The 56517-nt window shown below is 69.5% G+C and carries 48 protein-coding genes (1 of these 48 only partly in view); 20 read left to right on the forward strand and 28 right to left on the reverse strand.

The annotated features are described in order from the left end of the window. Positions 1-274: 274 nt before the first annotated feature. On the reverse strand, positions 275-1978 hold the full coding sequence (locus BUQ68_RS15640; RefSeq protein WP_075216938.1) for a DEAD/DEAH box helicase: 1704 nt from the start codon (positions 1976-1978) through the stop codon (positions 275-277). A 313-nt stretch (positions 1979-2291) separates the two neighbouring features. Here BUQ68_RS15640 and BUQ68_RS15645 point away from each other — a divergent pair, with 313 nt between their 5' ends. Both BUQ68_RS15645 and BUQ68_RS15650 read left to right on the forward strand, forming a co-directional pair. Then, the gene (locus BUQ68_RS15645) at positions 2292-3371 is read left to right on the forward strand and encodes a PstS family phosphate ABC transporter substrate-binding protein (protein WP_075216939.1); all 1080 of its coding nucleotides are present in this window, start codon (positions 2292-2294) and stop codon (positions 3369-3371) included. A gap of 371 nt (positions 3372-3742) precedes the next feature. Continuing rightward, positions 3743-4255 (forward strand): hypothetical protein, encoded by a 513-nt coding sequence (locus BUQ68_RS15650; protein WP_139315253.1) that lies wholly within the window; start codon positions 3743-3745, stop codon positions 4253-4255. A 31-nt stretch (positions 4256-4286) separates the two neighbouring features. Here BUQ68_RS15650 and BUQ68_RS15655 read toward each other — a convergent pair whose 3' ends face one another. The 3 genes from BUQ68_RS15655 to BUQ68_RS15665 form a co-directional block, all read right to left on the reverse strand. Then, positions 4287-5729: a sensor histidine kinase gene (locus BUQ68_RS15655; protein ID WP_075216941.1), complete on the reverse strand. Its 1443-nt coding sequence runs from the start codon at positions 5727-5729 to the stop codon at positions 4287-4289. A gap of 154 nt (positions 5730-5883) precedes the next feature. Then, positions 5884-6669: a hypothetical protein gene (locus BUQ68_RS23805; RefSeq protein ID WP_075216942.1), complete on the reverse strand. Its 786-nt coding sequence runs from the start codon at positions 6667-6669 to the stop codon at positions 5884-5886. 137 nt (positions 6670-6806) lie between these two features. Next, the gene (locus BUQ68_RS15665) at positions 6807-7340 is read right to left on the reverse strand and encodes an ankyrin repeat domain-containing protein (protein WP_075216943.1); all 534 of its coding nucleotides are present in this window, start codon (positions 7338-7340) and stop codon (positions 6807-6809) included. 465 nt (positions 7341-7805) lie between these two features. Between BUQ68_RS15665 and BUQ68_RS15670 the strand changes: the two genes are divergently transcribed. From BUQ68_RS15670 to BUQ68_RS15685, 4 genes are all read left to right on the forward strand, one after another. Beyond that, positions 7806-9749: a PrkA family serine protein kinase gene (locus tag BUQ68_RS15670; RefSeq protein WP_075216944.1), complete on the forward strand. Its 1944-nt coding sequence runs from the start codon at positions 7806-7808 to the stop codon at positions 9747-9749. 25 nt (positions 9750-9774) lie between these two features. Continuing rightward, positions 9775-11082: a YeaH/YhbH family protein gene (locus tag BUQ68_RS15675; RefSeq protein WP_075216945.1), complete on the forward strand. Its 1308-nt coding sequence runs from the start codon at positions 9775-9777 to the stop codon at positions 11080-11082. Continuing rightward, a complete protein-coding gene (locus BUQ68_RS15680) occupies positions 11079-12632 on the forward strand; it encodes a SpoVR family protein (protein WP_075216946.1) in 1554 nt (517 codons plus the stop codon). The genes BUQ68_RS15675 and BUQ68_RS15680 overlap by 4 nt, the downstream gene beginning before the upstream one ends. Positions 12633-13208: 576 nt before the next feature. Further along, on the forward strand, positions 13209-13784 hold the full coding sequence (locus BUQ68_RS15685; RefSeq protein WP_083656627.1) for a copper chaperone PCu(A)C: 576 nt from the start codon (positions 13209-13211) through the stop codon (positions 13782-13784). Positions 13785-13824: 40 nt separating this feature from the next. Here the strand turns inward: BUQ68_RS15685 and BUQ68_RS15690 are convergent, their stop codons facing one another. Continuing rightward, entirely contained in the window at positions 13825-14766 is a 942-nt protein-coding gene (locus BUQ68_RS15690) for a sugar-binding transcriptional regulator (protein ID WP_075216947.1), read from the reverse strand. A 99-nt stretch (positions 14767-14865) separates the two neighbouring features. Continuing rightward, positions 14866-15831 (reverse strand): transaldolase, encoded by a 966-nt coding sequence (tal, locus tag BUQ68_RS15695; protein ID WP_075216948.1) that lies wholly within the window; start codon positions 15829-15831, stop codon positions 14866-14868. A gap of 428 nt (positions 15832-16259) precedes the next feature. Here tal and BUQ68_RS15700 point away from each other — a divergent pair, with 428 nt between their 5' ends. The 3 genes from BUQ68_RS15700 to BUQ68_RS15710 all read left to right on the forward strand — a co-directional run bounded on the left by BUQ68_RS15700 (position 16260) and on the right by BUQ68_RS15710 (position 18306). Then, positions 16260-17108 carry a helix-turn-helix domain-containing protein gene (locus BUQ68_RS15700; RefSeq protein WP_083656628.1) on the forward strand — a complete coding sequence of 283 codons (849 nt, stop codon included), beginning with the start codon at positions 16260-16262 and terminating at the stop codon, positions 17106-17108. 81 nt (positions 17109-17189) lie between these two features. Further along, positions 17190-17762, forward strand: a complete 573-nt coding sequence (locus BUQ68_RS15705; protein ID WP_075216949.1) for a helix-turn-helix domain-containing protein — start codon at positions 17190-17192, stop codon at positions 17760-17762. A gap of 7 nt (positions 17763-17769) precedes the next feature. Then, on the forward strand, positions 17770-18306 hold the full coding sequence (locus tag BUQ68_RS15710; protein WP_075216950.1) for a GNAT family N-acetyltransferase: 537 nt from the start codon (positions 17770-17772) through the stop codon (positions 18304-18306). Positions 18307-18457: 151 nt separating this feature from the next. Here BUQ68_RS15710 and BUQ68_RS15715 read toward each other — a convergent pair whose 3' ends face one another. Continuing rightward, a complete protein-coding gene (locus BUQ68_RS15715) occupies positions 18458-19324 on the reverse strand; it encodes a hypothetical protein (protein ID WP_075216951.1) in 867 nt (288 codons plus the stop codon). Positions 19325-19471: 147 nt separating this feature from the next. Between BUQ68_RS15715 and BUQ68_RS15720 the strand changes: the two genes are divergently transcribed. The 5 genes from BUQ68_RS15720 (at position 19472) to BUQ68_RS15740 (ending at position 24657) form a co-directional block, all read left to right on the forward strand. Beyond that, positions 19472-19861 carry a sortase family protein gene (locus BUQ68_RS15720; RefSeq protein WP_075216952.1) on the forward strand — a complete coding sequence of 130 codons (390 nt, stop codon included), beginning with the start codon at positions 19472-19474 and terminating at the stop codon, positions 19859-19861. Between the two features lie 148 nt (positions 19862-20009). Beyond that, positions 20010-21035, forward strand: coding sequence for an ABC transporter substrate-binding protein (locus BUQ68_RS15725; RefSeq protein WP_075216953.1), 1026 nt, complete (start codon positions 20010-20012; stop codon positions 21033-21035). Positions 21036-21202: 167 nt separating this feature from the next. Next, positions 21203-21991, forward strand: coding sequence for an ABC transporter ATP-binding protein (locus BUQ68_RS15730; RefSeq protein ID WP_075216954.1), 789 nt, complete (start codon positions 21203-21205; stop codon positions 21989-21991). After that, complete coding sequence (locus tag BUQ68_RS15735; protein ID WP_075216955.1) at positions 21988-22767, forward strand: ABC transporter permease; 780 nt, start codon at positions 21988-21990, stop codon at positions 22765-22767. The genes BUQ68_RS15730 and BUQ68_RS15735 overlap by 4 nt, the downstream gene beginning before the upstream one ends. Positions 22768-22980: 213 nt before the next feature. Then, entirely contained in the window at positions 22981-24657 is a 1677-nt protein-coding gene (locus tag BUQ68_RS15740; protein WP_075216956.1) for a methyl-accepting chemotaxis protein, read from the forward strand. Positions 24658-24804: 147 nt separating this feature from the next. On the opposite strand, the gene BUQ68_RS15745 is transcribed toward BUQ68_RS15740, so the two are convergent. From BUQ68_RS15745 to BUQ68_RS15805, 13 genes are all read right to left on the reverse strand, one after another. After that, positions 24805-27567: a bifunctional acetate--CoA ligase family protein/GNAT family N-acetyltransferase gene (locus BUQ68_RS15745; RefSeq protein ID WP_075216957.1), complete on the reverse strand. Its 2763-nt coding sequence runs from the start codon at positions 27565-27567 to the stop codon at positions 24805-24807. Positions 27568-27841: 274 nt separating this feature from the next. After that, positions 27842-28672, reverse strand: coding sequence for a universal stress protein (locus tag BUQ68_RS15750; RefSeq protein WP_075216958.1), 831 nt, complete (start codon positions 28670-28672; stop codon positions 27842-27844). A 313-nt stretch (positions 28673-28985) separates the two neighbouring features. Continuing rightward, positions 28986-29393 carry a type II toxin-antitoxin system PemK/MazF family toxin gene (locus tag BUQ68_RS15755; RefSeq protein WP_075216959.1) on the reverse strand — a complete coding sequence of 136 codons (408 nt, stop codon included), beginning with the start codon at positions 29391-29393 and terminating at the stop codon, positions 28986-28988. A 64-nt stretch (positions 29394-29457) separates the two neighbouring features. Then, complete coding sequence (locus BUQ68_RS15760; protein ID WP_075216960.1) at positions 29458-31632, reverse strand: malate synthase G; 2175 nt, start codon at positions 31630-31632, stop codon at positions 29458-29460. A 630-nt stretch (positions 31633-32262) separates the two neighbouring features. Beyond that, positions 32263-33711, reverse strand: coding sequence for an exodeoxyribonuclease VII large subunit (gene xseA / locus BUQ68_RS15765; protein ID WP_075216961.1), 1449 nt, complete (start codon positions 33709-33711; stop codon positions 32263-32265). Between the two features lie 455 nt (positions 33712-34166). Further along, positions 34167-35801, reverse strand: coding sequence for a chaperonin GroEL (groL, locus tag BUQ68_RS15770; protein WP_075216962.1), 1635 nt, complete (start codon positions 35799-35801; stop codon positions 34167-34169). 51 nt (positions 35802-35852) lie between these two features. Continuing rightward, positions 35853-36140 (reverse strand): co-chaperone GroES, encoded by a 288-nt coding sequence (gene groES / locus BUQ68_RS15775; protein ID WP_075216963.1) that lies wholly within the window; start codon positions 36138-36140, stop codon positions 35853-35855. 172 nt (positions 36141-36312) lie between these two features. After that, entirely contained in the window at positions 36313-37179 is an 867-nt protein-coding gene (locus BUQ68_RS15780) for a DMT family transporter (RefSeq protein ID WP_083656631.1), read from the reverse strand. Continuing rightward, positions 37176-37664, reverse strand: coding sequence for a GNAT family N-acetyltransferase (locus tag BUQ68_RS15785; protein WP_075216964.1), 489 nt, complete (start codon positions 37662-37664; stop codon positions 37176-37178). Before BUQ68_RS15785 ends, BUQ68_RS15780 begins: the two co-directional genes overlap by 4 nt. A 104-nt stretch (positions 37665-37768) precedes the next feature. Next, positions 37769-37993: a hypothetical protein gene (locus BUQ68_RS15790; protein ID WP_075216965.1), complete on the reverse strand. Its 225-nt coding sequence runs from the start codon at positions 37991-37993 to the stop codon at positions 37769-37771. 292 nt (positions 37994-38285) lie between these two features. Next, positions 38286-38882 carry a hypothetical protein gene (locus BUQ68_RS15795; protein ID WP_075216966.1) on the reverse strand — a complete coding sequence of 199 codons (597 nt, stop codon included), beginning with the start codon at positions 38880-38882 and terminating at the stop codon, positions 38286-38288. A gap of 235 nt (positions 38883-39117) precedes the next feature. Next, positions 39118-40455 carry a sigma-54-dependent transcriptional regulator gene (locus BUQ68_RS15800; protein ID WP_075216967.1) on the reverse strand — a complete coding sequence of 446 codons (1338 nt, stop codon included), beginning with the start codon at positions 40453-40455 and terminating at the stop codon, positions 39118-39120. A 168-nt stretch (positions 40456-40623) separates the two neighbouring features. After that, positions 40624-40818 (reverse strand): heavy-metal-associated domain-containing protein, encoded by a 195-nt coding sequence (locus tag BUQ68_RS15805; protein ID WP_210215653.1) that lies wholly within the window; start codon positions 40816-40818, stop codon positions 40624-40626. Positions 40819-41057: 239 nt separating this feature from the next. Here BUQ68_RS15805 and BUQ68_RS15810 point away from each other — a divergent pair, with 239 nt between their 5' ends. Then, a complete protein-coding gene (locus BUQ68_RS15810; RefSeq protein ID WP_083656633.1) occupies positions 41058-42662 on the forward strand; it encodes an EAL domain-containing protein in 1605 nt (534 codons plus the stop codon). 30 nt (positions 42663-42692) lie between these two features. Here BUQ68_RS15810 and BUQ68_RS15815 read toward each other — a convergent pair whose 3' ends face one another. The 5 genes from BUQ68_RS15815 to ileS form a co-directional block, all read right to left on the reverse strand. Next, entirely contained in the window at positions 42693-44075 is a 1383-nt protein-coding gene (locus tag BUQ68_RS15815) for a M16 family metallopeptidase (RefSeq protein WP_245293279.1), read from the reverse strand. After that, positions 44072-45526, reverse strand: coding sequence for a M16 family metallopeptidase (locus BUQ68_RS15820; protein ID WP_075216970.1), 1455 nt, complete (start codon positions 45524-45526; stop codon positions 44072-44074). The genes BUQ68_RS15815 and BUQ68_RS15820 overlap by 4 nt, the downstream gene beginning before the upstream one ends. A 271-nt stretch (positions 45527-45797) precedes the next feature. Continuing rightward, positions 45798-46460 (reverse strand): hypothetical protein, encoded by a 663-nt coding sequence (locus tag BUQ68_RS15825; protein WP_139315254.1) that lies wholly within the window; start codon positions 46458-46460, stop codon positions 45798-45800. 127 nt (positions 46461-46587) lie between these two features. Next, entirely contained in the window at positions 46588-47103 is a 516-nt protein-coding gene (lspA, locus tag BUQ68_RS15830; RefSeq protein WP_245293280.1) for a signal peptidase II, read from the reverse strand. Continuing rightward, positions 47100-50102, reverse strand: a complete 3003-nt coding sequence (gene ileS, locus BUQ68_RS15835; RefSeq protein ID WP_075216973.1) for an isoleucine--tRNA ligase — start codon at positions 50100-50102, stop codon at positions 47100-47102. Before ileS ends, lspA begins: the two co-directional genes overlap by 4 nt. A 340-nt stretch (positions 50103-50442) precedes the next feature. Here ileS and BUQ68_RS15840 point away from each other — a divergent pair, with 340 nt between their 5' ends. Continuing rightward, positions 50443-50709: a type II toxin-antitoxin system Phd/YefM family antitoxin gene (locus BUQ68_RS15840; protein WP_075216974.1), complete on the forward strand. Its 267-nt coding sequence runs from the start codon at positions 50443-50445 to the stop codon at positions 50707-50709. Next, positions 50706-51092, forward strand: coding sequence for a type II toxin-antitoxin system VapC family toxin (locus BUQ68_RS15845; protein WP_075216975.1), 387 nt, complete (start codon positions 50706-50708; stop codon positions 51090-51092). The genes BUQ68_RS15840 and BUQ68_RS15845 overlap by 4 nt, the downstream gene beginning before the upstream one ends. Before the next feature lie 4 nt (positions 51093-51096). Here the strand turns inward: BUQ68_RS15845 and BUQ68_RS15850 are convergent, their stop codons facing one another. Next, positions 51097-52101 (reverse strand): bifunctional riboflavin kinase/FAD synthetase, encoded by a 1005-nt coding sequence (locus tag BUQ68_RS15850; RefSeq protein WP_075216976.1) that lies wholly within the window; start codon positions 52099-52101, stop codon positions 51097-51099. Between the two features lie 110 nt (positions 52102-52211). Further along, complete coding sequence (locus tag BUQ68_RS15855; RefSeq protein ID WP_075216977.1) at positions 52212-52673, reverse strand: MaoC family dehydratase; 462 nt, start codon at positions 52671-52673, stop codon at positions 52212-52214. 294 nt (positions 52674-52967) lie between these two features. On the opposite strand from BUQ68_RS15855, the gene BUQ68_RS15860 reads away from it, so the two are divergent. Continuing rightward, positions 52968-53351, forward strand: coding sequence for a response regulator (locus BUQ68_RS15860; RefSeq protein ID WP_075216978.1), 384 nt, complete (start codon positions 52968-52970; stop codon positions 53349-53351). A gap of 176 nt (positions 53352-53527) precedes the next feature. Then, entirely contained in the window at positions 53528-54163 is a 636-nt protein-coding gene (locus tag BUQ68_RS15865) for a protein phosphatase CheZ (protein WP_075216979.1), read from the forward strand. 109 nt (positions 54164-54272) lie between these two features. Here BUQ68_RS15865 and BUQ68_RS15870 read toward each other — a convergent pair whose 3' ends face one another. After that, positions 54273-55139 (reverse strand): TIGR01459 family HAD-type hydrolase, encoded by an 867-nt coding sequence (locus BUQ68_RS15870; protein WP_075216980.1) that lies wholly within the window; start codon positions 55137-55139, stop codon positions 54273-54275. A gap of 105 nt (positions 55140-55244) precedes the next feature. Between BUQ68_RS15870 and mutL the strand changes: the two genes are divergently transcribed. Then, positions 55245-56517, forward strand: partial view of a DNA mismatch repair endonuclease MutL gene (gene mutL, locus BUQ68_RS15875; RefSeq protein ID WP_075216981.1) — the 5' portion only. Its footprint extends 623 nt past the window's final position; only the first 1273 of its 1896 coding nucleotides appear in the window; the start codon lies at positions 55245-55247; its stop codon lies off the right edge, out of view.

Below are 56517 nucleotides of genomic sequence, written 5' to 3' on the forward strand. Positions count from 1 at the left end.
ATCGGGGAGGGTGGAGCCGCCTGAAGCGGTCCATCAACGATCGGGGAGGGGGAAGCCACCTTCGCGGACCATGATGATCGGGGAGGGTGGAGCCGCCTGAAGCGGACCACCAACGATCGGGGAGGGGGAAGCCGCCTTCGCGGACCATGATGATCGGGGCGGGTGGAGCCGCCTGTGCGACCCGGACGATCGGGGAGGGTGGAGCCGCCGGGGCGGGGTTTCGGCCGGCGGTTGTCCACGGGCGTCACGCGGCCCGTCGGCTCAGGGCGCGGGATCAGGCCTTCTTGCCGCGGTTGGGCTTCTTGAAGGGCTTGGCGCCGGGCTTGGCCTTGGCCTTCGGCTTCGGGGTGCCGTGGGGGAAGCGGCGGCGTTCGGGGACGACGGCGCCGGGTTCGGCGAGGCTGATGCGGACCTCCTCCTCGCCCGGGTTGGCGGCGGCGAAGGCGACCTGACCGGCGGCGGCCTGGCTGACCTCGAACAGGCTCTCGCGCTCGCCGATGCGGATGGCGCCGACCTCCCGCTTGGGGATCTTGGCGACGCGGCAGATCAGCGGCAGCAGCCAGCGCACGTCCGCGTTGTCCTTCCAGCCGACGCCGAGGCGGAACCAGACCATGTCGGTCGGCCGGCCCGGCACCTCGCCCACGTAGGGCTCGCGCTCGGGCTTGCGGCCGCCGTCGATCAGCTCCTCGGGCGCGGGCAACTGCGAGCGGTGCAGGCGGATGAGGGCGGCGGCGATCTCCTCCACGGACTTCTCGCCGGCGAGCTGGCGGGCGAGCGCCAGGTCCTCCTCGGTGGCCTCCTCGGTGAGGATGGGGTCGGCGAGGAGCCGCTCCTGGTCGAGCTTGCGGATCTCCTCGGCGGAGGGTGGGCCGGACCACTGGGCGGTGATGCCGGCGGCGGCGAACAGGCCCTCGGCCTTGCGCCGGCGGGTGTAGGGCACCAGCATCACGGACGTGCCCTTGCGGCCGGCGCGGCCGGTGCGGCCCGACCGGTGGGTGAGCACCTCCGGGTCGTGCGGCAGCTCGGCGTGGACGACGAGGCCGAGGTCCGGCAGGTCGAGGCCGCGCGCCGCCACGTCGGTCGCCACGCACACCCGCGCCCGGCCGTCGCGCATGGCGGTGAGGGCCTGGTTGCGCTCGCCCTGGGCCATCTCGCCGGAGAGCGCCACCACCTGGAAGCCGCGCTCCTGAAGGGCGCCGTGCAGCCGGCGGACGGATTCGCGCGTGGTGCAGAACACGATGGCACCGCGCGCCTCGAACCAGCGCAGCACGTTGACGACCGCGCGCTCGATCTCGTTCGGCGCGATGCGGACGGCCCGGTGCTCGATGTCGGCGTGGCTGTCGTCGCCGGCGGTGACGTCGATGCGCTCCGCGTCGCGCTGGAACTGGCGGGCGAGGCGGACGATGTCGGCCGGCAGGGTGGCGGAGAAGAGGAGGGTCTGCCGGGTCTCCGGCGTCGACTCCAGGATGAACTCCAGATCCTCGCGGAAGCCGAGGTTCAGCATCTCGTCCGCCTCGTCGAGGACGACGGCGCGGAGCGCCGACACGTCGAGGCCGCCGCGCTCCATGTGGTCGCGCAGGCGCCCGGGCGTGCCGACCACGATGTGGGCGCCGCCGGCGAGCGCCTTGCGCTCGCGCTGCGGATCCATGCCGCCGACCGAGGAGAGCACCCGCGCGCCGGCCGGGCCGTAGAGCCAGGAAAGCTCCCGGTGGACCTGGAGGGCGAGCTCGCGGGTCGGCGCCACCACGAGGGCCATGGGAGCGCCGGCGGGCGGCATGCGCTCGGCGTCGCCGAGAAGGGCGGGCGCGAGGGCAAGGCCGTAGGCGACGGTCTTGCCGGAGCCGGTGCGGGCGGAGACCAGAAGATCGCGCCCGGCGAGCGCCGGATCGGCGACGGCGGCCTGCACCGGCGTCGGCTCCGTGTAGGCCTTGTCGGTGAGGGCGCGCAGAAGGGATGGATTGGAAACGGGAAACGGCATGTAGGCGCTCGGATCGGGAGGAAACGGCCAAAGAGGACCGTCTCTGAACGGGGGTCCGACGGCACGCTGAAGGGGATGTTGCGCGAGCCTATAGCCGAGAACGGCGGCCGACGCCATGGCGTTCGCGGCGGGGGTGCCATGCGGAGGGAGGGCGGGAGCCGATCACCGGTGGCGGCGGCCCGTGCGCGGCCTGCCGCCGCGCCTTGTGGGGTGTCTTTGGTTCGGGGAGACTGGCGGGCGAATCGGGCGGCGGTGCGGGGGCTCCGGCAGGCGGAAGGAGAGGCCAGTGCGGGTGCGCGGGGGTCGGGTCGGCATGATGGCCGTGGTCGGGCTGCTCGCGTGCGGCGTGCCGGCGCTCGGGCAGGACGCCAGCGGCCTGGACGGGCGGGGCGATGCCGCGGGCGATGTCGCGGCTGAGGGGCGCGTGGCGCCGCTGCGGGCGCGGGTGTTCGGCGTGGCGGTGCCGGAGGCGCATCCGTTCGCCGCGGAGGTCGCCGGGGTGTTCCTCGCCGCCGATCCGTCGCAGCCGGCGCCGGAGATCGCCCGGGAGGACGCGGCGGGCGCCATCCGCCGCTTCTGCGCCGGAACGGGCACGGCCACCCTGGACTTCGCCCTCGCCAACCGGGCCATGCTGGCCGACGAGCAGGTGGTGTGCCGGGCCTCTGGCGTGATCGACGTGGCGGACCTGCGGATCGGCACCGACGCGCTGGTGCCGGCGGCCGGTGCGGCGGCGCCGCGGCTGGACCTTTCGCCGGCCGAGTGGTTCCGCGCCATCGGCGAGCGCAGCCTGGTGGATGGGCAGCTGCTGCCGAACCGGATCGAGCGCTGGTCGGAGCTGCGGCCGGACCTGCCGGACGTGCCGGTGCGGGTGCTCCTGCCGGCGCCGAACCACGGCGCGCGGGCGCTGGTGGACCGTGCGCTGCTCCTGGAGGGCTGCAAGGCGGCGGGGCTGCACGCGGTCTATCTGGACGCCGGATACGAGCCCGGTCGGGCGGACCGGGCCTGCCAGACGCTTCGGGGCGACGGACGGGTGGGCGAGATTGCCGACGACGGGGCGCTGATCGCCGCGCTCGGGCGGGATCCTGCGGCGGTCGGCTTCGTCGGGCGGGGGCATCTGGCCGCGGCGCCGAACCTTAAGCCGCTGCCGCTCGGCGGGGTGCCGGCGACGGCGGAGACGATCGCGGACGGCCGCTGGCCGCTGCCGGTGCCGGTGCACCTGATCGTCAAGAAGGCTCACCTCGGCCTGGTGCCAGGGCTGCGCGACTTCGTGGCCCTCTTCGCCGCCGACGCGGTGGCGGGCGACGGTGCGCCGCTCGCCCGCGCGGGCCTGGTGCCCGTGCCGCCGGCCGAGCGGGCGGCCGCACGGGCGGCGCTCCAGGGCGACGATCTCTGAGCCGCAAAGGGCGGCCGACGTCTAGAGCATTGTCTCATCGACCAAGTTGAAAGACTTGGTCGATGAGACAATGCTCCAGGATCTTGAATCTGGAGCGATTTCTTATCGACCTGATGAGTCCATCAGGTCGGAAAGCGCTCTAGTGTGGTGAAATCTGCTATGGTCCGGCGGGTGGCGTCGGCGGTTTCGAACGCTCCGACAGGCGCGCCTCCGGCGCGGCGAACCGGAACGGGTCTGGCGCGTTCAGGGACGAGGTCGGTCGACGAGCGCGCACAATGCGCTTGACCGGAGGGCGCGCTTCCGGCGCGCTTGGCCGGGCGGAGCGCTTCGGGCGCTCGGGCCGAAGGGCAGCGAAGCGGAGGCGGATTCCCATGCGGCATAGAGGCATTCTCGGCATGGCGGCGCTTTTCGCCGCGGTCTCCAGCGCCCCGGCCGGCGCACAGGCGGATATCCTGGACCGGTTCAACCAACGCTGGAGCGGCAAGGGCAGCGTGCAGCGCAACGCCGAGAGCGATCCGCAGACCGTGTCGTGCGACCTCTCGGGCAAGCGGACCGGCAACCAGGTGGCGATCGCCGGCACCTGCCGGGCCTATCTGGTGTTCAGCCGCACCATCGCGGCCAACCTCACGATCGATCCGGACACGGGCGCCGTCACGGGCACCTACACGGGGTCGCGCGTCGGGGTGGCGAGCCTCAGCGGCACCATCAAGGGCGACACGGTGGAGCTTGCGATGCGCTGGCCGAAGCCGGTCAACGGCGACACCCGGGCCGCCATGGTGATCCGCACGGCGGCGGACGGGTCGCTGCGCATCGTCGTCAGCGACGCGCTGACGCCCGGTGGCCCGCAGACGGCGGTGACGGACGTGGCGTTGCAGCCGATCTGAAGGGCTGTCCGCGCGCGGGTGTGTGTCGCCGTCAGGTCTCGGTCGGGTTGACGACGACGCGCAACTCGTAGCGCAGCCCGTCCGACGCGAAGTCCATGGTCGGGTGGCTGACAGCGCCGGAGATGCCGCCCATCAGGAGACGCGAGCCGAAGCCGCGGGCGGTGGGCGGGGCAACCGGCGGACCGTCGATCTCGCGCCAGCGGAAGACGATCGCCGACTGGCCGTCGATCTCCGCGTCGCCCCAGGTGACGTGCACCTGGCCGTCCGGCACCGAGAGTGCGCCGTACTTGGCCGCATTGGTGGACAGTTCCTGGACGATGAGGGCGAGCGACATGGCCGCCTGGGCGCCGAACTCCATGTCCGGCCCCGCGATGGTGAAGCGCCGCCCCGGACCCTCCTCGTGCAGGCTGATGGAGCTTGCCACGATGTCGGCGATGCGCGCCCGCTCCGACCGGCCGGTGAGGAGCATGTCGTGGGCGCGGGCGAGCACGCCGAGGCGGCTGGTGATCTTCGACCGGGCATCCTCCAGACCCGTGGCGCCGCGCAGGGACTGCAGCACGATGCTCTGCACCACGGCGATCTGGTTCTTCATGCGATGGCTGAGCTCCTGGTTGAGGAGCGTCTGCATCTGTTCGGCCTGGCGCTGCTCGGTGACGTCGGTCGCCTGCACGAAGATGCCGTACACTGGCCCCGCCCCACCGCCGCCCCCGCGGATCGGCTGGTAGACGAAATCGAGGAGGCGCGTCTCCAGGGCTGCGTCGGGTGCGCGCCGGAGCCGGACGGGCACGCTCTGGCCGACGTAGGTCTCGCCGGTGCGGTAGACCGTGTCGAGCGTCGTCACGAAGCCCTGGTCGACGATCTCCGGAAGCGCGACGGCCACCGGCTTGCCGATGATCGGGCGGTCGCCGATCAGCGCCAGGTAGGCGGCGTTGGCGATCTCGAACACGTGGTCCGGCCCGTTGAGCACCGCGGTCGCGCTCGGGGTCTGCCGGAAGAGCTCGCGCAGGCGCAGGATCTCGCGTTCCCGCTCGCGGGAGAGCAGAACCTCCGCGGTCGTCTCCAGGCAGGTGCAGAACATGCCCTGCACCGCGCCGGTCCGCTCGTCCTTCACGGGGGTGTAGCCGAACGAGAAATGGGTTTCCTCGTCATGGCCGAAGCGGCGCATGACGAACTGGATGTCGTCCATGTAGGTGGGAATGCCCGCGTAGGCGGCATCCATGATCGGCCCCACGTCGCCGATGATGTCGGCCCAGACCTCGTCGAACGGCCGGCCGAGCGCCCACGGGTGCTTGTTGCCGCAAAGGGGCGCGTAGCCGTCGTTGTAGAGCATGCGCCGCTCCGGACCCCAGGCGATGAACATCGGCTGGCGTGCGGCCAACATCACCTGGACGAGCGTGCGCAGGGTTTCGGGCCAGCTCTCGGGTGCGCCAAGGGCGGTCGACGCCCAGTCGAACGCCCGAATGCGAGCACCCATCTCACCGCCGCCGGATAGAAAGCTCAGGACGGTCAAGGCATGCGCTCTGCGAGGCGTTAGAATGCACGAAGTTCTATCAGTGCACCTCCGTTCCTGGAAAGCAAGGCCCGGTTCGCCGACGGCGCATCAGGACGCCGCCGGGTGCCTGGCAGCGTCAGGAACCGCCGCCGCCACCGCCACCGCCACCGCCGCCAGAGCCGCCGCCGGAGGAACCGCCACCGCTGGAGCCGCCGGAGCCGCCGCCGCCGGTCGCGCCGCCAGTGCCGGAGGTGCTGCCAGTGCCGCCAGTGCCGGACGTGCCGCCAGTGCCGGACGTGCCGCCAGTTCCGGTCGTGCCGCCAGTGCCTGTCGTCGCGCCAGTGGTGCCGGACGTGGTGCCGATACCCGTGTCCGCGTTCCCGCCGGCCTGCCCAGTGCCGGTGTCGGCGTTGCCGCCGGCCGGGTCGACCCCGGTGGCGGCATTGCCGTCGACCGTTCCGGCGCCGTCATTGGTGGTGGAGCCGCCGGTGCTGGTCGAACCGCCGGTCGTGGCGGCGCCGGATCCGCTGGAAGTCGAACTGCCGGTCGTGCCGGTTGTGGCGCCGCCGGTCGTGCCGGCCGCGTTGGTGCCGTCCGCCGGCTCGCCCTCGGGGGTCTCGCCGATCGCCGCGAGGGCGTCGTCGAGGGCGCTCTGGCACCCGGTCTGGTCGCCGGCGGCGTTGGCGGCGCGGGCCTGATTGATGGACGCGAGCGCGCCCTGGTAGTTCGGCCCGTCGCCGGCCGCCTCCCCGTTCGCCGCGGTGCCGGTTCCGGCGGCGGCCGCCGGGCCGGTATTGGCGCCGGTGGCGTCCACCGGGCCCATCAGGCGGCGCTCCAAGGCGGCCACATCCTGGATGCAGGCGGCCATGGCCGGATGGGCGACGGTGGCGAGAAGGGCGGCGGCGGCAAAGGTGAGGCGCATGGGGTCACTCCCGCGAAGGGGGGCCGGCGCACGGGGTCGTTCGGGCGTCGGCGGGTCGCGGAGAGAACGCGAACCGCGCCGGAGCCGTTCCGTGCGGTGTTGCGCGCGCTGGTTCGTCCACCGAACGGCGAGCGCGGTCAGGATTTGGCGGCGATCGCGGCGGCGATGCGGGCGGGGGTGTCGGCCGCCCCCATGGCGCGCGCCACCGTCTCGGCGCTCTGCCCGGCGGCATCGGTGCGGGCCGGGTCGGCGCCGGCTTCCAGCAGCATGTCCACCACGTCCATGCGGTTGAACATGGCGGCGATCATCAGGGCGGTGCGTCCGTCCGGCGCGGTGGCGTCCACGGCCGCGCCGCCGTCGAGGAGGACGCGCACGACGGCTGTGTCGCCCTTGAAGGCGGCGCCGGCGAGGGGAGTCTGGCCGCGGTCGTTGGCGAGATCCGGGTCGGCGCCGGCCTTGAGGAGGGCCGCCGTGGTCTCCGCGCGGCCGTTGTAGCTGGCCAGCATCAGAAGGCTGTCGCCCTTGTCGTTGCGAAGGTTCGCCGGCAGGCCCAGGTCGAGCAGGGCCTGGAGCTCGGCGGTCTCGCCCGCACGGGCGTGCTGGAACACCCGCCCGGCGAAGGCGATGGTGGCGTCGTCGAGGTCGGGCTTGTCGGCATTCGGATCGGACACGGGGACTGCTTTCCTGCGGTGAGGCGCCCCCGAGGTCAGGGGCCGTTCGACCAAGGTAGGGTGCGGCGCCGTCCAGGGCCAGACCGCGCGGGAGGGCTGCCGCGTCGATCGACGCGGATCCGCCGTCCGCCCCTGGTCGGAACGCGTCGAAGGGCCACATAAGATGAGGCGGCTTCACGCCGTGCCCGGGTGCGCGCCGCCATCTTTTTGGCGCGAACCCGGCATGTGATCAGGGTTGCTGGCTTGCGCGGGGCTGGGCTTGGACCGCGCCTGCCGGCTGCTTGGAGGGAGGTTCACGCTTTTGGGGATTGTCAGGCGTGACGGCGCAAGCCTAACCTCCTTGATGAATGCTGATACGGCGGAGCGGAATGACATTCACGCGTCGACGGGAAACTTATCCTTCGCCGCTCGTGTTCCGCTGCTGACCCTCCACATACGTTCATATGAACCAACGTAGGGACGGCCATGACAGCGACTGACGTACTTTCGGATTTGGCCCGGGTTCACCAGACACGGCGCAGCGTGGAGATGACGCTCGCCGAATACCTCGAACTCTGTCGTGACGATCCGAAAGCGTTCGCCAGCGCGCCGGAGCGCATCCTGGACGCGATCGGCGAGCCGGAACTGGTCGACACGTCGCGCGACTCGCGGCTCGGCCGCATCTTCATGAACCGGACGATCCGGATCTACCCGGCGTTCGCCGAATTCTACGGCATGGAGGAGACGATCGAGCGGATCGTGTCCTTCTTCCGCCACGCGGCGCAGGGCCTGGAGGAGCGCAAGCAGATCCTCTACCTGCTCGGCCCGGTGGGCGGAGGCAAGTCGTCGCTCGCCGAGCGGCTGAAGGCCCTGATGGAGGTGAGCCCCATCTACGTGCTGAAGGCCGGCAACGAGGTGAGCCCGGTGTTCGAGAGCCCCCTCGGGCTGTTCGACCCGGAGACCGCCGGCCCCATGCTGGAGGAGCGCTACGGCATCCCGCGCCGCCGGCTCTCCGGGCTGATGAGCCCGTGGTGCCTGAAGCGGCTGGACGAGTTCGACGGCGACATCACCCGCTTCAAGGTGGTGAAGGTGATGCCGTCGCGGCTGCGCCAGGTGGGCATCGCCAAGACCGAGCCGGGCGACGAGAACAACCAGGACATCTCGTCCCTCGTCGGCAAGGTGGACATCCGCAAGCTGGAGACGCTGTCCCAGGCGGATCCGGACGCCTACAGCTATTCGGGCGGCCTCAACCGCGCCAACCAGGGGCTTCTCGAGTTCGTCGAGATGTTCAAGGCGCCGATCAAGATGCTGCACCCGCTGCTGACGGCGACCCAGGAAGGCAACTACATCGGCACCGAGAACATCGGCGCCATTCCGTTCTCCGGCATCGTGATGGCCCACTCCAACGAGGCGGAGTGGCAGTCGTTCAAGACCAACCGGAACAACGAGGCCTTCATCGACCGCATCTACGTCATCAAGGTGCCCTACTGCCTCCGGGTGGCGGAGGAGCAGCGCATCTACGAGAAGCTGATCCGCGGCTCCGAACTCGCCGCCGCCCCGTGCGCGCCGGGCACGCTGGAGATGCTCGCCCGCTTCGCGGTGCTGTCGCGCCTGAAGCCGCACGAGAACTCCAACGTCTACTCCAAGATGCGCGTCTACGACGGCGAGAGCCTGCGCGAGGTGGACCCGCGCGCCCGCAGCCTGATGGAGTACAAGGACACCGCCGGCGTCGACGAGGGCATGGACGGCATCTCCACGCGCTTCGCCTTTAAGGTGCTGGCGGCCACCTTCAACCACGACACGGTGGAGGTCGCGGCCGACCCGGTGCATCTGATGTACGTGCTGGAGCAGGCGCTTCGCCGCGAGCAGCTGCCGGCGGAGACCGAGAAGCAGTACCTTGAGTATATCAAGGGCGAACTCGGGCCGCGCTATGCCGAATTTATCGGCAACGAAATCCAGAAGGCCTATCTGGAATCCTACCACGATTACGGGCAGAATCTGTTCGATCGCTACATCGACTACGCAGACGCCTGGATCGAGGACCAGGACTTCAAGGATCCGGACACCGGGCAGATGCTCGACCGCGAGCTGCTGAACCAGGAACTCACCAAGATCGAGAAGCCGGCCGGGATCGCCAACCCGAAGGACTTCCGCAACGAGGTGGTGAAGTTCGCGCTCCGCTGGCGGGCCTCCAACAAGGGGCGCAACCCGTCCTGGTCCAGCTACGAGAAGATCCGGGACGTGATCGAACGGCGCATGTTCAGCCAGGTGGAGGAACTGCTGCCGGTCATCAGCTTCGGGTCGAAGAAGGACAGCGACACCGAGAAGAAGCACGCGGACTTCGTCGACCGGATGGTCGAACGCGGCTACACCGAGCGGCAGGTGCGGCGTCTGGTGGAATGGTACATGCGGGTCAAACAAGCCGGCTGAGATCAGCCGGCGAACGGGACAACGGATGCACATCGTCGATCGACGGCTGAACCCGGGCGGCAAGAGCTTCGCCAATCGCCAGCGCTTCCTGAGGCGCGCCAAGGACATGGTCCAGCGGGCCGTGCGGGAGAGCACGAAGGACCGCGGCATCGGAGACCTCGACCAGGCCGGGGAGGTCACCATCCCGGTGGACGACATCCGCGAGCCGACGCTGCGCCGGGCCGGGTCCGGCGGCAAGCGCGACATCGTGCTGCCGGGCAACCGGCAGTATGTGGAGGGCGACCAGATCGAGCGGCCGCCCTCCGGCGAGGGCAAGGGCAACGGCCGCGAGGGCGGCGGCGGGGACAGCGAGGACGCCTTCCGCTTCGTGCTGACGCGGGAGGAGTTCCTCAACATCTTCCTCGACGACCTGGAACTGCCGGACCTTGCCAAGCGCCGCATGGCGGTGACGGAGACGCACGGCATCCGCCGGGCGGGCTACACCACGTCCGGCTCGCCGGCGAACCTCGCGCTCGGCCGCACGCTGCAGATCTCCATGTCCCGCCGCATCGCCATGAAGCGGCCGAAGTCGAGCGAGCTGGAGGCCCTTGAGGCGGAGCTGAAGGCGCTGGAGGCGGAGGGCGGCGCGCCCGAGGCCATCCAGGCGCTGAAGGACGAGATCGAAACCCAGAACCGGCGGCGGGCGCGGATCCCGTATCTCGATCCGCTGGACCTGCGCTACCGGCGCTACGAGCCCTTCCCCAAGCCCATCGCCCAGGCGGTGATGTTCTGCCTGATGGACGTCTCCGGCTCCATGAGCGAGCACATGAAGGACCTCGCCAAGCGGTTCTACATGCTGCTGCACGTCTTTCTCGCCCGGCGCTACAAGCACGTGGACGTGGTCTTCATCCGCCACACGGACAAGGCCAAGGAGGTGGACGAGGAGACCTTCTTCCGCGGCACCGAGACGGGCGGCACCATGGTGTCGTCGGCCTTCGTGGAGATGAAGCGGATCGTGGAGGAGCGCTACGACCCGACGATCTGGAACATCTACGCGGCCCAGGCCTCGGACGGCGACAACATGTCGTCGGACGCGGAGCGCACCATGCGGCTCCTGCGCGACGACATCCTGCCGGTGTGTCAGTACTTCGCCTATCTGCAGGTGGGCGATCCGGGCGGCCACATGGGATTCATGCAGCATCAGGGCGACACGACGCTCTGGCGCACCTACATGACCCTGCAGCGGGCCGGCACCAAGTTCGAGATGCGGCGCGTCCAGCGACGCGAGGACATCTATCCGGTGTTCCGCCAGCTGTTCCAGAAGCGAGACGCGGCCGAGGGGGCCAGCCCATGACGGTGCAATTGCAGACAGGGCGGCTGCTGTTCGAGGGAAACGATTGGGATTTCGCCACCATCCAGCGCATCCACGACGCGGTGGCCGAAATCGCCGAGAAGGACCTGAAGCTCGACACCTTCCCGAACCAGATCGAGATCATCACGGCCGAGCAGATGCTGGACGCCTACGCGTCGACCGGCATGCCGCTCTTCTACAAGCACTGGAGCTTCGGCAAGCACTTCGCCCAGCACGAGGCGGTCTACCGCAAGGGGCTGATGGGGCTCGCCTATGAGATCGTGATCAACTCCAACCCGTGCATCAGCTACATCATGGAGGAGAACACCGCCACGATGCAGACGCTGGTGATCGCGCACGCGGCGTTCGGGCACAATCACTTCTTCAAGAACAACTACCTGTTCAACCAGTGGACGGATCCGGACGGGATCCTCGACTACCTGACCTTCGCCAAGGGCTATGTCTCCTCCTGCGAGGAGCGCTACGGCCAGCCGGCGGTGGAGCGGGTGCTGGACGCCGCCCACGCGCTGATGCCCCAGGGCGTACACCGCTATCCGCGCAAGAAGCCGCTGAACCTCAAGTCCGAGGAGAAGCGCGAGCGCGAGCGGGCCGAGCTGCAGGAGCGCATGTACGACGACCTGTGGCGCACGGTGCCGAACGCCAAGGACGGCGGCAAGGCGCGCCAGCTTCGCGACGACAAGCGCCGCGCGCTGCTGGAGCTGCCGCAGGAGAACCTGCTCTACTTCCTGGAGAAGACCGCGCCGCGGCTGGCCCCCTGGCAGCGCGAGATCCTGCGCATCGTGCGCAACATCTCCCAGTACTTCTATCCGCAGATGCAGACCAAGGTCATGAACGAAGGGTGCGCCACCTACACGCACTATCGCATCATGAACATCCTGCACCAGCGCGGGCAGATCAGCGACGGCAGCTATCTGGAGTTCCTGACGTCGCACACCAACGTGGTGCGCCAGCCGGTGTTCGAAGATCCCTACTACAACGGGATCAACCCCTACGCCCTCGGCTTCGACATGATGAGCGACATCGAGCGGATCGCCACCGATCCGACCGACGAGGACCGGGCGTGGTTCCCGGACCTTGCCGGCCGGGGCGACCCGATGGAGCAGCTGAAGGAGATCTGGCGCAACTACCGGGACGAGAGCTTCATCGCCCAGTTCCTGTCGCCGAACCTCATCCGCAAGTGGCGGCTGTTCCACATCGAGGACAATCCGGACGAGCCCAACCTCAGCGTCAACGCCATCCACGACGACCGGGGCTATCGCAACCTCCGCCGGCTGCTCGCCCGCCAGCACGACACGGCCTGGCTGTCGCCGGACATCCAGGTGGTGGACGTCGACCTGGAAGGCACCCGCCGGCTGGTGGTGCACCACAAGGTGCTGCGGAACATGCTGTTGCAGCCGGAGGACACCGCCCGCGTGCTGCAGCATCTGGCGGATCTGTGGAGCTACGATGTGGTGCTGCGCGAGGTGGACTTCACCACCGACGCGGTGCTGAAGGAGCACCACGCCAAGGCCCGTCCGGGCATCTTCGCCTGACCTAAGCCGAGCTGCCGGTTGTACGGCCGAAGGTCGGTGCGGGTGATCTCGGCCCGATCTTCCAAGGACCTCACCCGGCTGGGGCAGTCGGTCGCACCGTTGCCGGATGGCCGCCGTGCGAGGCGCGGCACCATGACCAAACATCAGGAATTCGGGCCTGGCGGCGCCGGAGCGGGCATCGCCGGGGAAGGCCCGTCGCCTTTTCCATTGCGGGCTGCGGCGGCGCACCGCATGGCACGGCGCTTGGTTCGGTTGTCCAAGTGCTGATAGCAGCACCCGATGGCGTGATCGGGAAAAGCCCATCAGCGGTGGCACGGACCGGAGCGGATCATGGGAACGAGCCCGTCAGGCGGACGTGCGCGCGGGGTGGCGTTTCCGGCCGCCTTGTCGACGTTTGCACGACCCCGGATGAGCCGCACCCCGACCGGGCCGGCCGGCCAAACGGCCCTGGCGCGCCGTTTGATGCCGGACCGCTCCGACTGGACACAGGATCCGGCCGGCCCGCGGGACGCCCGATTGGCGCCGGACCGGTCTTCGGACGCCGCCGTCGCTCCCCTTGCATTCAGGATCACTGCCATGCCGTCTCGTCTCTCCCGCCTTCTGCGCCCCGCCGGCATCGAAGAAAGCATCGGCCTCTTCGTGCTTGCCGTGGCGCTGCTGCTGGCGCTGGCGAGTGCCGTGTTCGCGCACGATTATGCGGCGGGCGGGCTGCGGATCGAGCACCCTTGGGCGCGCGCCACGCCGGCGGGCGCCAAGGTGGCGGGCGGCTATCTGGTGGTTCGCAACACCGGCGCGGCAGCCGACCGGCTGCTCGGCGGCGAGGCACCGTTCGCAGGCGGCGTCGAATTGCACGAGATGAAGGTGGAGAACGGCGTCATGACCATGCGGCCGCTGGCGGACGGCGTGGACGTGCCGGCCGGCGGGACGGTGACCTTCGCGCCCGGCGGCTATCACGTGATGTTCGTGGACCTGAAAGCCGGTCTCGTCGCGGGAGAACGGCACGCCGGCGCGCTCCTCTTCGAAAAGGCGGGGCGCGTGGAAGTGGAGTGGGCCGTGGAGGCGCTCGGCGCCCGCGCGCCGGCCGCGGCCGAGGGACACGGCGATCACGGGGCGCACGATCACGACGCGCACGATCACGGCCACGGCGGCTGAGCGGCAGGGAAGGCGGAGCGGGCTGCCGGTCCGGGCTTGCTCAGGCGGCGGCGAGCAGCGCCTCGGCGGTCGGGGTGTCGGTCGCGACCGCGTTGAGGAGGCCGCCCTCGATGGCCGCCCGGAGCGCGGGGGCCTTGCCGGGCGAGCGCGCGGCGCCGACGCGGATCTCCACCCGGGCGAGTTCGGCAAGGCCGATCGACAGGGTGCGGTCGTCGAAGCCGGTGCCGACCGGCCGGCCGCCCGGCCCGAAGAAGCGGGCGCAGATGGTGCCGACGGCGCCGCGCGCGCGGATCTCGCCGGCAAGCGATTCATCGACGAGGCCCTGGCGGAAGATGGTGGCGTCGCGCGAGACGGTACCGACTCCGACAAGGGCGACCCGCACCCGGCGCATGCGGTCGAACACCGCCCGGACGGCGGCGGTGTCGTGCAGCACTGCCGCGATGGCGTCGTCGTCCACGATGGCGGGCACGGGCAACTGCCAGGCGCGGGCGCCGAGACCGGCGGCCGCCCGGCGGCAGACCTCGCTGGAATGGCTCGGCTCCTCGGGCGCGCCGACGCCGCCGACGAGCGAGACCACGTCGAGGTCCCGAGCCGCCGGCCGCCGCAGGGCCTCGGCGATGGCCGCCACGGTGAGACCGTCGGAGACGCCGATGGCGTCGCCTGTCTCCACCACGTCCTCCACCAGCCGGGCAGTGGCCTTGGCGAGAATGTCGAGCGTGCCGCCGGGGCGTTCCTCCACCACGACGGCGTGGACGAGCCCGAAGGTGCGCTTCAGGCGCTGCTCCGCGTCGGCGTCCCGGAAAGCCTTGGCGGCGACCTGGATCTCCACGTAGCCGAGGTCGAGCGCCGTCTTCAGGCACCGGCTCACGGTCGCTTCCGACACGCCGAGCTGGCGGGCGATCTCGGTCTGCGGGAGCCGCTGTTCATAGCGCAGCCGGGCGATCCGGACGATGAGATCCTCACTGCGACGCGGACGCGGCATGGGTGGGCGATCTCCAAGGGGAGCGGCTGGCGGCGGCGGGCCGGAGGGTCCGCCGCGGATGAGAGTGGATCGGACAGGTGCCGATCCCCGCGTCGGCGATCAGGCGCCGAGGCGGCCCGCCACCAGGGCGCGGAGCGCCTCCAGGTCTTTGGCGAACTGGCGGATGCCTTCGGCGAGCTTTTCGGTGGCCATGGGGTTCTGGTTCATGGCCCAGCGGAACGCCTTTTCGTCGAGATCGATGCGCGCCGGCTTCTCGCCGACCGAGGTGGCGTCGAGCTTCTGTGGCAACGCGCCGGTGTCGGCCGCCAACTGGTCGAGGAGGGCCGGCGACACGGTGACCCGGTCGCAGCCGGCGAGCGCCTCGACCTCGCCGGTGGAGCGGAAGGAGGCGGCCATCACCACGGTCTTGATGCCGTGGCTCTTGTAGTAGCGGTAGATCTCCCGGACCGAGAGGACGCCCGGATCCTCCTCCGGCTCGAAGGTGCGGCCCTCGGCCTTGACGTACCAGTCCAGGATACGGCCGACGAAGGGCGAGATCAGGAAGGCCTTGGCGTCGGCGCAGGCGAGCGCCTGGGCCTTGTCGAAGATGAGCGTGACGTTGGTGTCGATGCCCTCGCGCTGGAGGATCTCGGCGGCGCGGATGCCCTCCCAGGTGCCGGCGATCTTGATCAGGATCTTCTCGCGATCGACGCCGTTGGCGGCGTAGGCCTTGATGATGGTGCGGGCGGTCTCCACCGTGGCGGCGGTGTCGAAGGAGAGATCCGCGTCCACCTCGGTGGAGACGCGGCCGGGAACGAGGCGGGACAACTCCGTGCCGACGGCGACGGCCAGCCGGTCGGCCACGGCCTTGATCGCCCCCTCCCGGGCGCCGGACAGCGACGCGCCCCAGCGCACCGCATCGGCCACCACGCCCTCGTAGGCCGGCAGCGCCACCGCCTTCAGGACGAGGGTCGGGTTGGTGGTGCAGTCCACCGGCTGCAGGCGGCGGATGGCGTCGATGTCGCCGGTGTCGGCCACCACGGTGGTCATGGCCTTGAGTTGGTCGAGCTTGGTTCCGGCAGGCATGCGGGGCACTCCACGACAGGGACGGCCGCGGGCGATCCACGGCGACAGGGCGTCAGCCGCGGAACACACCGCGACGCAAGACGGCGGGCCGGGACGCGCGCCGAGGCCGCGACCCGTCCGAGACACCTAGTGTGCGGACAGGGTAAATGCAAGAACTGTCTTAAATGAAAGAAATTGCGTTTAAGATGGGCGGTTCGCGTTGGTATCGCCTGTGTCATCTGGGCCCGCCGCCTCTCTGCGAGGGCGATCGAAAACGGACGAGACTGCTCACACCGTAAAAACCCGACACGGTTTTGGCATTATGGCGGATTAGATGCAGATGGTGCTAACTGGCGCAGAAGGCGCGTCAGCGTACGTCATGGTTGGGTGGGCCGCTTGAGGGACGCCACCGTATACACTCAGTGGCAGCGCCAAAGCGCGGAGGCCTGATGATGGGTAGCGGGCAGGAACGGACGATCGGCGAGGATGTCGACGGCGCATTCGCCACCAATCTTCGCCATCTGTGCGGTTTCTATCCGTCCGTCGCGCATGTGTGCCGGACAATCGGCATCAACCGCACGCAGTTCAATCGCTATCTGGCGGCCTCGGGGCGGCCCTCGCGCCACATGCTGACGCGCATCTGCGACTTCTTCGGCGTGAGCGCCGCCGAGATCCATCTGCCGCCGGAGGAGTTCGAGCGTCTGCAGTTGAACGCCCGCCAACGGAAGGAGCCGAGCCCGGCCCCCTATGTCGGGGTGGTGGAGATGCTGCAGCGCGCCTCCCGGCCGGAGATGCACAAGTATCTCGGCTACTATCACGAGTATTACTGCTCGATGAGTTCTCCGGGGAAGATCCTGCGCGGTCTCGTGCACATGTTCGAGCGCGACGGGCAGGTCTACTTCCGCAAGATCGAGCACGTCTGCGGGCCGCCCGGACTGCCGGTGACGTTCAAGTTTCGCTACATCGGCGCCGCCTTCTTCCTCAACGACCGCATCTTCCTGGTGGATACGGAATCGCTGACGCAGAACGAGATCACGGAAATGATCCTGTTCCCCACGTTCAAGAACAAGGTGGGACGGTTGTCCGGGCTCCTGCTCGGCGTGTCGTCGGGCGACTATCGCCGGATCGCCTGCTCGCGCTTCGTCCTCGACTGGCTCGGGACCCGGGTGAACCTGCGCAACGCGGTGAAAGCCTGCGGGGTCTTCGACCCTGATTCCGGCGCGATCGATCCGAGCGTGGTGGCGGCCATCGACAACACGTCGCCGGGCGGGCCGCTGTTTTACGCCCGCGACTTCTGACCGGGCCGGCGCGGGGTCTCTCCGCGGTCCGCTCCCGGCGGGCGCTGGACGGCTTCCCATATTCGAGATAATCTCTCGGATATGAACGATGCCCCTGAAATCCTCTCCGACATGGACGACCGGATCGCCCGCCGGCTGAAGACGCTGCGCGCCGAACGCGGCTGGTCGCTGGACGATCTGGCGCGGGAGAGCGGCGTGAGCCGGGCCAGCCTGTCGCGGCTGGAAAAGGGTGAGGTGAGCCCGACGGCGAGCGTGCTCGGCCGGCTCTGCGCCGCCTACGGGCTGCCGTTGTCGCGGCTGATTCGGATGGTGGAGGACACGTTCGAGCCGGTCCTGCGGCGCGACGCCCAGCCGGTCTGGACGGACGCCTCGGTGGGCTTCCAGCGACGCTCCGTGTCGCCGCCGGCTCGCACCCTCGCCGGCGAGGTGCTGGAGTGCACCCTGGCGGCTGGCGCCCGCATCGCCTACGACCGCCCACCGCGGCCGGGGCTGGAGCACCACCTTGTCGTGCTGGATGGAAGGCTGACCGTCACGGTCGACGCGGTCGCCCACACCCTCGGGCCGGGGGACTGCCTGCGTTACCAGCTGTCCGGCCCGACCGTTTTCGAGACCGCGCCCGAAGGCGGCGCCCGCTACCACCTCTTCCTGTTGTGAGGATCGTATGACTGAGCCGTCCGGTTTCACCCTCGAACCGTTCACCGCCGAAGACCTTGCCGCCCACCTGCCGGCGCTCGGGGCGGTGTTGCACGCCTGCGTGGAGGATGGGGCGAGCGTCGGCTTCGTGCTGCCCTACGGAATGGACGAGGCGATCGGCTTCTTCGAACGCAAGGTGCTGCCGGGGCTGGCCGCCGGCGGTCTGGTGATGCTGGTGGCGCGGATCGGCGGGCGGATCGTCGGCACGGTCCAACTCGACCACGACACCATGCCGAACCAACGGCATCGCGCCGAAGTGCGCAAGCTGCTGGTCCACCCGGACGCGCGGCGGAAGGGCGTGGCGACGGCCCTGATGCGGGCCATCGAGGCGGACGCGCGGCGGCTCGGCCGGACGCTGCTGACCCTCGACACCCGCACCGGAGACGGCGCGGAGCCGCTCTACCTCGGGCTCGGCTATGCGATCGCCGGCCGCATCCCGGACTATTGCCGGGACACGGTGAGCGAGCGCCTGGACGCCACGACGCTGATGTACAAGCGGCTCTGATCGATCGCCTAGAGCATTGTCCGACCAAGTTGAAAGACTTGGTCGATGAGACAATGCTCCAGGATATCGAATCTGGAGCGATTTCTTGTCGACCTGACGATTCCGTCAGGTCGGAAAGCGCTCTAGGCGCGGCGGGCGACGGTGGGCGGCTTCAGGACAGGCCGTAGCCCATCCGCACCATGAAGGCCCGCAGCGCCTGCGGGAGGGGCAGGATGCGGACGGCGCTCTCCGGGCAGATCTCCGCCTCCACGGCGCAGGCCTCGACGCCCTCGTCGGTGGTCGGATCGTAGGCCGCCTCGAAGGCGGCCCAGGCGGCGGCGCCTTCGCCGACCCGGGTCTTGGCGGCGATCCAGCCAGCCCAGAAGCCCGGCCCGCGCTCGCCGCCATAGTCGACCAGCCGCTGTTCCATCTCGGCGAGCCACGCCCGGTGGCGGGGTAGGAAGCGCGGCTCGGCGGTGACGTCGGCCACGGCGCCGTTCCGGAGCGCCAGGATCTTCAGCGGGGCCTCGCTGCAGGCGTAGCAGTCGAAGGCGTAGAGGAAGGCATTGTCGACGGAGACGAGTTCGGCCACGCCGTCGCCGTCCGCGTCCTCGATCATCTCCGGTCCGCCGCCGTCCCACTGGCCGAACGAGACGGCGGTCCAGTTGCCCGCGGCGGTGAGGTGGAGGGCCTCCACGGCGGTACAGCAGTGCGCGCCGCCGGTGTAGCTCGTCAGCACCACCTCCGGGCCCGGCGCTGCGGGGTCCATCTCCACGATCTCGGCGGTGCCTTGCGGGTTGTCGAAGCCGGACGGCCGGCCGGCGACCGTGAGGGTGGCAGTGCCTGGACCGGTGACGGTGAGCACCGGCACGGCGACCCGGAGACCATCGATGAGCCGCGGGACCATCTCCAGCCGGATCGCAATCCCGTCCGCCCGGGCTTCGGCGACGGGGCGTCCCTCCTCCAGGGCGATGCGCGGACCCGCGACGGCACCGCAGGTGCCCGCGAGGAGGAGAAGGAGGGCGGCGAGGCAGCGCATGGCGCGGATGTCCGATCGACGGGGAAGCCGCCATGATAGGTGATTCGGACCCCGCGCTTGACGGAAATCAAGGCGCCCGGCCGGAGCGTGGACGTATGCAGGAAGGGCCAAGAGCACGCACGTGCCGCACGACCGAGGAGATGCCCGATGAACGCTGCACACCGCCACCTGACGCGCATCCGCCTGGAACTGGCCCGCACCAAAGGCTTCCCGGAGGGCAGCGCGGCCCACGGCTACGCGTTCGTCGCGCCCCTCGACGCCGACGGCAAGCTGGATGCCGTCGCCTGGAAGAGCGTGCGCGACCGCTGCCGCGTGCACCGCTTCTGGGGTGCGGACGACGAGGACATCGGCCATCTGGTGCGGCGTCCGGGCGGCAGCTGGGCCTTCCACTATGACGTGGACGGCGACGAGGACGACGAGGCCGGCTACCGGCTGGGCGACCATCGGTTCGCCATCGGGGAGTATGTCTCGGTTCGCGACGAGGACGGCGACCTCCATACGTTCCGGGTCGTCAGCACCGAAGCGGTCATGATCTAGGCAAAAGCCTATGAAATAGGCGGGCGTACACGCGCTGCGGCCATCTGCCGGGACGAAACATGGCGGAGGGCGGCATCCGTCGAACTGGCATGCGTCTTGTAAACCTCCCGACCCGACAGGACAGGTGGGAGCAGGCGTGATGCTGGGAATGGTTGTAAGGACGGTCGGCGCGACGCTGGTGGGCGCACTCACTGGCGCTCTCTTGGCGGCCATGCCCGCCATGGCGGCGGGCACGCCGGTGAAACTGACCCTCGACTGGAAGTTCGAAGGCCCGGCCGCGCCCTTCCTGGTGGCCCTGGAGAAGGGCTACTACGCGGCCGAGGGCCTCGACGTGACCATCGACACTGGGGCCGGCTCCACCGAGGCGCTGCCGCGCGTCGCCACCGGCGCCTACCAGTTCGGTTTCGGCGACATCAACTCGCTGATGAAGTTCCGCGACCAGAACCCCGGCCTCGACGTGAAGGCCGTGATGATGATGTACGACGTGCCGCCGTTCGCGATCGTCGGCCGCAAGAGCCAGGGCGTCAGCACCTGGCAGGACCTGGCCGGCAAGAAGCTCGGCGCCCCGCCGCCGGACGGCGCCTTCGCCCAGTGGCCGGCCTTCACCAAGGTGAACGGCATCGACCCGGCGAGCGTCACCATCGAGAGCATCGGCTTCCCCGTGCGCGAGCCCATGCTGGCCCAGGGCGCCGTGGACGCGGTGTTCGGCTTCTCCTTCTCCGTCGTCCTGAACCTCAAGGCCGCCGGCGTGCCGGAGGACGACATCTCGGTCATCCTGATGTCGAAGAACGGCCTCGACCTCTACGGCAACGCGGTGCTGGTGAACCCGGACTTCGCCAAGGCCAATCCGGAGCTGGTGAAGGGCTTCGTCAAGGCCACCATCAAGGGCGTGCAGGACACTGTCGCCGACCCGGAGGCGGCCGTGAAGACGGTGCTCGCCCGCAACGACGTGGCCAAGGAGGAGGTGGAACTCGCCCGCCTGAAGCTCGCCATCGCGGACAACATCAAGACCGAGGCCGTGGTGGCCAACGGCTTCGGCGACGTGGACATGGCGCGCTTTGCCAAGTCGGTGGAGCAGCTGGGCTTCGCCTACACCTTCGCCACCCCGGTTAAGCCGGAGGACGTGTTCGACCCGTCCTTCCTGCCCCCGAAGGAAGAGCGGATGCTGCCGTAAGGACGACGCGCCGTGGACCGGGCGCGCCTCGCGGGCGTCCCCCCGATCCGCGGCCGGTTCCGTCCGTGGGGCGCCGGATCGGCTCCCGCTGGCCGGGTGGAGGCAAGGGTGCCGCCTTCCCGCTCTCTCGTGCATTCCCGTGCTCGCGCCCAGAGGGTCGCCTCTCCATGTCGGTTCCCATCACGCTTGCCGATGTCTCGCACCGCTACGGCGGGGCGAGCGGCACCCTGGCGCTCGACGGCTGCTCGATCTCGGTCCGGCCGGGCGAGTTCGCCGCGGTGGTCGGGCCGTCCGGCTGCGGCAAGTCCACCCTCATGAAGCTGGCGACCGGCCTCCAGTTTCCGTTCAAGGGAACTGTGACGGTGGCGGGGTCGCGGGTGGAAAAGCCGGTGACCATGGCCGGCATGGCCTTCCAGAACCCCACCATGCTGCCCTGGCGGACGACGCTGGAGAACGTGCTCCTGCCGCTGGAGATCGTGCGGCCGCACCGGCAGCGCTTCCGCGCCGAGAAGGCGGCGTTCGCCGCCAAGGCGGAGGAGCTCTTGTCCGTGGTGGGCCTGAAGGGCTTCGGCGCCAAGTTCCCCTGGCAGCTCTCCGGCGGCATGCAGCAGCGGGCGAGCCTTTGCCGCGCGCTGATCCACGAGCCGGAACTCCTGATGCTGGACGAGCCGTTCGGCGCTCTCGATGCCTTCACCCGCGAGGAGCTCTGGTGCGTGATCCGCGACCTGCAGCAGGCGCGGAAGTTCACCGTGGTGCTCGTCACCCATGACCTTCGCGAGGCGGTCTTCCTCGCCGACCGCATCTTCGTGATGAGCGCCCGGCCCGGGCGGATCCTCGCCGAGCGGACCGTGAGCTTTCCGCGTCCGCGCGACATCGGGATCACCTACACGCCGGAGTTCATGGCCGTGGTTCAGGAGCTGCGCGGCCATATCAGCGAAGCGAGGGCCGCCGCATGACCACCGCGGCCGCGCGCATCGACTGGATCCGCCTGTCGCCCTGGCTCTACACCATCGGCCTCTTCGTCCTGTGGGAGGCCGCCGTGCTGGTGCTCGGCCTGCCGCCCTTCATCCTGCCGGCGCCGACCACCATCGTGGCCGCCATGGTGGAGTTCTGGCCGGCCATCTGGAAGAACGGCCTGCAGACCCTCTTCACCACGCTGCTCGGCTTCGCCTTCGCGGTCGTCGGCGGTCTCGCGCTCGGCCTCCTGGTCGGATGGTCGCGCACCATCTACGCCGGTCTCCACCCGCTGATGATCGGCTTCAACTCCATCCCCAAGGTGGCGGTGGTGCCCATCCTGGTGCTGTGGTTCGGCATCGGCACCGTGCCGGCGGTGATCACCGCCTTCCTGATCAGCTTCTTCCCCGTGGTGGTGAATGTCGCCACCGGGCTTGCCACCATCGAGCCGGAAACCGAGGACGTCCTGAAGGCGCTCGGCGCGTCCAAGATGGACATCATGCTGAAGGTCGGCATCCCGCGGGCGCTGCCCTACTTCTTCGGCTCCCTGAAGGTCGCCATCACGCTCGCCTTCGTGGGCTCGGTCATCGCCGAGACGGTGGCGGCCAACAGTGGCGTCGGCCACATGATGCTGACGGCGCAGAGCAACTTCCAGGTGCCGCTGGTGTTCGCCGGTCTCGTCACCCTGGCGGTGGAGGGCATCGTCGCCTATGCGCTGATGGCCTGGGTGGAGAAGCGCATGACCGGCTGGGCCCATCGCTCCGGCTTTGCCCAATAAGCAAAGCTGATAGGTGAAGACCATCATCCGGCATTCTGATGCGCTTATGGCGGGCGTACGGATAAATCCGGAGCGGTCAAACCCGCTGGCCGTCGCAAACAGTCAGACCGCATTCAGATTTAGAAGTTTGTTTAATACTATACCTTGAACACTGTCTCCCATGAGCGGCCGAACGGCGACCAAGGCGCTACGGCAAACCATCGGGGGACTGGAATGAACGTCAGGTTCGGCATTGCGGCGCGCTTCATGGCGCTCGGCGGCCTTTCCATCGTGGCGATCGTCGTGCTTGCGACGATGGCGCTGTTCGAGGAGCAGGCGGACCACTGGACCGCCAAGCAGGAATTGCTCAAGGGCTATGTGGAAAGCGCCGCCTCGACCATCGGCCACTATGCCGAGGAGGCGGCCAGCGGTCGCATGACCGAGGCGGACGCCAAGGCAAGGGCGATGGAGGCGATCCGCATCATCCGCTACGGCAACGGCGACTATCTGTGGATCAACGACAAGGATGCTCGGATGGTGATGCATCCGATCAAGCCGGAGCTCGACGGCCAGATGGTCGACCAGATGAAAGACCCTGACGGCGTCTTCATCTTCCGGGAGTTCGTCACGGCCGCCGCCGCGGGCGGCGGCTTCGTCAGCTATCAATGGCCAAGACCCGGTGACGACGCGCCGGTGCCCAAGCTGTCCTATGTGGAAGGCGTGCCGGGCTGGGGCTGGATCGTGGGTACGGGCATCTATGTGGACGACGTGGTGGCGGCGAACACGGCCATCTTCTGGCGGACGGTCCTCACCACGACCATGGTTGCCATCGGTCTCACGGTGATTTCCGTGCCGTTGATCCGTTCGGTAACCGGTCCGCTGAGCCGCCTTTCCGAGACCATGAAGGGATTGTCCGACGGTCGCATGGTCGAGGTGCCCTTCATCGGCCGCGCCGACGAGTTCGGCGACATGGCGCAGACGCTGTCGGTGTTTCGCGACACCATCGTCCGCCGGGCGGAACTGGAAGCGGAGAATCGTCGGGCCGCGGATGCGGTGGAGCGGCGGGCCGAGGTGGTGTCACGGCTCGTGGACGGTTTCCGCGCATCGTCGGAGACTCTCTTCCGCGACATGTCGTCGGAGATGACGCGCTTCTCCGGCCTCGCCGAAGGGGTGACCGCCGTCGCCGAGAAGACCGACGCGATCGCCGGCCACACCGCGGAGGCGGTCGACCACGCCGCGCGCAACGTCACGTCCGTCGCATCGGCGGCCGAGGAACTGACCGCCTCGATCGGCGAGATCGCCGCCCAGGTCGACCGGTCGACGGCCGTGATCGGCGAGGCGACCGAGAGCGCGCGGGTGAGCAACGAGAAGGTGGGCGAACTCGCCCGCGCCGCCGAGCGGATCGGCGAGGTGGTGGAACTCATCAACACCATCGCGGCGCAGACCAACCTGCTCGCGCTCAACGCCACCATCGAGGCCGCACGGGCCGGGGAGGCCGGCAAGGGGTTCGCGGTGGTGGCCGCCGAGGTGAAGTCGCTCGCCGCCCAGACCGCCAAGGCGACCGACGAGATCGCCAGTCAGGTGAGCGCCATCCAGTCCTCCACCCAGTCCACGGTGGAGAGCATCCGCGGCATCACGGCCACCATGGAGAGCGTGAACGCCTACACGTCGGCCATCGCGTCGGCCGTGGAGGAGCAGGGCGCCGCGACCGGCGAGATCAGCCGCAACATCGGCAACGCCTCGACCGGCACCGACAAGGCCCGCAAGACCATGGCGGGCGTGACCGCCCAGGTGGCGGAAGCACGGCGGGCGGCCGGCGACATGCGGCAGGCGGCCGGCACGGTGGCCGACCGCGCGGCGGACCTCAACCGCAACGTCACCGCCTTCCTGAGCGCCGTCGCCCGAGCCTGACCGGGCCGTCCGGGCGGCGCGGGTCAAGCCGCCGGCGGGACGTGACACACGACGGGCGCGTCGCCGGACCGGTGCCGGCGACGCGCCCGTTTCCGTTTCCGCCCGCCGGGCGACCCAATGATTGAGCCCGCCGGGCGGCTTGGGGCTTCAGCGCCCGGCGCTCGCCGGCGTGCCGAGGGCCGGATCGCGGGCGACCGCGTCGGGCACCTTCAGGCGGACCGCCATGATCTCCGGGCTCTCCGGCTCCGGGTGCGCGTCGAAGCCGAGGGCGCCGCACATGTCCAGCATGGTGGTGTTCTCGCGCAGCACCTCGCCGCGGATCTCCTCATAGCCCTCCTGGTGGGCGAAGCGGATGATCAGGCGCATCAGCTCCCAGCCGAGCCCCTTGCCCTTGAGGTCGGAGCGGACCGCGATGGCGTATTCCCCGTGGTCGTGGGCGGCGTCGCCATGCAGGCGGACGGCGCCCAGCATGTCGCCCGTCTCCTCCTCGATGGCGATGAAGGCCATGGCGCGGGCATAGTCGATCTGGGTGAGGCGGGCGATGAAGGCATGCCCGAGTTCCCGCACCCGGGCGAAGAAGCGCAGGCGGAGGTCCTCGTCGGTCATGCGGGCGAAGAAGGGCGGGTAGAGCCGCTCGTCCTCCGGGCGGAGCGGCCGCACGATGACGCGGCTGCCGTCGCGGAGCGTCAGCACCTGCTCCCACTCCACCGGATAGGGCCGAATGGCGAGCCGCGGATGGCCGACGGACGGCACCACGCGGGCGATCTCCGGCGCGGTGTCGGCGCGGACAGAGATCCGGGCGTCCACGGTGATGACCCGCTGGTCGTCGGCGATGATGGGGTTGAGGTCGATCTCGCGGATGCGCGGCTCCTCGGAGACGAGCAGCGACAGCTTCACGAGGCCGAGCGCCAGCCGCTCCGTGTCCACCGGCTTGCGGTCGCGGTAGCCGGCGATCTGGCGGGCGACGCGGGTGCGGCCGATCAGGTCGAGCGCGAGATTGACGTCGAGGGGCGGCAGGGCGAGCGCCTTGTCGTTGATCACCTCCACGGCCGTGCCGCCACGGCCGAACACGATCACAGGGCCGAACACCGGGTCGTCGGCGACGCCGGCGATGAGCTCCACCGCCTTTGGGGCGACGATCATCGGATGCAGCGTCACGCCCTCGATCCGGGCGTCCGGGCGGGCGGCGCGGGCCCGGTCGAGGATGCGCTGCACGGCCCGCTTCACGGCAACGCCGCTCGTCAGTTCCAATTCCACGCCGCCGACGTCGGACTTGTGGACGATGTCGGGCGAAGCGATCTTGGCGACCACGGCCTTGTAGTCGACGAGAAGGTCCTCGGCCTTCATCGCCGCCTCCTCGGCGGTGCGGGCGGCGACCGCCGGGACGGCGGCGATCTCGTAGGCTTCCAGCACCTCGGAGACCTCGGTGGCGGTGAGCCACGTGCGGCCGTCGGCGAGCGCCTTGTCGACGGCGCGCCGGGCGCGGGCCCGGTCCGGGGTGAAGCCGGCGAGAAGGTCCGGCGGCGCGGCGGTGAGGGCGGCCTGGGCGTCCGCGTAGCGCACGAGTTGCATCAGCCCTTCAACCGCCCGGTTCGGCGTGTTGAGCACCGGGATCTTGGCCTCGGCGAACACCGCCTCCGCGCCGTCGTCGGCGCCGAGCCAGGCGGCGATCACGGGCTTGCCGCGGAAGTGCGTGCGCTTGTGCGCCTTCACGGCCTCCACGATGGCGACGGCCGCGGCCTTGGACGAGGCGAGCGCCGTCGGGCAGTTCATCACGAGGACGGCGTCGTTGCCGCTGTCGGAGAGGAGGGTGGCGAGGGCGGCGGCGTAGCGCTCGGGCGGCGCGTCGCCGATGATGTCGATGGGGTTGCCGCCGGACCAGCCGGGCGGCAGCACCTGGTCGAGGGCCGCCATGGTCTCCGGCGAAAGGGCGGCGAGCGAGCCGCCGAGGTCGATCAGCCGGTCGACGGCGAGCACACCGGCGCCGCCGCCGTTGGTCAGGATGGCGATCCGCCGACCGTTGACGCGGGGCACCTGGCTCAGCGTCTCGGCGGCCGCGAACAGCTGGCCGAGGTCGTCGACGCGCAAGAGGCCGGCGCGGCGGAAGGCGGCGTCGTAGACCGCGTCGACGCCGGCGAGCGCGCCCGTGTGCGAGGCGGCCGCCTTGGCGGCGGCGGCGTGGCGGCCGGACTTGATCACGACCACGGGTTTCATGCGGGCGGCCGCGCGGGCGGCGGACATGAAGGCGCGCGCGTCGCGCACCGCCTCCACGTAGAGGAGGATGGCGCGGGTGGTGTGGTCGAGGGCGAAATGGTCGATGAGTTCGGCAAAGCCCACGTCGAGGGCGTCGCCGATGGAGGCAAGGCCGGAGAAGCCGACCTCGTTGCGCTCGGCCCAGTCGAGCACGGAGGTGAGGATGGCGCCCGACTGGCTGATCAGGGCGAGGTCGCCCTTGCGGCCCGGGCGTTGGGCGAAGCTGGCGTTGAGGCCGGCGGGCGGCGCCAGAACGCCGATGCAGTTCGGGCCGATGAGCCGCATGCCGTGACGAAGCGCGATCGCGACGGCCTCGTCGCCGAGCGAGCCGGGACCGCGGCCAAGCCCGGCGGAGATGACGATCACCGCCTTGGCGCCCTTGGCGCCGAGCGCCTCCACGGCGGCCGGCACCGCGGGAGCGGGCACGACCACGACGCCGAGGTCCGGCACGCGGGGCAGGGCCTCGACGCTTGGATGGAGCGGCAGGCCGTCGAGCTCGCCGCCCTTGGGGTTGACGAGCATCAGCTTGTCGCGCGCGCCGGCGATCAGGTTTCGCGCCACGATGGCGCCGACGGAGCCTTCACGGGTGCTGGCGCCCACAAGGGCGATGCTGTCGGGGCGAAAGAAGGCCGCGATGGACTCATAGGTGTTGGGCATGAACGCCTCGGGTTCGGTTCAGCGCGAGCGTCTTCGGCGGTTCCACCCTAGTCATCTAGGCCGGGCGTGCTCCAGGCAAGGCCCGTCGACGGGCCGGCCGCGTGCGCGGCCTCGTGTCTCCTGCGGCAGCCCGGGTGCAGCGACCGTCCGCGCGGGCGCGCCGACCGGCCTTGGGGAACGCGTGTGCCCGCGCCTGCCCCGATCCGTCCGGGAGAGGCCCCGGACGGCACGTTCATGTGCACCGCGCGCCGGCCGGACCGGCCGGCGGCGGGGATCAGTGGGCCATCAGGGTCGGCACCACCATCGTCTCCAGCACGCCACGGGTGGCGCCGCCGATGATGAATTCGCGCAGGCGGCTGTGGCCGTAGGCGCCCATCACCAGGAGGTCGGCCTCCGTCGCCTGGACGTGGCGGTTGAGGGTGGCGGCCACGTCGTTGGCTTCCCGGTGGATGAGGTTGATGGTCACCTGAAGGCCGTGGCGGGCCAGATAGGTGGCCACGTCTGCGCCGGGCTCGCCGGCCCAGTCGCGCTTGCCCTCCACGATGGTGATCTCCACCTGCCGGACCCGCTCCAGGAGCGGCAGGGCGGCGTGCACCGCGCGCGCCGACGTGGACGAGCCGTCCCACGCCACCACCGCGCGGTTGAAGCCCGGCGCGCGGCCGTGCGTCTTCGGGATGAGGAGAAGCGGCACGCCGGCCTCGAACATCACCGCCTCGATGATGGTGCCGCGCATGGGCTCCGGCCGGTCGTAGTCCTCCTGGCCGATGACCACCAGGTCCGACAGGTGGGCCTGGGTGACGATGGGCGCCGCAGCCCCGGCGAGCACGGTGAGGGTGCGCGCCTCAACGGCGACGCCGGCGGCGAGGGCCTTGTCGCGGAAGCGGCCGGCGGCACCTTCGGCCTGGCGCTGAGCCTCCTCGATGGCGCCGATGATGTAGTCGGCCGGGATGGGCGAGGCGAGGAAGCCGGGCGCCAGCGGTTCCATAGCGAGCGCAAGGCCCGTCACGTGGGCGCCCAGCGTGGCGGCAAGGTCAATCGCGGCGGTCGGTCCGGGCAGGGCCTCGTCGTAGAGATCCACGAGTGTGAAGATGTCTTTGATCGCCATCTGACGTCCCTCCTCGGCGTGCGCCCCCGTCCCAACCATGAACCGGACGATGCATGGAGGATAGAGGCCGGGCGGCCATTTCGCCGCACCAGTCGAGGAGATCATGCGGGCGCCGTGTGACGCCCGCATTGAGGTCGATCAAAGGAATGGAAGGTGCCGGGGTCGGGCCAAAAAGAACAAAGCCCCGAAACCGGGGCTTTGCTGACACCACGCCTGCTTGCGATCGCCGATGCGTGGCGGCCGACCGAAGTCGGACTTAAATGTCGGAACAAGTCCGACGACCCTCGTCATATGAGGGTGATTGTTGGATTTGTCAATCGGCGAGACCGAGGCCCGATCGAACACAGGATTGAACTGCCGAGAAAACAGGGGCTTCGAGCCGGCGTATGTCATAGCGACGCTGTCCATTCGCCCAATGCGAAAACAAGTAGCGGAGGCGATGAAAGGCGACCGTAAGCACGATGTCGCCCTTCAGCCACATGACGCGATCGTCGTACGGAGCCGGCAGGCACGGGTCCAGTTCTATCCTGAGGTGATGCGGCAAGATCGGTCGAGGTTCAGTGCTGCTGAGCGGTAGGATCGTGCAAAGCTGAGGCCGCCCGACAATCGGTGGAGACAAAACGACCGCGGGACGGCGTTTCACCATTTCAGGCGGTCGAAACCCCTCAGCGAGGTCGACGCGAACGATAGTGCCTGGATCCGGATGGACGGTGATGGTCAAGAGACGTCTCCTGACCACCACCCTACCGAGTTGCTCGCACTATCGTCAATTATGACATATCCTCTTACCCGGCGCGCTTGCGCTCGCGGCGGCGGGCGTGGAGGACGGGTTCGGTGTAGCCGTTCGGCGCCGCGCGGCCCTTCAGCACCAGATCGAGTGCCGCCTGGAAGGCGATGGAGCGGTCGAAGTCGGGCGCCATGGGGTGGTAGAGCGGGTCGTCGGCGTTCTGCGCGTCGACCACGGCCGCCATCCGCCGCATGGTGGCGACGACGGTGGCCTCGTCGACGATGCCGTGCCGGAGCCAGTTGGCGATGTGCTGGCTGGAGATGCGCAAGGTGGCGCGGTCCTCCATCAGGGCGACGTCGTCGATGTCCGGCACCTTGGAGCAGCCGACGCCCTGGTCGACCCAGCGGACGACGTAGCCGAGGATGCCCTGGGCGTTGTTGTCGAGCTCGGCCTGGACGGCGTCCGGGCTCCAGTTGGTGTCGCGGGCGAGCGGGATGGTCAGGAGGTCGTCGAGCGACGACGGCTCCCGGTCGGCGAGCGCCCGCTGACGGCCGGCCACATCGACCGCCAGATAGTGGAGCGCGTGAAGCGTCGCCGCGGTCGGCGACGGCACCCAGGCGGTGGAGGCGCCGGCCTCAGGGTGGGCGATCTTCTCCGCCAGCATGGCGCCCATCCGGTCGGGCGCGGCCCACATGCCCTTGCCGATCTGGGCACGGCCCGGCAGGCCGGCGGCAAGGCCGACGTCCACGTTGCCGGCCTCGTAGGCGCGGATCCAGGCGGTGCCCTTCATGTCGGCCTTGCGCACGACGGGGCCGGCCTCCATGGACGTGTGGATCTCGTCGCCGGTGCGGTCGAGGAAGCCGGTGTTGATGAAGAACACCCGGTTCGCCGCCGCCCGGATGCAGGCGGCGAGGTTGGCGGAGGTGCGCCGCTCCTCGTCCATGATGCCCATCTTGAGGGTGTGGCGGGCAAGGCCGAGGACGTCCTCCACGGCGGCGAACTGCCGGTCCGCGAAGGCGACCTCCTCCGGGCCGTGCATCTTCGGCTTGACGATGTAGACCGAGCCGAACGGGCTGTTGGCGCGCCGGCCCGCCGGGCCACCGGGGCGACCGACATCGTGGACGGCGATGGCGGCGGTGACGAGCGCGTCGAGAAGGCCCTCCGGGATCTCGCGGCCGTCCGCGTCCAGCACCGCGTCGGTGGTCATCAGGTGACCGACGTTGCGCACCAGCATGAGGCTGCGGCCCTTGAGGGCGAAGGTGGCCCCGTCCGGGGCCGTGTAGGTACGGTCGGCGGCAAGGCGGCGGGTGACCGTGCGGCCGTTCTTCTCGAACGTGTCGGCGAGGTCGCCGCGCATCAGGCCGAGCCAGTTGCGGTAGACCGCGACCTTGTCCTCCGCGTCCACGGCGGCGACGCTGTCCTCGCAGTCCATGATGGTGGAGAGCGCGCTCTCGATCAGGATGTCGGCGACGCCGGCCGGATCAGTGGCTCCGACCGGGCGGTTGCGGTCGAGGACGATCTCCAGATGCAGGCCATGGCGGCGGACGAGGAGCGCCTCCGGCGCCTCAAGCGCGCCGCGCCAGCCGCGGAAGGCGGCGGGGTCCTGCAGGCCGGTGAGCGTGCCGTCCGCCAGCGTCACGTCCAGCCGGCCGTCGACGACCCGGTAGCGGGCGACGTCCTGGTGCCGGCCGATGGTGAGCGCGGCGGCCTCGTCCAGCGCCTGCTTGGCACGCACGACGACGGCCGCGCCGCGCGCCGCGTCGAAGCCCGGCCCGGCCGGGCGGCCCGGCAGCGCGTCGGTTCCGTAGAAGGCGTCATAAAGGCTGCCCCAGCGGGCATTGGCGGCGTTGAGGGCGTAGCGGGCGTTCATGACCGGAACGACCAGCTGCGGGCCGGCGACGGTGGCGATCTCCGGGTCCACGTTGTCGGTGCCGATGCGGAAGGGCTCCGGCGGCGCGGTCAGGTAGCCGATGGAGGCGAGGAAGCCGCGGTAGGCTGCAAGGTCGATCGGCGTGCCGCGGTGGCCGCGGTGCCAGTCGTCGATCTTCGCCTGCAGGTCGTCGCGGACGGCGAGCAGACGGCGGTTCTCCGGGGCGAGGTCGCGCACCAGGGCGGCGAGCCCGGCGAAGAAGGCGTCGCCGTCGATCCCGGTGCCCGGCAGGGCATCGTCCACGATGAAGCGGTGGAAGATCGGATCGACCTGGAGACCGTGAAGGGAAAGCCGCGCGCCCATGGATTTACCTCGCCGCACACGCCGGGTGGGGGAGATCGGGGCGTGTGTCTATCGCAGCATAGGATAAGGCGATCGGCGGCTGTGTCTACGGAGCGAAAACGAGAAGGATTGTTTCCGAAAAGGAGAAGATAGGGCAAATGCGTGGGTGGTCCGCCTTCGGGGACCATGACGAACGGTGGCGGGAGATGGCGGAAGAGGCGCACGTTTGACCAGCGCCGCGCTCGTCATTCCGGTTCAGCCGGACCAGCCACGCATTCGTCGACGCCAGGGATGAGCGTGGGTGGTCCGCCTTCGCGGACCATGACGAACGGCGGCGGGAGATGGTGGAAGAGGTGCTCGTTTGACCAGCGCCGCGCTCGCCATGGTCCGGTTCAGCCGGACCAGCCACGCATTCGTCGGCGCCAGGGATGAGCGTGGGTGATCCACTTTCGCGGACCATGACGAAAGGTGGCGGGAGATGGTGGAATAGGTGCTCGTTTGACCAGCGCCGCGCTCGTCATGGTCCGGTTCAGCCGGACCAGCCACGCATTCGTTGGTGCCAAGGATAAGCGCGGGTGGTCCGCCTTCGCGGACCATTCGGCTGGGGGGACACCAGGAGCACTGAGACGGATCTGCGTTTCGGCGGACGGGTCAGAAGAGGGAGCCCTGCTTCTCCGCCGCGCCGACCGGGTCGGGGCGGGGGCGGGCGCGGCGGTTGGGTGGGCGGCCGGGGTCGGGGGCGTCGCCGGGCTCGCCGTCGGCGGTGACGCCGATGCGGCCGTCGCTGAACTCCACGGTGAGGCGCTGACCTGCGGCGACCTTGCCGGTCTCGAACACCGGCCGGTCGTCGGCGTCGCGCACGAGGGCGAAGCCGCGCTTCAGGGTGGCCCGGTGGTTGACCGCGTCGAACACCGAGACGGTGTTGCGCAGGCGCGCCCGGCGGGCCTCCACCGTGACGGCGAAGGCGCGGTCGATCCGCGCCGCGATGACGCCGAGCCGTTCGCGGCAGAGCGCGCCGCCCCGCTCCAGGGTGCTGACCGAGAGGCGGGCGGCGATGCGCTCGAACCGGCGGTGGTGGAGCGCGGTGTTGGCGCGAAGTGCCGCGGCGAGCGCCGCCGCCGCCGTGTCGAACCGCTGGCGGGGGAGGGCGAGCACGTCGCGCGGACGGGGGAGCGCGCGGGCGGCGGCAAGGAGCGCGGTGCGCCGGTTGTCGAGCGACCGGTCCATGGCGCCGCGCAGGCGCCGGGTAAGGTCGTCGGTGCGGTCGAGGAGGTCGCGGCGGACGGGAACGGCCATCTCGGCGGCGCCGGTCGGGGTGGGCGCGCGCACGTCGGCGGCGTGGTCGATCAGCGTCCAGTCGGTCTCGTGGCCGACCGCGGAGATGAGCGGAATGCCGCTTTCCGCCGCCGCCCGGACCACCACTTCGTCGTTGAAGCCCCAGAGATCCTCCAGCGAACCGCCGCCGCGGGCGACGATGATGACGTCCGGCCGCGGAATGGCGCCGCCCTCGGGAAGCGCGTTGAAGCCGCGGATGCCGGCGGCCACCTCCTCGCCGGAGGTCTCGCCCTGCACCCGGACCGGCCAGACGAGCACGTGGACCGGAAAGCGTTCGTCGATCCGGTGCAGGATGTCGCGGATCACCGCGCCGGTCGGGGAGGTGACGACGCCGACGACGCGCGGCAGGAAGGGCAGGGGGCGCTTGCGGGCGGCGTCGAACAGGCCCTCGGCGGCGAGCTTCTTCTTGCGCTCCTCCAGGAGCGCCATGAGGGCGCCGACGCCCGCCGGCTCCAGGGCCTCGATGACGATCTGGTACTTGGAGGAGCCGGGGAAAGTGGTGAGCTTGCCGGTGGCGATCACCTCCATGCCTTCCTCCGGCTTGAAGCGGAGGCGTGAAAAGGCGGTGCGCCAGACGACCGCCTCCAGACGGGCGCCGTCGTCCTTGAGGGCGAAGTAGGCGTGTCCGGACGAATGCGGCCCCCGGTAGCCGGAAATCTCGCCGCGCACCCGGACATGCCCGAACTGCTCCTCCACCGTGCGCTTCAGCGCGAAGGAGATTTCCGACACGGAGTATTCGGCGACGTTGGGGCGGGTCTCGCTCATGGAACGAAGGGGGCACAGGGCCGGCGCAAGGTCAAGGGGAGCGGCGCGATGCTGCGGTGGATGACGCGCGGAGGGTGGCTAAGAGGTTGATGGGGTTCGGGAGTTTGCAAGACGAGGGGGCGTCGAGTGGGAGGCGCGACGGGGGTTGCACTGACTCGTCCGGCCATCCAGGGCGTCACCCCGGCGAAAGCCGGGGCCCAGCCGACGAGGGGCGATTTGCGCCGGCGCGTGGGCGGCGCAGCCGGTTGGATCCCGGCGTTCGCCGGGATGACGGCCAGGCGATATGGCATGACGGTTAAGGGAACGAGCCGCGCAAAGGAAAAGGGCGAGCCTTGCGGCCCGCCCCTCTCTTCGACCACTGACGATATGGACTTCTTAGAAGTCCATGCCGCCGGTTCAAGCCGGCTGCTGCCGACTTGAACCCTTCCGTGAGTATGGGTGGCTTTATGGACTTCTTAGAAGTCCATGCCGCCCATGCCGCCACCGCCCATCGGGGGCATGGAGGGCTTGTCCTTGGGCAGCTCGGCGATCATCGCCTCGGTGGTGACGAGCAGGCCGGCGACCGAAGCGGCGTCCTGGAGCGCGGTGCGCACGACCTTGGTGGGGTCGATGATGCCGGCGGCGATCATGTCCACGTAGGTCTCGTTCTGGGCGTCGAAGCCGAACGTGTCACCGAGTTCCAGCACCTTGCCGACGACGATCGAGCCTTCCACGCCGGAGTTCTCGGCGATTTGGCGGATCGGGGCCTCAAGCGCGCGGAGCACGATCTTGATGCCGGCCTTGATGTCCGGGTTGTCGGAGGTCAGCTGCTCCACGGCCTTTTTGGCGCGCAGAAGAGCGGTGCCGCCGCCCGGGACGATGCCTTCCTCGACCGCGGCGCGGGTGGCGTTCAGGGCGTCGTCGACGCGGTCCTTGCGCTCCTTCACCTCGACCTCGGTCGAACCGCCGACGCGGATGACCGCGACGCCGCCCGCCAGCTTGGCCAGACGCTCCTGCAGCTTCTCGCGGTCGTAGTCCGAGGTGGTCTCCTCGATCTGCGCCTTGATCTGCGCCACGCGGCCCTGGATCTCCTCGGCGGCGCCAGCGCCGTCGACGATGGTGGTGTTCTCCTTGGTGATGGAGACCTTCTTGGCGCGGCCCAGCATCTGCAGGGTCACGTTCTCGAGCTTGATGCCGAGGTCTTCGGAGATCACCTGGCCACCGGTCAGGATGGCGATGTCTTCCAGCATGGCCTTGCGGCGATCACCGAAGCCCGGCGCCTTGACGGCCGCGACCTTGAGGCCGCCGCGGAGCTTGTTGACGACGAGCGTGGCGAGCGCCTCGCCCTCGACGTCCTCGGCGACGATGACGAGCGGACGGGAGGACTGCACGACGGCTTCCAGCACCGGCAGCATGGCCTGCAGGTTGGAGAGCTTCTTCTCGTGGATGAGGATGTACGGGTCGTCGAGATCGGCGACCATCTTCTCGGCGTTGGTCACGAAGTACGGCGACAGGTAGCCGCGGTCGAACTGCATGCCCTCGACGGTCTCGAGCTCGGTCTCGGCGGTCTTGGCCTCCTCGACGGTGATGACACCCTCGTTGCCGACCTTCTGCATCGCCTCTGCGATGAGCTGGCCGATCTCGACCTCGCCGTTCGACGAGATGGTGCCGACCTGGGCGACTTCGGCCGAGGTGGAGATCTTCTTGGAGCGGGCCTTGAGGTCCGCGATGGCGGCGGTCACGGCAAGGTCGATGCCGCGCTTCAGGTCCATCGGGTTCATGCCGGCGGCAACCGCCTTGGCGCCTTCCTTGACGATCGACTGGGCCAGCACCGTGGCGGTGGTGGTGCCGTCACCGGCGATGTCGTTGGTCTTCGAGGCCACTTCGCGCACCATCTGGGCGCCCATGTTCTCGAAGCGGTCCTCGAGCTCGATCTCCTTGGCGACGGAGACGCCGTCCTTGGTGATGCGCGGAGCGCCGAAGGACTTCTCGATGACGACGTTGCGGCCCTTCGGGCCGAGGGTCACCTTCACCGCGTTGGCGAGGATGTCCACGCCGCGAAGCATCTTGTCGCGGGCGTCGGAGGAAAACTTAACTTCCTTGGCAGCCATGTCGTTGATCCTGAAATGAGAGTGTTGTCCGAAACGGGTGTCAGTCGGCGTTTAGCCGACGATGCCCAGGATGTCGGATTCCTTCATGATCAGGAGATCCTGACCATCGATCTTGACTTCGGTGCCCGACCACTTGCCGAACAGAATCTTGTCGCCGGCCTTCACGTCGAGGGCATTGACCTTGCCGCTCTCGTCCCGGGCGCCGGGGCCGACAGCGACGATCTCGCCCTGCTGCGGCTTCTCCTTGGCGGTGTCCGGGATGATGATGCCACCGGCCGTCTTCTCCTCGGACTCGAGCCGGCGGACGACGACGCGGTCGTGCAGCGGACGGAAGTTCATGGGCAGTCGCTCCTCTAGATCTTCGGCGCCCCGGGCGGGTCGCCGGTCAGATGGGTGTGCTGTTAGCACTCCCTCATGGTGAGTGCTACAGGCGTGCCTGAGATAGGCGGGGCGGCTTCGGCTGTCAATGGGGGGACGAGGCGGGACATGCGACGCGCGAGAGGCGCGCGGGTCAGGCGGGCCGGCGGAAGACCATCAGGCAGGCGCCGACGATGAGGGCGGCGCCGAGAAAGGTCCAGAGCGTCGGGAACTCGCCGAAGAAGACGGCGCCGAACACGCCGGCCCAGAGGAAGCCCGTGTATTCGATCGGCGCCAGCCGGGCGGTGGGTGCGTGCGCATAGGCCCAGGCGAAGGCGAGGTGGCCGGCGGTGCCGAGCGCGCCGATGACGGCGAACAGGAGGAGGGCGTCCGGTTCGGGCGGTGTCCAGACGATGAGGGCGATCGGCAGAGAGAAGAGGGCCGCGCTGGCATTCTGGGCAAGCACCAGCGCGAGCACCGTGTCGCGGCCGCTGTCCTTGCGGGTCATCACCATGGCGATGGCGTAGGTGACCGAACAGGCGATGCCGGTGACGTAGCCGAGCGGATCGCCGCCGACCGCCTCGCCGCCGGAAAGACGCCCGACCAGCATGACCACCACGCCGAGGAAGCCGATGGAGATGGCGAGCCAGGCGCTCGGCGGAACCGCCTCCTTGAGGAGGACGCGGGCGGCGAACACCATGAAGAAGGGCGCGGTGAAGCTCACCGCTACCGCCTCGGCGAGCGGCAGCAGAGTGAGCGTCTTGAAGAACAGGAAGGCAGTGGAGAGGATGAAAAGCGCGCGCACGGCGGCCCGCTGGAAGGTGCCGACGGTCGGCCGGCCTGCCGCCGGCAGCAGCATGAGCAGGCCGAGGGCGACGAACCCGGCGAGGTAGCGCAGGAACACCACCTGCCCGGTGGGGTGGGCAAGGCTCACCGCCTTGATGGCCGCGTCCATGGTGGAAAGGACGGCGACGGCGAAGACGGCTGCCATGACGGGTAGCGGCGAGGCGAGGGTCTTCACGGGTCGATCACCCGGACGTAGGCGTATTCCCAGGCCGCGGTGGCGTCGGCCAGGAAGCGGACGACGGGCTGGCGGGTGAAGCCGAGCTTCTCGTAGAAGCGGTGGCCGCGGGTGAAGCGCGTGTCGGTCCAAAGGCGAAGGCTTGTGGCGCCCTCGTGCCGTGCCCAGTCGACCGCCGTGTCGAACAGGCGACGGGCGTGTCCGCCGCCGCGCAGATCAGCCGAGAGATAGACCTTGAAGAGCTCGAACCGGTTGTCGCCGTCAGCCGGCGTGATGGCCGTGGAGCCCAGAACCGTGCCGGCGCTGTCGACCAGGACGAGAAGCCGACCGCCCTTCGACCGATAGTGGCTGGCCGGCGCCTGCAGTTCCGGGAACTCGGCCAGCACGAAGGGGCAGCCAGGATACTCGTCGAAGACGGAGCGGATCAGCGCCGCGATGGCCGGACCGTCTGCGTCGACGGCATCGCGGATCACAAGGTCGGACAAGAGGGGCACATCCGGACGGAGAAGCGTGCCGATGCTCTACAGGATCCGCCGTCCGGCGCCAAGCCGTCCCGCACGCCCGGACGGCGTGCGGCAGACGGCCTCGGTCAGATGCGGAACGAGCGGCGAAGCGACAGGCTCCAGCGGCGGCCGGTGCCGAGCGGCGCCTTGCCGTCGAACGCGGGCTTCATGGCGGACGCGGGGTGCATCTCGTAGGGACGCGCGTCCCGCGGCTCGTCGTCCGGGACCGGGGACCGGTCCAAGGTGTCGTTGTGCAGCATCACGAGGCCGCGGGCGTCCTTCAGGATGATGGATCCGGCGTTGATGGTCATGGCGATCCCCTCGGGTGGTGGCCGCCGAACCGTGTGCCGGCTGGCCTGCTCATGTCCCGATTGGGCGCGGAAAGGGTTAAGGAAGTCCGACCCCGCGCCCGATCCCGCCCCGTGGCCGAGGTCGGGGAAGACGATTCTCTGCCGCCAAGTGTCTACGAGCCCGGCGATTTGCCGACCCGAAACAGGGGGATCATGCGGTTCGTGCAAATCAGCTATGCAGGATGAATCATCCAAGCCGTCAGGCGCGAAACCGCACGGCCGTGATGCGCCGCCCGGGCGACGCGGCGGCCCGTCAGGGCGCGGGCGTTTCGACCTTGAAGGGCAGTTCGAAGCTGCCGACCTTGTCGGAGTTCTTGTCGCGCAGGCGCGTGAGGAGGATGTAGTCGCCGGGCCGCAGGCCCTGGAAATTGTAGGTGATGAACACCTGGAATTCCTTGTTCCGGCGCCGTGTGGTGAGGCCCGGTTCCGCAAACCCGGTCTGCGCGTGCAGGATCTGGCCCTTCGGCGTGCGCAGCTCGAAATCGGCGGTGAAGCCGATGCTGAAGGACTCGCCCGCGCTGCCGTAGCCGTACCCGAACGGCTCCGAGTAGACGTGGAGGTCCTCGTCGGGACGGAAGACGGCGTTGGGCCGGGCCGTGTACATGCCGAAGCCGGCGGGCCGCTCGGTGACGAACAGCGCTTCGGAAAAGCCGAGCGGCGCCTTGTCCCAAGCGGCGTTGAACGCGGCTTCCATTTCGGCGAGCGCCTGCACGGGCTTGTTGTCGCGAAGGAGCGTTTCGGCCTGCGTGGCCCGATCGACCAGTTCGCCGGCCCCGGCGGTCACCGCGACGAGCGGCAGGAGAAGGCTGGCGGCGACGGCGATACCACGGACAAGGCCGAAGACGGACATGGGACGACGGGTCCTCGCGGCGAACGGACCGGCGCTCTTGGCTGCGCGGCGCTCTGGAACGTGACGGGTGGGAAGGCTGGCGGCCTGTTCGGGCGTACGAACAAGGCACAAGCCACCGCTGTCCGGCCGGGGGCGACCAGAGGGCGGCGTCGCATCTTACCCATTGCAGTCGATGCCACAAGCCCTTGCGCGAACGCCGGCGCAGTCCGCTCGGTAGTTTTTCGCGGCCCGTCGCTCAGGCGCAGTCGGCGGCCGGCCAGCGTTCGCCCTCGCCGAGCGGCAGGCGGCGCTTGCGGTAGATGGTGGACGGGCTGATCTCCAGCGCCGCGGCGGCCCGGGCGATGTTGCCGTTGAAGGCCGAGATGGCCGCCTCGATGATGCGGGCCTCCTCCATCCAGAGCGGCCGCACCACCAGGGGCGCACTGGCGCGGGCGGCCCGTGCGGTCGCAAAGGTGAGGAGCAGGGGCTCGATCATGTCGGCGGTGACGATGGCGCCGTCGTGGAAGGTGGCGAGCCGTTCGCAGAAGTTCCGCAACTCGCGCACGTTGCCCGGCCAGTCGTGGGCGGTGAGCAGGCGCTCCGCCGCCGGGGCGAGGCGGGGTGGCCTTATGCCGGCCTCGCGGGCGGCCGCGCGCAGGAACTCGTCGCAAAGGGCGGGGATGTCGTCGCCGCGCTCGGAAAGCGGCGGCATGCGGATCGGCAGCACCGCCAGCCGGAAATAGAGATCCGCCCTGAGGCCGTCCTCGCCGGAAACGGTTTCCGGCGGCCGGTTCGTGGTGGCGATAATGCGCGGCGACACCTTGCGCCGGTCGAGGCCGCCGCCGACTTCGCCGCTGTCGAGGAGACGGAGGAGCAGCGCCTGCACGCCGTCCGGCAATCGCCCGACCTCGTCGAGCACCAGGGTGCCGCCGTCGGCGCGGTCGAAGGCGCCGCCGGGCGCGGCCAGTTCACCGAGGAGTTCGGTGCGGTCGGCGCCGGCGCAATCCACCAGCACCAGGGGGCCGGAGCGGCGGCGCGAGCGGGCGTGGACCGCCCGGGCGATCAGGCTCTTGCCGGTGCCGCTGTCGCCGATGATGAAGACCGGCGCGGCGGCGGGGGCGATCCGGGCGATCTGGTCGATGAGCGCCCGCATGGCCGGGCTGTGGCTGACGATCTCGTCCGCCGCCTCCAGGTGCGGCAGGGCGACGGCGGCGAAGTGCCGTTCGATCCGCCGGGCGAAGGCGAGGCCGTCCACCGGCTTCTCCAGGAAATCCGCTGCGCCGGCCTGCACGGTGGCGACCGCGTCGCGCACGTCGGCGGCGGGACCGACCGCGTAGACGACGGTGTTGGGAGCCCGTCGGATCAACTCCGCGAAGGCGGGAAGACCGCCGACCGTGGCGACATCCGCCGCCATGGCGTCGAACGTGCGCTCGCTCACCATCGCGCGGACGGCGGCGGCTTCGGCAGCCTCGACGATCATCAGGGGACGGGCGATCCGGGTTTCCAGGCCGGCGCGCAAAAGCGCGCGAGCGGCCGGATCGGCATCGGCAATAAGAAGGCGTAGCGCCGACGAAAGACGCAGTGCGGCACCCATGAGGCGGCAATCCTTGCGATCCTGACGCGCGGATTCTTCCGCGCGCTCGCATTCTCGCCGCCACACGGTAAAAAAACGGTTCCCAGATTCAATCCATGCGTGAGGCATGGATTTTGAGAACGAAAGCGGCCCAAAAGGAGGCGTCGGGCCGCCGGGCAGCGGAGCCGCTCAGGCGGCCACGTCGTAGCCAGCCGCCTCGATGGCGGACCGGAAGGCGTCCGCCGGCTTGGCGCTGTCGATGGCGACGCGGCCCGCGTCCAGGTCCACCGTCACGGTGGCGGCCTCGTCGGTGCGCTTCACGGCCTTCTCCACGGCCTTGACGCAGCCGCCGCATGTCATGCCGTCGACCTTGAGCTCGATCATGGGTGTCATCCTTCGTGGCGCCGGCACATCCCGGCGCGGGTGTCTGCGATCCACGCAATGTGGGGCTTCCCGTTGCCGGAAGGTCAAGCCCGGCAAACGACGGACGGACGCGAAGGTTGATGCACCCGGGAAACACTCGGGGAGGACCGTGCCGGCGGGGTCGTTAACGGTCGCTTAGAGTTAATAAATCCCGCATCATTCCGGCTGATTCGAAGACTCGTACCCGGAGTGACGCGGCGATGAGCCGTATGTCGACGATCCTGATCGTCATCGCCATGGTGGTGACGGCGATTTCGCTCACCATCGTGCTGAACGTCCAGTTCGGTTTCACGCTCGGCCAGGCCGCCGTGCTGGGCCTTGCCGTGCTGTTCGGCCTCGCGCTCCTTCACGTGCACACCCAGCGCCGCAAGGACCGGGAATGGCTGGAGATGCGGATCCGCGAGATCTCCGCGGTGGCCGGGGACGTGAACAGCGAGATCGACACGGTCGCCTCCAGGCTCGCGCGCATGGAGAACAGCCTCGGCGAGCGGATCCGCGAGGAGAACGAGCCGCTGGCCGCCGAGGTTGAGGTGATCGGCCGGCTGATGAAGCAGGTGGCCGACGCGCTGGCCGAGGTCGAGACGCGCATGGAGCGACGCGTTGACGAGGTGTCCGCGCGGGTGGATCAGCCCCGGCTGCCGCCACCGCAGGCGGCCGCCCAGGCCGTGCGGATGGCCCAACATTCGCAGGCTCAGGCCCTTCCGCCGTCGCCGGCGCATGGCCAGCCGCAGGGCGGTTTTGCACCGCCGTCCCGTGCCGCGCGCCCGGACGTGGGACGCGCCGACGGCCAGGCGCCCGAGCCCTACCTCCATCCGCCCCAGGCCCCGTCCGCCCACCCGCAATCCTATCAGGCGCCGCCCGTGATGCCGGCGGAGCCGCTGGTGCCGCGCGCCGAAGCGGCCGGGCTCAGCCACGGCCTCGGACCGATGCTCGCCGGCAGCGGCGCGCCGCCAGCGGCATCCGGGCAGGACGACAACGCGGCGCGGCTGCCGAGCCCGTTCGAGCGGGAGGTGGAGGCGCTGATCCGCGGCGAGCGGATCGAGGTGCATCTGCAGCCGATCGTCACCTTGCCCCAGCGCAAGGTGCGCTACTACGAGGTGTTCACGCGCCTGCGCGCCGCCGACGCCCGGCTGATCCCGGCGGCGGAGTTCCTGCCGGCGGCGGAGGCGCGCCGGGTGGTGTCGCGGCTCGACACCTTCCAGGTGATCCGCTCGTTCCAGATCCTGAAGCGGCTGACCCAGCGCAACCGCGACATCGGCATCTTCGTGAACCTCAGCGTCGCCTCGCTGATGGACGCCACCTTCTTCCGCGAGTTCCAGACCTTCCTGGTCCAGAACAAGGGGATGGCCGACCTCGTCCAGTTCGAGTTCACCGAGCAGGCGGTGCGCGACCTCGGACCGCTGGAGATGGAAAGCCTCGCCGGCCTTGCCGATTACGGCTACCGCTTCTCGCTGGACAATCTGGTGGACACCCGTCTCGATCTGCAGCGCCTGCACGAGATCGGCTTCCGGACCATCAAGATCGCCGCCGACCGGCTCCTCGGCCGGGCGCCGTTCGTGGCCGGCGACATCCACCCGGCCGACCTTTCCGGCCACCTGGGGCGCGCCGGCTACACCCTTGTGGTGGACCGGATCGAGCAGGAGACCCAGGTGGTCGACCTCCTCGACTACGAGGTGAAGTTCGCCCAGGGCAACCTCTTCTCCGCCCCCCGCCAGGTGCGCCCGGAGATCCTCGGGCAGGCGGCCGGACCGGCCGCGGGCCAGGGCGGACCGGTGCGCGCCGGTTCCAAGGCGGGTGGCCGCTGACCGCAGACCGGCGCGCTCCGCCTGCGGCGGTCAGCCCTCCGACGGCCCCACGGTGATCACCGTCAGCGGTCCGGAGAGGATCCGCTGGGCCGCGCGCTTCACGTCCTCGAGGGTCACGGCTTCCACCAGGGCGTTGCGGTTGGCGAAATAGTCGATCGGCAGGTCGTCGAGCTGCAGGCCGACGAGCTGCTGGGAGATCTTGCCGGACGAGTCGAACCGGAGCGCGTAGCTGCCGGTCAGGTAGGTCTTGGCGTCGGCGAGCTCCTGCTCGGTCGGCCCGTCCTCGGCCATGCGGCGGAACTCCTCGGTCATCAGCTCCACGGTCGCGGCGGTCTGCTCCGTGCGGGTGGAGGTGCCGGAGAGGAAGACGCCGGCATGCTCGTAGGTGGCGAGCGCGCTCCAGACCGAATAGGCGAGCCCGCGCTTCTCGCGCACCTCCTCGTAGAGCCGCGACGAGAAGGTGCCGCCGCCGAGGATGTGGTTCACCACGAAAGCCGCCATGAAGTCCGGGTCGTCGCGCTTGATGGCGGGCGTGCCGAAGCGGATGACGGTCTGCGGGCTGGGCAGGGCCTCGCTCAGGCGGTCGCCGGTGACGGGCGTCACCTCGGCCACGGGCGTCAGCTCGGCGGTCGCGGGAAGATGGCCGAAGGCCCGGTCCAGGAGCGGGCCGAGCTCCTCCGCGGTGATGTCTCCGACCACGCCGATGACCAGGTTGTCGCGGGCGAACTTGGTCTGGTGATAGGCGACGAGGTCGTCGCGGGTGATGGCCCCGACCGTTTCCACCGTTCCCTCCACGGGGCGAGCGTAGGGGTGCCCGGGAAAGGTCGTCTCGGCAAAGAGACGGGACGCGATCGATTCCGCGTCGGTCTGGCGGCTGCGGATGCCGGCGATCACCTGGGTGCGGATGCGGTCGAGCGGCTCCGCGTCGAAGCGCGGGCTGGAGAGCGCCAAGGCCAGAAGGTCGAAGGCCGCCTCCTTGCGGGTGGAGAGCGTGCCGAGCGAGCCGGTGAAAGCGTCCCGGCTGGCGTCGAAGCCGATCCGGACGGCCGTCTCCTCCAGGCGGCGCTTGAAGGCGTCCGCGTCGAGGTCGCCCGCGCCTTCGTCGAGAAGGCCGGACATCAGGTTGGCGAGGCCGGGCTTGGTCTGCGGATCCTGGGAGGAACCGCCGCGGAAGGCAAAATCCATGGCGACGAGCGGAACCGCGTCCTCGGAGACGAGCCAAGCCTTGATGCCGCCGGGGCTGACGACCTCCTGGACGGTGGCGGCGGCCTGGACGGGGACGGGCAGGGCGGCGACCACCAGGGCGAGGGCGCCGAGGGTGGCGGCGCGGATGCGGCCGGAAAGGGTGGGGATGGGCATCATGGGGTGCAACTGCCGTGTCGAATGGAAGGTCGGGAGGCGGGGAACGGTCACGACCGCTCTTCCGGCGGCGCGTTCCGCAGGTAGCCGACGACGGCCGCCTTCGGGTCGAACGCCGCGGCGGCGGCCTCGATGTCGGCGCGGGTGAGGGCCCGGATCGCCGCCGGCCAGGTCTGAACCTCCGCCACGGTGCCGCCGATCGCCAGGGTGGAGCCGAAGATCCGTGCGAGCGCCTGCTGGCTGTCCTGGGCATAGACCGTGTCGGCCTCCAGGCGCGCCTTGGCACGGTCGATCTCCTCGTCGGTGAGCCGCTCCTTCAGGATGGTCGCGAAGGCGTCCATCAGTTCGGTGCGCATCGTCTCCAGGCTGACGCCCTCGCGCGGGGCGGCGTAGAGGGTGAACTGCGCCTGATCGCGGAAGCCGGACTGGTAGGCGGCGCCGGCCCCGGTCGCGAGCTTCCGGTCGATGACGAGGTCGCGGAAGAGGAGGCTGGTGGACCCGCCGCCGATCGCCTCGGCGAGCACGTCGAGCGCCTCGGCCTCGCCCGGCTCGGCCAGCCGGTAGCTGTCGACCAGCCAGGTGATCTGGACGCTCTCCTGCTGGACCTTGGGATCGGCGTGGCTGACCTCGCGCGGGGTCTCCAGGATGGGGGCGAAGGGGCGCTCGCGGACCGGCGGTTCGGCGCGCCGGGGCACCTTGCCGTAGGTCTCCTCGGCAAGGCGTCGCACCTCCTCGGTCGTCACGTCGCCAGCGACCACCAGGATGGCGTTGTTGGGCGTGTAGAAGCGGTCGTAGAAGGCGATCGCGTCCGTACGGTCGAGGGCGGCGATCTCGTCCACATAGCCGATGATCGGAATGCCGTAGGGGTGCTGCAGGTAGAGCACCGCATCGAGACCCGTGCCCAGGATGGCGCCCGGCTCGCTGTCGATCCGCATGGCGCGTTCCTCCAGCACCACCTGGCGCTCGGGCGCGACGTTCTCGTCGGTCAGCACCAGGTTCTGCATGCGGTCGGCTTCGAAGCCCATCATGCGGCCGAGGTGCTCCTTGGCGACGCGCTGGTAGTAGGCCGTGTAGTCGTAGGAGGTGAACGCGTTCTCCTGGCCACCCAGCTCCGTCACCACCCGGCTGAACTCGCCCTCCGGGTGAGTGCTCGTGCCCTTGAACATCAGGTGTTCCAGGAAGTGCGCGATGCCGGACTTGCCGGGCGGCTCGTCGGCGGACCCGACCTTGTACCAGATCATGTGGGTGACGACTGGTGCGCGCCGGTCCGGGATGACCACCACGTCGAGCCCGTTGTCGAGGGTGAAGGTGGAGACGTCGGCGCCGATCACCGGGGCCGGCGTGGTCTCCACCGGGCTCGGCGCGGTTTCGGACACGGTCGAAGGCGCCGTCTGGGCGAGCGCCGGTGGAATCGGGGCAAGGCAGACGGCCAGCGCGAGCGCGACGGCGAGGGAGCGGCGGCGGTCCGGTCCATGCTCGGGCCGATGGGCAGTCGCAATCGCCATGAGGTGTCTCCAGATCGAACCAAGGTGTCCAAGGGTTCCCGGCGGCACGGCCCAGGATCCCGTCAGCCTGTGCGGCGGATGGTGGCGAAATATAGGGCGCGGCCGGAAGGGGGCGATTAATTTTCCGTCATCAAACCCGGAGACGGCGCGCGACCGCCGAGGATCGCAAGGTCCGTCGAATGCAAAAGACCCGCGCCGGTGCCGGGCGCGGGCCTGATCGACGATGTGCCGAACGCGTGCTGGATGGGGCCGGCAGCGACGGGCCGACCGGTCAGCCGCCGAACCAGCTGAAGAGGCCCTTCTTCGGGCCGGTCGGGGCCGGCTCGGAAACGGGAGCGTTCGGAGCGGGCTCCAGGTAGGTGACCGGCGGCTCCACCAGGGCGCGGCGGCGCGGGGTGCCGTTGGCGTCGTAGATGCCGTCACTGGTGATCTGCACCTGCGGCGCGCGCAACTGGCTCGGCTTCAGCGGCTGGGCCGGGTCGCGCTCGCCGTCGTAGAACTGGGGATCGATCGGGCCGGAGCGGGCTGCTAGCCGCGTGCCGAGGAGTTCGGACGGCGGGATGACCTCCGCGCCGCCTTCGCCGTTGGCCTTCTCGCGCCCCGCGTTGCGGGCTTCCGCCTCGCGCAGGCGGCGGGCGGAGGCGACCTCCGGGTCCACCGGCCAGTCGGCCGTGGCGGCCTGGCGGGGATCCTCCGGCGGCGCCAGGGCGGCGGTGCTCGGCGGCACCACCAGCGGCGCACGGGGGTTGTACTGGATCGGAAGCTGGCGGGACGGAACGGCGCCGAGGCTCTCCATGATCGAGCGGCCCATGGAGGGGTTCGGCAGTTCGGTTTCCGGGTCGTCCTCGTCGACGGTGGTGCCCATGGCGGCGCAGGCGCCGAGGCCGAGGCCGAGTAGGGCCACTGCGGCCAGACGCTTCGAGAAGTCGATCATGTCCATGCGTTCCGCTCGCCCTCAACCACCGCCCGGCCAAGACCCGGCCGGGATCATCCCGTGTTTGCCGTCGGACCGGGCCGGACCGCAGGACTGCGGCGCCATCCGATCTCAGGCGCAACCGGCGTTAGCCGCCGTTTGCGGCGTCGCTGTGACCGGGACGGAAGGAGTCATACAGGAGCCCGATGACCCCCGCAACGATCCACGCATCGGCCAGGTTGAACACATACCAGCTGAAGCCGAAGCCGTGCAGGTAGACGAAATCGACGACGGCGCCGTGGATTACCCGGTCGATCAGGTTGCCGATGGCGCCGCCGACGATGAGGCCGAGCGAGACCGCCGTCAGCATCTTGTCGGCCCGGCGCAGCCAGACGGCGAGGGCGATCACCGCCACCACGGTGAAGCCGACCAGGAGCCAGCGGCCGATCCCGGACTCCTGCTGGAACAGCCCGTAGGAGATGCCCCGGTTCCAGACCAGCACGAAGTCGAGGAAGGGCGCGACCTTGATCTCGCCCCCCATCGGCAGGTCGGTGCCGAACAGCACCCAGATCTTGGTGACCTGGTCGAGGAGGAGACCCACGACCGCCGTCAGGATGCCGGCGCGGGCCACCCGTTCGCTCACCACCATGGACGCGTCGCTCATTCGGCGGCCGCCTGCGCCCGGTCATACTCGCGCATCGCCTCGGCGTCGCGGAGCGTCAGGTCCGGATAGTCCGGATCGCTGCCGACCTCCGGAAGCACCTTCCACGAGCGCGCGCACTTGCGGCCCTCGGCCTTCGTCGGCACCACCGCCACCTCCGCCACGTCGTCGAGACGGAAGGCACCGTCCGGCGCCGGGGCGTCCGTCACGGTGATCTGGGACGTGATGCAGATCTCGGCGAGGTCGAGGTCGGCGACGGCGGCCATCAGCGCCGGGTCGGCGATATGGACGACCGGCGCGGCCTCCAGCGACGAGCCGATCCGCTTGGCGGCGCGCTCCACTTCCAGGGCGCCCGTCACCACGCGGCGCACGCGCCGCACCTTGGCCCACTTCTCCGCCAGCGCCTCGTCGGCCCAGGCCGCCGGGATGTCGGGGAAGAGCTCCAGGTGGACCGAGCCGGTGTCAGACGGATGCCGGTCGAGGAAGGCCTCCTCCATGGTGAAGGGCATCATCGGGGCGAGCCACTTCACGAGGCTGTCGAACAGCCGGTGCACCACATAGAGCGAGGCCTTGCGGCGGAGACTCGAAGCCGGGTCGCAGTAGAGCGCGTCCTTGCGGACGTCGAAGTAGAAGGCCGACAGCTCCACCGTCATGAAATGCATCAGCTGGGCATGGATGCGCTTGAAGTCGAAGTCCAGATAGGCCTGCCGCACCAGCCGGTCGAGCTCGGTCAGCCGGTGCAGCATCAGCCGCTCCAACTCCGGCATGTCGGCCAGCGCCGGCTCCGTGCCGTCGAAGTGGGCAAGGGTGCCGAGCATCCAGCGCAATGTGTTGCGGATCTTCCGATAGGCGTCGGTGTTGGTGTCGAGGATCTTCTTGCCGATGCGCAGATCGTCCGAGTAGTCGGTCGACACCACCCAGAGCCGGAGGATGTCGGCGCCCGCCTTGTCGATCACCTCCTGCGGCGTTGTCGTGTTGCCGAGGGACTTCGACATCTTGCGCCCCTCCTCGTCGAGCACGAAGCCGTGGGTGAGCACGGCGTCGTAGGGCGCGCGGCCGCGCGTCCCGCAGCTTTCAAGGAGCGACGAGTGGAACCAGCCGCGGTGCTGGTCGGAGCCTTCCAGGTAGAGGTCGGCGGGCCACTTCAGGTCCGGCCGTTCGGCAAGGCAGAAGGCATGGGTGGAGCCGGAGTCGAACCAGACGTCCAGGATGTCGCGCACCTGCTCCCACTGGGCGACGTCGTCCACGAAGCCGTCGAGGAACCGGTCCTTGGCGCCGTCGGCGAACCAGGCGTCGGCCCCTTCCGCCTCGAAGGCGGCCTTCAGGCGGGCCACATAGGCGTCGTTGCGGTCGAAATCCGGGCCGGGGATGAGCTGGCCGGTCTCCGTGTTGCGGAATACCGCGATCGGTACGCCCCAGGCGCGCTGGCGGCTCATCACCCAGTCTGGCCGGTTCTCGATCATGGAGCGCAGGCGGTTCTGCCCGGCGGCGGGCACGAAGCGCGTCTCGTCGATCGCCGTGAGGGCGCGGTCGCGGAGCGTGTCGCCCTCGCCGGCGATGTCGCGGTCCATGTGGATGAACCACTGCGGCGTGTTGCGGAAGATGACCGGCTTCTTCGATCGCCAGGAGTGCGGGTACTGGTGCTTCAGCCGGCCGCGCGCCACCATGGCGCCGGCTGCGGCCAGTGCCTCGATGACCGCCTGGTTGGCGTCGCCCTTCTCGCCCTTGTCGGTGATGACGCGGCGACCGGTGAGGCCCGGCGCATCCTTGGTGAAGAAGCCGTCGTCGTCGACCGTGAACGGGATGGTGACGTCGATCGCCCGGGCGGCGAGGTTGCGGGCCTCCTCCATCCAGATCTCGAAGTCCTCCCGGCCGTGGCCCGGGGCGGTGTGCACGAAGCCGGTGCCGGCGTCGTCGGTCACGTGGTCGCCGTCGAGCATGGGCACGTCGAACTGATAGCCGCCATCGAGACCCTTCAGCGGGTGGGCGCAGACGATGGAGCGCAGGTGCTCGGCCGTCACGTCCTGCCGGCGCTCGAAGGCGGTGACCTTGGCGGCTTTCATGACGCCCTCGGCGAGCGCGTCGGCGAGGATGTAGACGTCGCCGGTCTTCGCCCAGTTGGTCTCGGGCGCTTCGGTGACGGCGTAGAGGCCGTAGGCGATCTTGTGGCTGTAGCTGATGGCGCGGTTGCCCGGGATGGTCCAGGGCGTGGTGGTCCAGATCACCACGCTGGCGTCCATGAGCGAACCGGCCCAGGCAAAGCGTGCCTTCTCGGCAGGCGTCGCGTCGTCGTAGAGCTTCGGCACGCCGCGCACCTTGGTGACCGGGAAGCGCACGAAGATCGTGTCCGACTGGTAGTCCTGGTATTCCACCTCGGCCTCGGCGAGGGCGGTCTTCTCCACCACCGACCACATCACCGGCTTCGATCCGCGGTAGAGCTGGCCGGTGACGGCGAACTTGAGAAGCTCGGCCGCGATCACCGCCTCGGAGGCGAAGGCCATGGTGGTGTAGGGCGTCTTGAAGTCGCCCTCGACGCCGAGCCGGCGGAACTCGGCGGCCTGCACGCCGATCCAGTGCTCCGCGTAGTCGCGGCACTCGCGGCGGAAGTCGTTGATCGGCACCTCGTCCTTGTTGCGGCCGGACGCGCGGTATTGCTCCTCCACCTTCCACTCGATGGGCAGGCCGTGGCAGTCCCAGCCGGGGACATAGTTGCTGTCCTTGCCCATCATCTGCATGGAGCGGGTGATCACGTCCTTCAGGATCTTGTTGAGGGCGTGGCCGATGTGCAGGTTGCCGTTGGCATAGGGCGGGCCGTCGTGAAGCACGAACTTCTCGCGGCCCGTCGCGGTCTCGCGCAGGCGCCTGTAGAGGTCCATGCCGTCCCAGCGGGCGATGATCTGCGGCTCCTTCTGCGGCAGGCCCGCGCGCATCGGGAACTCGGTCTTCGGCAGGAAGAGGGTGTCGGCGTAGTCGCGGCCTTCGGCAGCGGGACGGTCGGTCATCGGAGATCTCTGAAACAGGAGGAAGCGGTCGCTTGCGGATCCTTGAGGCCGCGCTCCGGCCCAAGGCCCGCCGTCGGGCGAAAAGTCCCGGTCCCCGAGGTCGCCTTGGTCAGGCGCGTCGCGTCGGGGCCGGGCGGCTAATTCGCGCCCACAGAGAAGCAAAGAGGTCGATCGCGAGCCGTGTGCACATGGCGCGGTGTTCTAGCGGGAATGAGGGCGGAAAGAAAGTCGGCTCGTCACGCGACAACAGCGATCCGACAGAGGATGCTGCGACATTGCGGAATAGGGTGGGGTGGACTAAGTCTAGTGGACTAAGTCCGATAGCCAAGGCCGCGCTGCCATGATCGTGAACCTTCATGAAGCCAAGACCCACCTGTCTCGACTCGTCGAACGGGCAGCCAGCGGCGAAGACGTCATCATTGCCAAGGCGGGACGCCCGCTCGTCCGGCTAATTCCCATCGATGATCCGGCGCCTATCGGTCCTCGGCGACTCGGGTTTCTCACCGGCTTGGTCCAGATCCCAGACGACTTCGACACGATGGGTGAAGCGGCGATCGCCGCCTCTTTCGAGGGAGAGGACCTGCCGTCCGACGCGAAGGACTTATGAAAGTCCTGCTCGACACACACCTTCTGCTCTGGGCAGCGGCGGCGCCGGACCGCCTCTCGCCGACAGCGAAGACTTTGATCGAAGATTCGCAAATTCGGGTCTGTTTCAGTCCGGCCAGCCTTTGGGAGATCGGTATCAAGCGGAGCCTAGGCCGGGCCGATTTCACTGTGGATCCGCGCCTTCTGCGGCGCGGCCTGGTCGATAGCGGTTATCTGGAACTGCCGATCACGGCCGAGCACGCTCTCGCGGTCGACACGCTGCCGCCGATCCATAAAGACCCATTCGACCGCATCCTTCTGGCGCAAGCGAGCGTCGAGGGCATCGTGCTGTTGACGTCGGATGTGACGGTCGCACGCTACCCCGCGCCAGTGCGGCTCGTCTGACGGCTCACCCACCGATCCTGTCGAACAGCAATGCGCGGTCGAGCGGGGTCAGCGGCGTGAGGGCGGAGAGGGCGGCGCGGGCCTCGGCGCTGTCCTGGTCCATCTGGGCGACGAGGGCGCCAATTCCGTCGAACTTCATCTCGGGGCGGAGATAGGTCACGGGCGTGACGATCACCGTCTTGCCGTAGAGGTCGCCCGTGTAGTCGAACACGTGCGTCTCGAACACCGCCGCGCCGTTGTCGAACGTAGGGCGGCGGCCGAAGCTGGCGACGCCGGGACGGGCGATGCCGTCGATTTCGATCATCACCGCGTAGATGCCATGGGCGAACCGGGCCGTCGCCGGCAGGCGCACGTTGGCGGTGGGATAGCCGATGGTGCGGCCGCGCTTGTCGCCGTGCACCACCTCGGCCTCGAAGAACCAGCGGTAGCCGAGCAGCCCGGCGGCCTCGCCGATCCGGCCCGCCTCCAGAGCCTCGCGGACGCGGCTCGACGACACGGCCGTGCCGCCTTCGTCGGAGAAGGGCTCCACCACGGTCACGCCGAAGCTGTGCCGAAGGCCGGCCTCGGCGAGAAGCGTCGGCGAGCCGGACCGGCCGGCGCCGAAGTGGAAGTTCCAGCCGACAGCGACGCTGCGCGCCTTGGCGCCCTCCACCACGACTTTTCGGACAAAGGCATCGGCCGGGGTCGCCGCGAAGGCGCGATCGAACCCGATGGTCACCATGCCGTCGAGACCGAGGGCGTCGGCGATTCGCGCCTTGGCGATCGGGCTCGTCAGGCGGAACACCGGCTGGTCGGGTCGGAACACGTCGCGCGGGTGCGGCTCGAAGGTCAGCACCAGGGCGGGCCGTCCATCCGCCTCGGCGGCCGCCAGCACCTTTTCCAGCACCGCCTGGTGGCCGCGATGCATGCCGTCGAAGTTCCCGATCGCCACATGCGCGTCGGTGAGCGACGGGTCCAGATCGGCGAAGGACGACACACGGAAAGGGCGGGGGCGGGCGAGGCCTGTCATCTTATCCCGGAACGCTCGGATGCATGGGCGGACCGTGCATGCCCAGGCTCGTCAGGTCAAGCGCCCAGGGGGCAGGCACCCCAAGCCATGCGCGGCTCGCAGGGCTCGGGTCACGGCAGAAGGCTTCCGGCCGGCAGATCGGCCCGGCGCGGCACCATCACCACGGCCTCGCCATCGAGCACCACCGTGGCGTCCACCCGCGCTTCGCAGGCGAGACGGCAGCGGCCGCCCTTCTCGATGAGCTCGGCGACCTCGACCGCCACCTCGATCACGTCGCCGATGCGCACCGGCGCCTTGAACTTCAGCGTCTGCGACAGATAGACCGCCCCAGGTCCCGGCAGGCGCATGCCGAGGATCGCGGAGATCAGGCTGGCCGTGTAGAGGCCATGCGCGATGCGGCCGCCGAATCGGGTCTGGGCGGCGAAGTGCTCGGACAGATGGATCGGATTGCGATCACCGGAGATCTGGGCGAAGCCGATCACGTCTGAATCCATAACCGTTTTCAGATAAGTCTCGCGCATGCCGACCTTCAGATCTTCAAAGCAATAGGCGGTGATCTCGTGGAATGCCATGCGCGGTGTCCTTCCGGTCCAATTCAGTGCCCTCGCCGGGCTGAGAAAAACCCGACGGACTAGTGCCGGACAACAGGCCATTCGTCCATGTGGCATGGTGGCGAGCGCATGCGGACCGCGTCAAAGCAATGTTTGATCGTGAAGAATGGCGATTAACTCACTTTTCAGGTCCGTCAGGTAGGGTGGTTTCTAGCGCGGGGAGGCCTCAAGCGGCAGGTCGCCCTCGCTGTCATAACAACCGTCTCAAGAGGCTTGGTCGCGTCTCAGAGCGACACGGCGTTTTTGGAGTAGACGATGGCTCTGGACACTTCGATCCCGGTGCTCGTGGTCGACGACTACAAGACCATGATCCGTATCATCCGCAACCTGCTGAAGCAGCTCGGCTTCGAGGATGTGGACGAGGCCGCCGACGGCACCGAGGCGCTCGGCAAGATGCGCGAGCGCAAGTATGGCCTGGTCATCTCGGACTGGAACATGGAGCCCATGACGGGCTACGAGCTTCTCAAGCAGGTCCGGGCCGACACCAGCTTGGCCAAGACCCCGTTCATCATGGTCACGGCCGAGTCCAAGACCGAGAACGTGATCGCCGCCAAGAAGGCCGGCGTGAACAACTACATCGTGAAGCCGTTCAACGCGCAGACGCTGAAGGGCAAGATCGAGGCGGTGTTCGGCGATTGAGCCTGTCGTTTCACCGACGGGACGGTGCGAACGCCGCATCGCCCGTCCGTGACGCGGTGGACGACGAAGAAAGCCGGCCGGATACGCTTCGGACGGATGGTTGGCCAACCGGCATCGCTCGGGACCACCCCCTTAAGACCCATACATCGCCACCAGGCAAGTGAAATGAGTTCGGCATGCAAGCGATAGATGCGTCCAAGGTCACCCAAATCATCGACTTCCTGAAGAACGGGCGACGCTCCGACGACGTGTCCCTTGAGGACGTGATGCGGCTCGCCGAGCTTATGGCCGAGTCGCTCCAGTCGTATTTCAAGTCGTTCGACGTCACGGTCTACCGCGAACTCGGCGCCATGGTGGACGAGATCTCGTCCATGAAGCGAGAGCTGTCCGAACTCCAGCTGTCGGACATGCGCCACCAGCGCATTCCGGAAGCCGGCCAGGAACTCGACGCCATCGTGGAGGCGACCGAGGCGGCCACGAACACCATCATGACCGCCGCCGAGGTGATCATGGCGGCCGACCCGTCCGACACCGAGGCCTACCAGGCGGTGGTCAACGAGCGCATCGTGGAGATCTTCGAGGCCTGCTCCTTCCAGGACATCACCGGCCAGCGCATCTCCAAGGTCGTGCGCACGCTCGGCCAGTTGGAGACCCGCCTCACCACGCTGGTGGAAAAGCTGAAGATCATGCAGATCACCGACGCCCCCAAGGAAGAGACCGAGGCGGAGCGCCGCCAGCGCGAGCTCATTCTGCACGGGCCTCAGCTTGCCGGCGAAGGGGTGAGCCAGAACGACGTCGACGCCTATTTCTGAGACGCCGCCGAACGAGCCATCGTCACCTTGATCCGGCCCGCCCTCGTGGCGGGCCTTTCGTTGTCCGGTGGATCTTGGACGGGCCCGGCGTCCGCCGGGTTGGCCGCTGTCACCAGACCAGGCGGGGGAGGGCGGCCGTGACGGCGACGCCCTCGATCGCGAGCCGCTTAGCGACAAGCGCCGGATCGGGCGCGTCGGCGGGGCCGAAGTCGGCGGCGTGGATGCCGGCCGTCACCATCAGCACGCCGATGCCCTGCCCGAAGGCGCCCTTCACGTCGGTCGGCAGCGCGTCGCCGATGGCGAGGATCCGCTCCTTCGGGATCGACCGGCCGGAGAGCCGATTGAGCGTGCCGATCGCCACCTCGTAGACCGGTGCGTGCGGCTTGCCGACGATCATCACCCGGCCGCCCATTTCCGCGTAGAGCTGGGCGATCGCCCCGGCGCAGTAGATCAGCCGGTCGCCGCGCTCCACCACGATGTCCGGGTTGGCGCAGATGAAGGTGACGTCCCGGGCAAGCATGCGCGAAAGCGAGGCCCGGTAGTCCTCCGGCGTTTCGGTCTCGTCGTCGAAGAGGCCGGTGCAGACGACGATCTCGGCCTCGTCCTCGGAGACCAGCGTCAGGTCGAGGCCGGCGAAGAGCGGCAGGTCGCGGTCCGGGCCCAGATGATAGGCCCGCTTGGCGCCGCCTTCGGCGAGCAGCGTCCGGCACACGTCGCCGGAGGTCACGATCGCATCGTAGGCGCTGCGGGGGATCTTGTAGCGATCGAGGATGACCTCGATCTCCGCCGCCGGCCGGGGCGCGTTGGTGAGGAGCACCACCTTGTTGCCGGTCTCGGCCCGGTAGCGGGCGAGCGCCTCTCCGGCGGCCGCATAGCCGATCACACCGTTGTGGAGCACGCCCCAGACGTCGCAGATAAGCCCGTCGAAGCGGGCGGCGAGGGTGGCAAGGCCAGGGACGAAAGGGACGGTCTGCATGGGGACAGGCAGTAGTCAGGGAGCGTGACCGGGTCAAGACAGGGTTTCGCTCCACGGCCGAATCCGCGATGGTCGGACCCCGTTCCCTTCCGGTCCGCCGATCCCATGCCCGTCCGCCAGCTCTCCGAGACCACCGTCAACCGCATCGCCGCCGGCGAGGTGGTGGAACGTCCCGCGAGCGTGGTGAAGGAACTGGTGGAGAACGCCCTCGACGCCGGGGCCACCCGCGTGGAGGTGGTGACCGCCGGCGGCGGCAAGACGCTCGTCCGCGTCACCGACAACGGGTCGGGCATGACGAAGGACGACATCGTCCTTGCAGTGCAGCGCCACTGCACCTCCAAGCTTTCCGAGGACGACCTCCTCGACATCCGCACCCTCGGCTTTCGCGGCGAGGCGCTGCCGTCCATCGGGTCGGTCGCCGAACTCGCCATCGAGACGCGCCACCGGGCGGAACCGCACGGCTGGGCGCTCTCGGTCTCAGCCGGCGAAACGTCGGAGGTCCGCCCGGTAGGCCTGACCGAAGGCACCCGGATCGAGGTGCGCAACCTCTTCTTCGCGACGCCCGCGCGGCTGAAGTTTTTGAAGACCGACCGGGCCGAGGCCGGCGCCGTGACGGAGATCGTCAAACGCCTGGCACTCGCCCATCCGGCGGTGCGCTTCCAGCTCTCCGGCTCCGACCGCTCCACCCTCGACCTGCCGGCCGTCCGCGACGGGGCGAGCGAGGCGCGGATCGCCCAGGTGATGGGGGCGGAGTTCGTGGAGAACGCGGTGCCGGTCGTCGCCGACCGGGAGGGCGTCCGGCTCACCGGGCTCGCCGGGCTCGGCACCTACCAGAAGGCGAACGCGCTCGCCCAGTATCTCTTCGTCAACGGCCGGCCCGTGCGCGACAAGCTGCTGATGGGCGCCATCCGCGCCGGCTACGCGGACGTGATGGCGCGCGATCGCTTCCCGGCCGTCGCCCTCTACGTGGATCTCGATCCGCACGAGGTGGACGTCAACGTGCACCCGACCAAGGCGGACGTGCGCTTCCGCGACCCGGGCCTCGTGCGCGGGCTCGTGGTCGGCGCGCTCCGCCATGCGCTCGCCGCCGCCGGCGCCCGGGCCGCCTCGACCCATGGCGCGGCGACGCTGCACACCTTGGCGCTGTCCGCCGGCACCGCCGCGCCCATGCGGCGCTCAGGGGGAGGGGGCGGTGGCTTCGGCGCGCGGCCGATGGGCTTCGACTGGCGGACCGCGCCGCTCCGCCCGCTCGACGACGTGCTGCCGCCGGGCGGCCTGGGTGAGCCTGCCCAGACGCCCTACGCGCCGGTCGAACGCGGCGACGCGCTGGCCCGTCCGGCTCAGGCCGCCTTCGACGCGGTGTCAGAGGCCGTGTCAG

The sequence above is a fragment of the Mongoliimonas terrestris genome (genome assembly GCF_001927285.1).
Classification (GTDB): Bacteria; Pseudomonadota; Alphaproteobacteria; order Rhizobiales; family Pleomorphomonadaceae; genus Chthonobacter; species Chthonobacter terrestris.

Excerpts from the sequence above, each read along its gene's own strand:
- BUQ68_RS15640 (WP_075216938.1), bottom strand. The coding sequence starts at position 1,978 with ATGCCGTTTCCCGTTTCCAATCCATCCCTTCTGCGCGCCCTCACCGAC.
- BUQ68_RS15645 (WP_075216939.1), top strand. The coding sequence starts at position 2,292 with ATGATGGCCGTGGTCGGGCTGCTCGCGTGCGGCGTGCCGGCGCTCGGG.
- BUQ68_RS15650 (WP_139315253.1), top strand. The coding sequence starts at position 3,743 with ATGCGGCATAGAGGCATTCTCGGCATGGCGGCGCTTTTCGCCGCGGTC.
- BUQ68_RS15655 (WP_075216941.1), bottom strand. The coding sequence starts at position 5,729 with ATGGGTGCTCGCATTCGGGCGTTCGACTGGGCGTCGACCGCCCTTGGC.
- BUQ68_RS23805 (WP_075216942.1), bottom strand. The coding sequence starts at position 6,669 with ATGCGCCTCACCTTTGCCGCCGCCGCCCTTCTCGCCACCGTCGCCCAT.
- BUQ68_RS15670 (WP_075216944.1), top strand. The coding sequence starts at position 7,806 with ATGACAGCGACTGACGTACTTTCGGATTTGGCCCGGGTTCACCAGACA.
- BUQ68_RS15675 (WP_075216945.1), top strand. The coding sequence starts at position 9,775 with ATGCACATCGTCGATCGACGGCTGAACCCGGGCGGCAAGAGCTTCGCC.
- BUQ68_RS15680 (WP_075216946.1), top strand. The coding sequence starts at position 11,079 with ATGACGGTGCAATTGCAGACAGGGCGGCTGCTGTTCGAGGGAAACGAT.
- BUQ68_RS15685 (WP_083656627.1), top strand. The coding sequence starts at position 13,209 with ATGCCGTCTCGTCTCTCCCGCCTTCTGCGCCCCGCCGGCATCGAAGAA.
- BUQ68_RS15690 (WP_075216947.1), bottom strand. The coding sequence starts at position 14,766 with ATGCCGCGTCCGCGTCGCAGTGAGGATCTCATCGTCCGGATCGCCCGG.
- tal (WP_075216948.1), bottom strand. The coding sequence starts at position 15,831 with ATGCCTGCCGGAACCAAGCTCGACCAACTCAAGGCCATGACCACCGTG.
- BUQ68_RS15700 (WP_083656628.1), top strand. The coding sequence starts at position 16,260 with ATGATGGGTAGCGGGCAGGAACGGACGATCGGCGAGGATGTCGACGGC.
- BUQ68_RS15705 (WP_075216949.1), top strand. The coding sequence starts at position 17,190 with ATGAACGATGCCCCTGAAATCCTCTCCGACATGGACGACCGGATCGCC.
- BUQ68_RS15710 (WP_075216950.1), top strand. The coding sequence starts at position 17,770 with ATGACTGAGCCGTCCGGTTTCACCCTCGAACCGTTCACCGCCGAAGAC.
- BUQ68_RS15715 (WP_075216951.1), bottom strand. The coding sequence starts at position 19,324 with ATGCGCTGCCTCGCCGCCCTCCTTCTCCTCCTCGCGGGCACCTGCGGT.
- BUQ68_RS15720 (WP_075216952.1), top strand. The coding sequence starts at position 19,472 with ATGAACGCTGCACACCGCCACCTGACGCGCATCCGCCTGGAACTGGCC.
- BUQ68_RS15725 (WP_075216953.1), top strand. The coding sequence starts at position 20,010 with ATGGTTGTAAGGACGGTCGGCGCGACGCTGGTGGGCGCACTCACTGGC.
- BUQ68_RS15730 (WP_075216954.1), top strand. The coding sequence starts at position 21,203 with ATGTCGGTTCCCATCACGCTTGCCGATGTCTCGCACCGCTACGGCGGG.
- BUQ68_RS15735 (WP_075216955.1), top strand. The coding sequence starts at position 21,988 with ATGACCACCGCGGCCGCGCGCATCGACTGGATCCGCCTGTCGCCCTGG.
- BUQ68_RS15740 (WP_075216956.1), top strand. The coding sequence starts at position 22,981 with ATGAACGTCAGGTTCGGCATTGCGGCGCGCTTCATGGCGCTCGGCGGC.
- BUQ68_RS15745 (WP_075216957.1), bottom strand. The coding sequence starts at position 27,567 with ATGCCCAACACCTATGAGTCCATCGCGGCCTTCTTTCGCCCCGACAGC.
- BUQ68_RS15750 (WP_075216958.1), bottom strand. The coding sequence starts at position 28,672 with ATGGCGATCAAAGACATCTTCACACTCGTGGATCTCTACGACGAGGCC.
- BUQ68_RS15760 (WP_075216960.1), bottom strand. The coding sequence starts at position 31,632 with ATGGGCGCGCGGCTTTCCCTTCACGGTCTCCAGGTCGATCCGATCTTC.
- xseA (WP_075216961.1), bottom strand. The coding sequence starts at position 33,711 with ATGAGCGAGACCCGCCCCAACGTCGCCGAATACTCCGTGTCGGAAATC.
- groL (WP_075216962.1), bottom strand. The coding sequence starts at position 35,801 with ATGGCTGCCAAGGAAGTTAAGTTTTCCTCCGACGCCCGCGACAAGATG.
- groES (WP_075216963.1), bottom strand. The coding sequence starts at position 36,140 with ATGAACTTCCGTCCGCTGCACGACCGCGTCGTCGTCCGCCGGCTCGAG.
- BUQ68_RS15790 (WP_075216965.1), bottom strand. The coding sequence starts at position 37,993 with ATGACCATCAACGCCGGATCCATCATCCTGAAGGACGCCCGCGGCCTC.
- BUQ68_RS15795 (WP_075216966.1), bottom strand. The coding sequence starts at position 38,882 with ATGTCCGTCTTCGGCCTTGTCCGTGGTATCGCCGTCGCCGCCAGCCTT.
- BUQ68_RS15800 (WP_075216967.1), bottom strand. The coding sequence starts at position 40,455 with ATGGGTGCCGCACTGCGTCTTTCGTCGGCGCTACGCCTTCTTATTGCC.
- BUQ68_RS15805 (WP_210215653.1), bottom strand. The coding sequence starts at position 40,818 with ATGATCGAGCTCAAGGTCGACGGCATGACATGCGGCGGCTGCGTCAAG.
- BUQ68_RS15810 (WP_083656633.1), top strand. The coding sequence starts at position 41,058 with ATGAGCCGTATGTCGACGATCCTGATCGTCATCGCCATGGTGGTGACG.
- BUQ68_RS15820 (WP_075216970.1), bottom strand. The coding sequence starts at position 45,526 with ATGGCGATTGCGACTGCCCATCGGCCCGAGCATGGACCGGACCGCCGC.
- BUQ68_RS15825 (WP_139315254.1), bottom strand. The coding sequence starts at position 46,460 with ATGATCGACTTCTCGAAGCGTCTGGCCGCAGTGGCCCTACTCGGCCTC.
- lspA (WP_245293280.1), bottom strand. The coding sequence starts at position 47,103 with ATGAGCGACGCGTCCATGGTGGTGAGCGAACGGGTGGCCCGCGCCGGC.
- ileS (WP_075216973.1), bottom strand. The coding sequence starts at position 50,102 with ATGACCGACCGTCCCGCTGCCGAAGGCCGCGACTACGCCGACACCCTC.
- BUQ68_RS15840 (WP_075216974.1), top strand. The coding sequence starts at position 50,443 with ATGATCGTGAACCTTCATGAAGCCAAGACCCACCTGTCTCGACTCGTC.
- BUQ68_RS15845 (WP_075216975.1), top strand. The coding sequence starts at position 50,706 with ATGAAAGTCCTGCTCGACACACACCTTCTGCTCTGGGCAGCGGCGGCG.
- BUQ68_RS15850 (WP_075216976.1), bottom strand. The coding sequence starts at position 52,101 with ATGACAGGCCTCGCCCGCCCCCGCCCTTTCCGTGTGTCGTCCTTCGCC.
- BUQ68_RS15855 (WP_075216977.1), bottom strand. The coding sequence starts at position 52,673 with ATGGCATTCCACGAGATCACCGCCTATTGCTTTGAAGATCTGAAGGTC.
- BUQ68_RS15860 (WP_075216978.1), top strand. The coding sequence starts at position 52,968 with ATGGCTCTGGACACTTCGATCCCGGTGCTCGTGGTCGACGACTACAAG.
- BUQ68_RS15865 (WP_075216979.1), top strand. The coding sequence starts at position 53,528 with ATGCAAGCGATAGATGCGTCCAAGGTCACCCAAATCATCGACTTCCTG.
- BUQ68_RS15870 (WP_075216980.1), bottom strand. The coding sequence starts at position 55,139 with ATGCAGACCGTCCCTTTCGTCCCTGGCCTTGCCACCCTCGCCGCCCGC.